The organism is Salipaludibacillus sp. HK11 (assembly GCF_047795645.1).
Lineage (GTDB): Bacteria > Bacillota > Bacilli > Bacillales > Salisediminibacteriaceae > Salipaludibacillus.
This window is the reverse complement of the sequence record NZ_CP181045.1, coordinates 2,018,504-2,076,174: the sequence shown is the minus strand read 5'-3', so window position 1 is coordinate 2,076,174 and position 57,671 is coordinate 2,018,504. Positions and strand designations below refer to the sequence as shown.

63 protein-coding genes (2 of these 63 running past the window's edge) are annotated in these 57,671 nt (G+C 35.7%); 45 read left to right on the top strand and 18 right to left on the bottom strand.

Annotated elements, in window-relative coordinates:
* Together ACM26V_RS10320 and ACM26V_RS10315 are read right to left on the bottom strand one after the other, a co-directional pair.
* On the bottom strand, window positions 1–162 hold the 5' portion of the coding sequence (locus ACM26V_RS10320) for a KTSC domain-containing protein (RefSeq protein WP_416151335.1). Its footprint begins 57 nt before the window's first position; only the first 162 of its 219 coding nucleotides appear in the window; its start codon is at window positions 160–162; its stop codon lies beyond the left edge, outside the window.
* Window positions 163–222: 60 nt separating this feature from the next.
* Window positions 223–450, bottom strand: coding sequence for a thioredoxin family protein (locus tag ACM26V_RS10315; RefSeq protein WP_416151334.1), 228 nt, complete (start codon window positions 448–450; stop codon window positions 223–225).
* Window positions 451–778: 328 nt separating this feature from the next.
* On the opposite strand from ACM26V_RS10315, the gene ACM26V_RS10310 reads away from it, so the two are divergent.
* The 8 genes from ACM26V_RS10310 (at window position 779) to ACM26V_RS10275 (ending at window position 6,964) form a co-directional block, all read left to right on the top strand.
* Entirely contained in the window at window positions 779–2,602 is a 1,824-nt protein-coding gene (locus ACM26V_RS10310) for an EAL domain-containing protein (protein WP_416151333.1), read from the top strand.
* A 356-nt stretch (window positions 2,603–2,958) separates the two neighbouring features.
* A complete protein-coding gene (locus ACM26V_RS10305) occupies window positions 2,959–3,360 on the top strand; it encodes a disulfide oxidoreductase (RefSeq protein WP_416151844.1) in 402 nt (133 codons plus the stop codon).
* Between the two features lie 2 nt (window positions 3,361–3,362).
* Window positions 3,363–3,836 (top strand): thioredoxin family protein, encoded by a 474-nt coding sequence (locus tag ACM26V_RS10300; protein ID WP_416151332.1) that lies wholly within the window; start codon window positions 3,363–3,365, stop codon window positions 3,834–3,836.
* A 52-nt stretch (window positions 3,837–3,888) separates the two neighbouring features.
* The gene (locus ACM26V_RS10295; protein WP_416151331.1) at window positions 3,889–4,155 is read left to right on the top strand and encodes a hypothetical protein; all 267 of its coding nucleotides are present in this window, start codon (window positions 3,889–3,891) and stop codon (window positions 4,153–4,155) included.
* Window positions 4,156–4,313: 158 nt separating this feature from the next.
* On the top strand, window positions 4,314–4,580 hold the full coding sequence (locus tag ACM26V_RS10290; protein ID WP_416151330.1) for a hypothetical protein: 267 nt from the start codon (window positions 4,314–4,316) through the stop codon (window positions 4,578–4,580).
* Window positions 4,581–4,772: 192 nt separating this feature from the next.
* A complete protein-coding gene (locus tag ACM26V_RS10285) occupies window positions 4,773–5,420 on the top strand; it encodes a hypothetical protein (protein ID WP_416151329.1) in 648 nt (215 codons plus the stop codon).
* 77 nt (window positions 5,421–5,497) lie between these two features.
* The gene (trhA, locus tag ACM26V_RS10280) at window positions 5,498–6,142 is read left to right on the top strand and encodes a PAQR family membrane homeostasis protein TrhA (RefSeq protein WP_416151328.1); all 645 of its coding nucleotides are present in this window, start codon (window positions 5,498–5,500) and stop codon (window positions 6,140–6,142) included.
* 231 nt (window positions 6,143–6,373) lie between these two features.
* Window positions 6,374–6,964 (top strand): TetR/AcrR family transcriptional regulator, encoded by a 591-nt coding sequence (locus ACM26V_RS10275; protein ID WP_416151843.1) that lies wholly within the window; start codon window positions 6,374–6,376, stop codon window positions 6,962–6,964.
* A gap of 46 nt (window positions 6,965–7,010) precedes the next feature.
* On the opposite strand, the gene ACM26V_RS10270 is transcribed toward ACM26V_RS10275, so the two are convergent.
* The 4 genes from ACM26V_RS10270 to ACM26V_RS10255 all read right to left on the bottom strand — a co-directional run bounded on the left by ACM26V_RS10270 (window position 7,011) and on the right by ACM26V_RS10255 (window position 8,819).
* Window positions 7,011–7,727, bottom strand: coding sequence for a Crp/Fnr family transcriptional regulator (locus ACM26V_RS10270; RefSeq protein WP_416151327.1), 717 nt, complete (start codon window positions 7,725–7,727; stop codon window positions 7,011–7,013).
* Between the two features lie 299 nt (window positions 7,728–8,026).
* Window positions 8,027–8,275, bottom strand: coding sequence for a YvrJ family protein (locus ACM26V_RS10265; RefSeq protein ID WP_416151326.1), 249 nt, complete (start codon window positions 8,273–8,275; stop codon window positions 8,027–8,029).
* 65 nt (window positions 8,276–8,340) lie between these two features.
* Window positions 8,341–8,565, bottom strand: coding sequence for a DUF2922 domain-containing protein (locus ACM26V_RS10260; protein WP_416151325.1), 225 nt, complete (start codon window positions 8,563–8,565; stop codon window positions 8,341–8,343).
* Window positions 8,566–8,606: 41 nt separating this feature from the next.
* Complete coding sequence (locus tag ACM26V_RS10255; RefSeq protein WP_416151324.1) at window positions 8,607–8,819, bottom strand: DUF1659 domain-containing protein; 213 nt, start codon at window positions 8,817–8,819, stop codon at window positions 8,607–8,609.
* Window positions 8,820–8,947: 128 nt separating this feature from the next.
* On the opposite strand from ACM26V_RS10255, the gene ACM26V_RS10250 reads away from it, so the two are divergent.
* Entirely contained in the window at window positions 8,948–9,595 is a 648-nt protein-coding gene (locus ACM26V_RS10250; RefSeq protein WP_416151323.1) for a pyroglutamyl-peptidase I, read from the top strand.
* A gap of 54 nt (window positions 9,596–9,649) precedes the next feature.
* On the opposite strand, the gene ACM26V_RS10245 is transcribed toward ACM26V_RS10250, so the two are convergent.
* Both ACM26V_RS10245 and ACM26V_RS10240 read right to left on the bottom strand, forming a co-directional pair.
* Window positions 9,650–10,369 carry a YebC/PmpR family DNA-binding transcriptional regulator gene (locus ACM26V_RS10245; RefSeq protein WP_416151322.1) on the bottom strand — a complete coding sequence of 240 codons (720 nt, stop codon included), beginning with the start codon at window positions 10,367–10,369 and terminating at the stop codon, window positions 9,650–9,652.
* A gap of 432 nt (window positions 10,370–10,801) precedes the next feature.
* A complete protein-coding gene (locus ACM26V_RS10240; RefSeq protein WP_416151321.1) occupies window positions 10,802–11,089 on the bottom strand; it encodes a 4a-hydroxytetrahydrobiopterin dehydratase in 288 nt (95 codons plus the stop codon).
* Window positions 11,090–11,344: 255 nt separating this feature from the next.
* On the opposite strand from ACM26V_RS10240, the gene ACM26V_RS10235 reads away from it, so the two are divergent.
* The 5 genes from ACM26V_RS10235 (at window position 11,345) to ACM26V_RS10215 (ending at window position 14,181) form a co-directional block, all read left to right on the top strand.
* Window positions 11,345–11,818, top strand: a complete 474-nt coding sequence (locus tag ACM26V_RS10235; protein ID WP_416151320.1) for a glycine/sarcosine/betaine reductase selenoprotein B family protein — start codon at window positions 11,345–11,347, stop codon at window positions 11,816–11,818.
* A gap of 24 nt (window positions 11,819–11,842) precedes the next feature.
* Window positions 11,843–12,088, top strand: a complete 246-nt coding sequence (locus tag ACM26V_RS10230; protein WP_416151319.1) for a hypothetical protein — start codon at window positions 11,843–11,845, stop codon at window positions 12,086–12,088.
* Window positions 12,089–12,310: 222 nt separating this feature from the next.
* Window positions 12,311–13,312, top strand: coding sequence for an EAL domain-containing protein (locus tag ACM26V_RS10225; RefSeq protein ID WP_416151318.1), 1,002 nt, complete (start codon window positions 12,311–12,313; stop codon window positions 13,310–13,312).
* A gap of 136 nt (window positions 13,313–13,448) precedes the next feature.
* On the top strand, window positions 13,449–13,607 hold the full coding sequence (locus tag ACM26V_RS10220; RefSeq protein WP_416151317.1) for a hypothetical protein: 159 nt from the start codon (window positions 13,449–13,451) through the stop codon (window positions 13,605–13,607).
* Window positions 13,600–14,181, top strand: a complete 582-nt coding sequence (locus tag ACM26V_RS10215) for an NAD(P)H-dependent oxidoreductase (protein WP_416151316.1) — start codon at window positions 13,600–13,602, stop codon at window positions 14,179–14,181. Before ACM26V_RS10220 ends, ACM26V_RS10215 begins: the two co-directional genes overlap by 8 nt.
* A gap of 201 nt (window positions 14,182–14,382) precedes the next feature.
* Here ACM26V_RS10215 and ACM26V_RS10210 read toward each other — a convergent pair whose 3' ends face one another.
* Window positions 14,383–16,131, bottom strand: a complete 1,749-nt coding sequence (locus tag ACM26V_RS10210; protein ID WP_416151315.1) for a B12-binding domain-containing radical SAM protein — start codon at window positions 16,129–16,131, stop codon at window positions 14,383–14,385.
* A gap of 218 nt (window positions 16,132–16,349) precedes the next feature.
* On the opposite strand from ACM26V_RS10210, the gene ACM26V_RS10205 reads away from it, so the two are divergent.
* The gene (locus ACM26V_RS10205; protein ID WP_416151314.1) at window positions 16,350–16,865 is read left to right on the top strand and encodes a hypothetical protein; all 516 of its coding nucleotides are present in this window, start codon (window positions 16,350–16,352) and stop codon (window positions 16,863–16,865) included.
* A gap of 37 nt (window positions 16,866–16,902) precedes the next feature.
* On the opposite strand, the gene ACM26V_RS10200 is transcribed toward ACM26V_RS10205, so the two are convergent.
* Both ACM26V_RS10200 and ACM26V_RS10195 read right to left on the bottom strand, forming a co-directional pair.
* Window positions 16,903–17,712, bottom strand: a complete 810-nt coding sequence (locus ACM26V_RS10200) for a hypothetical protein (protein WP_416151313.1) — start codon at window positions 17,710–17,712, stop codon at window positions 16,903–16,905.
* Between the two features lie 393 nt (window positions 17,713–18,105).
* On the bottom strand, window positions 18,106–19,272 hold the full coding sequence (locus ACM26V_RS10195; RefSeq protein ID WP_416151312.1) for a KamA family radical SAM protein: 1,167 nt from the start codon (window positions 19,270–19,272) through the stop codon (window positions 18,106–18,108).
* Between the two features lie 260 nt (window positions 19,273–19,532).
* Here ACM26V_RS10195 and ACM26V_RS10190 point away from each other — a divergent pair, with 260 nt between their 5' ends.
* Window positions 19,533–20,930 carry an aspartate aminotransferase family protein gene (locus ACM26V_RS10190; protein WP_416151311.1) on the top strand — a complete coding sequence of 466 codons (1,398 nt, stop codon included), beginning with the start codon at window positions 19,533–19,535 and terminating at the stop codon, window positions 20,928–20,930.
* A gap of 13 nt (window positions 20,931–20,943) precedes the next feature.
* Window positions 20,944–21,798 carry a MurR/RpiR family transcriptional regulator gene (locus ACM26V_RS10185; protein WP_416151310.1) on the top strand — a complete coding sequence of 285 codons (855 nt, stop codon included), beginning with the start codon at window positions 20,944–20,946 and terminating at the stop codon, window positions 21,796–21,798.
* Between the two features lie 113 nt (window positions 21,799–21,911).
* On the opposite strand, the gene ACM26V_RS10180 is transcribed toward ACM26V_RS10185, so the two are convergent.
* The 3 genes from ACM26V_RS10180 to ACM26V_RS10170 all read right to left on the bottom strand — a co-directional run bounded on the left by ACM26V_RS10180 (window position 21,912) and on the right by ACM26V_RS10170 (window position 26,976).
* Entirely contained in the window at window positions 21,912–23,879 is a 1,968-nt protein-coding gene (locus tag ACM26V_RS10180) for a TRAP transporter permease (protein WP_416151309.1), read from the bottom strand.
* 255 nt (window positions 23,880–24,134) lie between these two features.
* Complete coding sequence (locus ACM26V_RS10175) at window positions 24,135–25,226, bottom strand: TAXI family TRAP transporter solute-binding subunit (protein WP_416151308.1); 1,092 nt, start codon at window positions 25,224–25,226, stop codon at window positions 24,135–24,137.
* Between the two features lie 349 nt (window positions 25,227–25,575).
* The gene (locus ACM26V_RS10170; RefSeq protein WP_416151307.1) at window positions 25,576–26,976 is read right to left on the bottom strand and encodes an MATE family efflux transporter; all 1,401 of its coding nucleotides are present in this window, start codon (window positions 26,974–26,976) and stop codon (window positions 25,576–25,578) included.
* Between the two features lie 120 nt (window positions 26,977–27,096).
* On the opposite strand from ACM26V_RS10170, the gene ACM26V_RS10165 reads away from it, so the two are divergent.
* The 12 genes from ACM26V_RS10165 (at window position 27,097) to ACM26V_RS10110 (ending at window position 39,189) form a co-directional block, all read left to right on the top strand.
* The gene (locus ACM26V_RS10165; protein WP_416151306.1) at window positions 27,097–27,981 is read left to right on the top strand and encodes a helix-turn-helix domain-containing protein; all 885 of its coding nucleotides are present in this window, start codon (window positions 27,097–27,099) and stop codon (window positions 27,979–27,981) included.
* 91 nt (window positions 27,982–28,072) lie between these two features.
* Entirely contained in the window at window positions 28,073–29,770 is a 1,698-nt protein-coding gene (locus tag ACM26V_RS10160) for a methyl-accepting chemotaxis protein (protein WP_416151305.1), read from the top strand.
* A 384-nt stretch (window positions 29,771–30,154) separates the two neighbouring features.
* Complete coding sequence (locus tag ACM26V_RS10155) at window positions 30,155–31,501, top strand: sugar ABC transporter substrate-binding protein (protein ID WP_416151304.1); 1,347 nt, start codon at window positions 30,155–30,157, stop codon at window positions 31,499–31,501.
* A gap of 67 nt (window positions 31,502–31,568) precedes the next feature.
* On the top strand, window positions 31,569–32,888 hold the full coding sequence (locus tag ACM26V_RS10150; RefSeq protein WP_416151303.1) for an ABC transporter permease subunit: 1,320 nt from the start codon (window positions 31,569–31,571) through the stop codon (window positions 32,886–32,888).
* 23 nt (window positions 32,889–32,911) lie between these two features.
* Entirely contained in the window at window positions 32,912–33,754 is an 843-nt protein-coding gene (locus ACM26V_RS10145) for a sugar ABC transporter permease (RefSeq protein ID WP_416151842.1), read from the top strand.
* Between the two features lie 358 nt (window positions 33,755–34,112).
* Window positions 34,113–35,141 (top strand): LacI family DNA-binding transcriptional regulator, encoded by a 1,029-nt coding sequence (locus ACM26V_RS10140; RefSeq protein WP_416151302.1) that lies wholly within the window; start codon window positions 34,113–34,115, stop codon window positions 35,139–35,141.
* Window positions 35,142–35,242: 101 nt separating this feature from the next.
* Complete coding sequence (locus ACM26V_RS10135; RefSeq protein ID WP_416151301.1) at window positions 35,243–36,370, top strand: AI-2E family transporter; 1,128 nt, start codon at window positions 35,243–35,245, stop codon at window positions 36,368–36,370.
* Window positions 36,371–36,576: 206 nt separating this feature from the next.
* Window positions 36,577–36,948 (top strand): rhodanese-like domain-containing protein, encoded by a 372-nt coding sequence (locus ACM26V_RS10130; protein ID WP_416151300.1) that lies wholly within the window; start codon window positions 36,577–36,579, stop codon window positions 36,946–36,948.
* A 114-nt stretch (window positions 36,949–37,062) separates the two neighbouring features.
* Window positions 37,063–37,206, top strand: a complete 144-nt coding sequence (locus ACM26V_RS10125) for a lmo0937 family membrane protein (RefSeq protein WP_416151299.1) — start codon at window positions 37,063–37,065, stop codon at window positions 37,204–37,206.
* A 175-nt stretch (window positions 37,207–37,381) separates the two neighbouring features.
* Window positions 37,382–37,645 (top strand): hypothetical protein, encoded by a 264-nt coding sequence (locus tag ACM26V_RS10120; RefSeq protein ID WP_416151298.1) that lies wholly within the window; start codon window positions 37,382–37,384, stop codon window positions 37,643–37,645.
* A 90-nt stretch (window positions 37,646–37,735) separates the two neighbouring features.
* Window positions 37,736–38,578: a YitT family protein gene (locus ACM26V_RS10115; RefSeq protein ID WP_416151297.1), complete on the top strand. Its 843-nt coding sequence runs from the start codon at window positions 37,736–37,738 to the stop codon at window positions 38,576–38,578.
* 80 nt (window positions 38,579–38,658) lie between these two features.
* On the top strand, window positions 38,659–39,189 hold the full coding sequence (locus tag ACM26V_RS10110; RefSeq protein ID WP_416151296.1) for a BsuPI-related putative proteinase inhibitor: 531 nt from the start codon (window positions 38,659–38,661) through the stop codon (window positions 39,187–39,189).
* Between the two features lie 91 nt (window positions 39,190–39,280).
* Here the strand turns inward: ACM26V_RS10110 and ACM26V_RS10105 are convergent, their stop codons facing one another.
* Both ACM26V_RS10105 and ACM26V_RS10100 read right to left on the bottom strand, forming a co-directional pair.
* Entirely contained in the window at window positions 39,281–42,190 is a 2,910-nt protein-coding gene (locus ACM26V_RS10105) for an SNF2-related protein (RefSeq protein ID WP_416151841.1), read from the bottom strand.
* Between the two features lie 25 nt (window positions 42,191–42,215).
* Window positions 42,216–43,163: a hypothetical protein gene (locus ACM26V_RS10100; RefSeq protein ID WP_416151295.1), complete on the bottom strand. Its 948-nt coding sequence runs from the start codon at window positions 43,161–43,163 to the stop codon at window positions 42,216–42,218.
* A gap of 180 nt (window positions 43,164–43,343) precedes the next feature.
* Here ACM26V_RS10100 and ACM26V_RS10095 point away from each other — a divergent pair, with 180 nt between their 5' ends.
* From ACM26V_RS10095 to ACM26V_RS10075, 5 genes are all read left to right on the top strand, one after another.
* The gene (locus ACM26V_RS10095; RefSeq protein WP_416151294.1) at window positions 43,344–43,961 is read left to right on the top strand and encodes a hypothetical protein; all 618 of its coding nucleotides are present in this window, start codon (window positions 43,344–43,346) and stop codon (window positions 43,959–43,961) included.
* A 138-nt stretch (window positions 43,962–44,099) separates the two neighbouring features.
* Entirely contained in the window at window positions 44,100–44,369 is a 270-nt protein-coding gene (locus ACM26V_RS10090; RefSeq protein ID WP_416151293.1) for a NifU N-terminal domain-containing protein, read from the top strand.
* Window positions 44,370–44,513: 144 nt separating this feature from the next.
* Window positions 44,514–45,044, top strand: coding sequence for a hemerythrin domain-containing protein (locus tag ACM26V_RS10085; protein WP_416151292.1), 531 nt, complete (start codon window positions 44,514–44,516; stop codon window positions 45,042–45,044).
* A gap of 310 nt (window positions 45,045–45,354) precedes the next feature.
* Window positions 45,355–46,077, top strand: a complete 723-nt coding sequence (locus ACM26V_RS10080) for an AzlC family ABC transporter permease (protein WP_416151291.1) — start codon at window positions 45,355–45,357, stop codon at window positions 46,075–46,077.
* Between the two features lie 2 nt (window positions 46,078–46,079).
* Window positions 46,080–46,379, top strand: a complete 300-nt coding sequence (locus ACM26V_RS10075; protein ID WP_416151840.1) for an AzlD domain-containing protein — start codon at window positions 46,080–46,082, stop codon at window positions 46,377–46,379.
* Window positions 46,380–46,447: 68 nt separating this feature from the next.
* Here the strand turns inward: ACM26V_RS10075 and ACM26V_RS10070 are convergent, their stop codons facing one another.
* Complete coding sequence (locus ACM26V_RS10070) at window positions 46,448–46,906, bottom strand: GNAT family N-acetyltransferase (RefSeq protein ID WP_416151290.1); 459 nt, start codon at window positions 46,904–46,906, stop codon at window positions 46,448–46,450.
* Window positions 46,907–46,922: 16 nt separating this feature from the next.
* Window positions 46,923–47,747 (bottom strand): Cof-type HAD-IIB family hydrolase, encoded by an 825-nt coding sequence (locus tag ACM26V_RS10065; RefSeq protein WP_416151289.1) that lies wholly within the window; start codon window positions 47,745–47,747, stop codon window positions 46,923–46,925.
* Between the two features lie 193 nt (window positions 47,748–47,940).
* Between ACM26V_RS10065 and ctaG the strand changes: the two genes are divergently transcribed.
* From ctaG to ACM26V_RS10010, 11 genes are all read left to right on the top strand, one after another.
* Window positions 47,941–48,855 (top strand): cytochrome c oxidase assembly factor CtaG, encoded by a 915-nt coding sequence (gene ctaG / locus ACM26V_RS10060; protein ID WP_416151288.1) that lies wholly within the window; start codon window positions 47,941–47,943, stop codon window positions 48,853–48,855.
* Window positions 48,856–48,869: 14 nt separating this feature from the next.
* Window positions 48,870–49,520 carry an SCO family protein gene (locus ACM26V_RS10055; RefSeq protein ID WP_416151287.1) on the top strand — a complete coding sequence of 217 codons (651 nt, stop codon included), beginning with the start codon at window positions 48,870–48,872 and terminating at the stop codon, window positions 49,518–49,520.
* A 132-nt stretch (window positions 49,521–49,652) separates the two neighbouring features.
* Window positions 49,653–50,948, top strand: coding sequence for a gephyrin-like molybdotransferase Glp (gene glp, locus ACM26V_RS10050; RefSeq protein ID WP_416151285.1), 1,296 nt, complete (start codon window positions 49,653–49,655; stop codon window positions 50,946–50,948).
* Window positions 50,945–51,469, top strand: a complete 525-nt coding sequence (gene mobB / locus ACM26V_RS10045) for a molybdopterin-guanine dinucleotide biosynthesis protein B (RefSeq protein ID WP_416151284.1) — start codon at window positions 50,945–50,947, stop codon at window positions 51,467–51,469. The genes glp and mobB overlap by 4 nt, the downstream gene beginning before the upstream one ends.
* Complete coding sequence (locus ACM26V_RS10040; protein ID WP_416151283.1) at window positions 51,469–51,942, top strand: molybdenum cofactor biosynthesis protein MoaE; 474 nt, start codon at window positions 51,469–51,471, stop codon at window positions 51,940–51,942. Before mobB ends, ACM26V_RS10040 begins: the two co-directional genes overlap by 1 nt.
* Entirely contained in the window at window positions 51,939–52,181 is a 243-nt protein-coding gene (moaD, locus tag ACM26V_RS10035; protein WP_416151282.1) for a molybdopterin converting factor subunit 1, read from the top strand. The genes ACM26V_RS10040 and moaD overlap by 4 nt, the downstream gene beginning before the upstream one ends.
* A gap of 435 nt (window positions 52,182–52,616) precedes the next feature.
* Complete coding sequence (locus ACM26V_RS10030) at window positions 52,617–52,907, top strand: HesB/YadR/YfhF family protein (RefSeq protein WP_416151281.1); 291 nt, start codon at window positions 52,617–52,619, stop codon at window positions 52,905–52,907.
* A gap of 402 nt (window positions 52,908–53,309) precedes the next feature.
* Window positions 53,310–54,455 carry an MFS transporter gene (locus tag ACM26V_RS10025; RefSeq protein WP_416151280.1) on the top strand — a complete coding sequence of 382 codons (1,146 nt, stop codon included), beginning with the start codon at window positions 53,310–53,312 and terminating at the stop codon, window positions 54,453–54,455.
* Window positions 54,456–56,582 (top strand): formate dehydrogenase subunit alpha, encoded by a 2,127-nt coding sequence (gene fdhF / locus ACM26V_RS10020; protein WP_416151279.1) that lies wholly within the window; start codon window positions 54,456–54,458, stop codon window positions 56,580–56,582.
* Between the two features lie 35 nt (window positions 56,583–56,617).
* Window positions 56,618–57,160 carry a 4Fe-4S dicluster domain-containing protein gene (locus ACM26V_RS10015; RefSeq protein ID WP_416151278.1) on the top strand — a complete coding sequence of 181 codons (543 nt, stop codon included), beginning with the start codon at window positions 56,618–56,620 and terminating at the stop codon, window positions 57,158–57,160.
* A gap of 27 nt (window positions 57,161–57,187) precedes the next feature.
* Window positions 57,188–57,671 carry the 5' portion of a Rieske 2Fe-2S domain-containing protein gene (locus tag ACM26V_RS10010; RefSeq protein WP_416151277.1) on the top strand. 50 nt of this gene lie beyond the right edge of the window, so 484 of the gene's 534 nt are visible here — the first part of the coding sequence; its start codon is at window positions 57,188–57,190; its stop codon lies off the right edge, out of view.

Here is a 57,671-nt window from a genome sequence, read left to right as displayed (position 1 = left end):
CTTCATATGCTTACTAGACATCAAACCAACATAGTCCATCTGAGTGACTTCTGAATAGATAATATAGTCGCCATTAGCAAATCGGACGTGAAGTTGTCTTGCTGTTGCATCATATCCGATTGATTCAAAAAAACCATCATTTAATTCAGCAATTTCCATCATGTCCCCTCCAGTTTAGTTATTTTTCCATAATATACCCATATTGATTGTCAAACAAACTACTCACATGAAAAAATGGGTGATTTCCTCTTTTGACAGAACTTTTCCACTAGAAACGAGTTGATCATTTACATATAAGGCAGGGGTGAAGATAACTTTATCAGGAGGTATTGGAGATCGGTTTATAATGACTATATTTGCATCTATTCCTAGCTCTTTAACGACATCCGACACTCTTTTCTCAAACGTTTTGCCATTGATATTAGAGGTTATATATAATTTTATAATCATCTTTCTCACCTCATCCAAAAGAAAATTAAAGACAAATTCTAATAAAAAAGCACTTTCAAAGACACGAGTTATTCAGTAAACCCAATATTGGGACTTTTATTATATTATAATCTAATTAAGCGAGGATTCATTCTGTCACCTGTGGACATAGGATGGCGAATTTATTAATTATTTGCGACGTCCATTTATGACAAATCTATATAAAAACCTTGATGAAAATAGTTATTCGTCATAAGATGTAATGAACTGATATTATAGCTATTAAGGAAACGCTTGTTACAAGTTAGAGACAGTTCTTTATTTAAGTTTTAACTCTAGGAGGCACGAGATGAGTAAATCATCAAACAACAAGGAAGTTGTTAGAAAAACAATTAAGAATGAGAGGTTATCAACTCCTCTATGGTTAAAGGAAATTTGCGATTTAACATCGAAAGAAAATTCTTGCAAAGAAGATCCTTTGTTTATTGCATCTTTGATTGATGTTTTTAAAGGTGCGTTGGAAGAGGTTTCTTTAGTTGTTGTTATTGATCAAGAGGAGAAAATTGTCTATTCAAGTGAAGGTTATAACAAGATGGTTCAATACAAGCGGAATGAATTAATCGGGAAAAAATATGTTGAACTACTTGATTTGAACGGGATAAGCTCATGCGATCTTGATTCATTAACTACTGCTTTTAATACTAATATAGTAGCTGATCTAGAATTAAGTCACAGTAAAAAAGAGATAGGTAAATTAATCGTATTAAGAACGCGGGTGTTTCCGTTATTTCATTTAGATCAAAAGATTGCTAGTTTGATCCTTCATCAAGATGTGACTTCAATAATAAAAGCGCAAGAGACGATCAGAGAATTAGTATCTGCTGACGTATTAACTGGATTGAAGAATCGCAATCAGTTCGAGAGAGATATTGAAAAAATGACTAGCGCTTCTGGTTCGGAAAAAGAGAATACTGCGCTCTTATTTATCGACCTTGATCGTTTTAAATATTATAATGATACGTTAGGTCATTTTACAGGAGATAAATTAATTGAAGAGATTGCAAATGAATTAATTTTATTTGAAAACGAAAATTTGTTTGTTTACCGTTATGGGGGAGATGAATTTTCGATAATTATTAATAACTTTACTGAGTACGAGGAAATTGAGTTGATTACTGAACAAATATTAAATCGTTTTCAATCACCGTTTGTAGTGAAAGAAAATGAATTATTTATTACTGCTACGGTTGGAATAGCTTTATATCCTGAAACGGGGGTAGCAGCTGCTCTGTTAGTGCAACAGGCAGAAATTGCAATGCAGTTTGCAAAAGAAAGAGGAAAAGGAGGTTATAAACTTTACCATCCTTCCCTAAGAACAAACCATGATAAAAAACTCTTGATTGAACAAAGATTGAGGTTAGCAGCTGAAACGAAAACTTTTAAAATTTTTTATCAGCCTCAAATCGATTTGAAAGAAAATAAAGTAATCGGTCTAGAAGCATTGCTTCGATGGCATGATGAAAAATTAGGAGACGTTTCTCCTAGTGAATTTATCCCCATCGCAGAAGATTCAGGCTTAATTTACCAGATAGGTGATTGGGTATTAGAACAGGCGTGTTATCAAGCAAAAAAATGGCATGATAAAGGTTTTGCGATGAGAATGGGGATTAATATTTCACCTAAACAATTTCAGCGACCTGATTTTGTTGGTAAAGTTAAAAATATACTGAATAAATCAGGAGTAGATCCAACACTTTTGGACTTGGAAATTACAGAAAATGATTTGTTGTATAATAGAGAAGAGTGTTTTAAAACCCTAGAACGATTAAAAGAATTAGGGATGACTATTTCGATAGATGATTTTGGTACAGGGTATAGTTCGCTCAGTTATTTACGGCAGTTTCCGATTGATACATTAAAAATTGATCAATCATTCATTCGCGAAGTAATTGAAAATGCAAATGATCAAGCGATTGTCACTTCAATTATTCAATTAGCTCACAATATGAATATGCGCGTCATTGCAGAAGGCGTGGAAACGGCTGAAATGGTCATGTTTCTTAATGAACGAAGTTGTGATGAGATGCAAGGTTTTTTATACAGCAAAGCAATGCCGGCAGAGAATGTCATGAGCTTTGTGCAAGATAAAGAGCCGAATAATTTCCTACAATAATATTAGATCTTTGTATCGGTCGAACCAGATGTTGTCACACATCATAATGGTTCGGCTTTTATCATCTTAATCATTTATATTAGAAACACTAGGCTTGTCGCCAATTCCATCATGGCGAAAGCCTTAGTTTATCTTATACTTTAATCCTTTAGCGTAGTTAAATATTTATAAAGTATAAATTGATGAAATAATTCCTTTGCAAAATAACACATCTTTCGGTACATTAGTAGGGGATATTTAATATGGGAAATGAAAGCTAAAAGCAAGAAAAGTATTTGAGTTGCACTTTCAATCATCTATACATAGAGAAACGAGGGATAAGTTTGAAATCAAAAGAACAAAAGGTAGAATTCGCGATGCTTGTGGCATGGGTCATCGCTTTGGTAGCAACATTAGGGTCTTTATATTTTTCAGAAATTCGTTTATTTGTACCATGTGAACTTTGCTGGGTTCAACGAATTTTTATGTACCCTTTAGCGATCACCTTAGCAATAGCGTCTATAAAAAAGGATGCCCGACAAGCTTTTTATACATTGCCGATTGCCCTAATTGGTATGGGGTTTTCTCTGTACCACTATATGCTACAGAAAATTTCGTCTTTGTCATCGATAGGTGAATCATGTGGAATCATTCCATGCAATGTTGAATATGTTAATCATCTTGGGTTTATTACCATCCCATTTTTAGCTTTTATAGCATTTTTGAGTATATCATTATTAATGCTTTGGGTTATTAGAATATCTAAAGGGGACGATTGAAAATGAAAAAAGTTATTATCTTTGGCAGCATTGTTGTCATACTTTTTGCTACAATTGCGTTTATCACTAATTCTCAAAATAAGCAACAGGTGGAGGGAAATCCTTTTGGCAAAAATAGATTGCACAGTGAAACGATAGATCAGCTTGATGATCCACTGTATCAGAACATTATTTTGCCTGATGAGTTAGATGAAAAACTTGAAAACAAAGAAGACGTAACGGTTTATTTTTATAGTGGTAGGTGCGAGTTATGTGATCAGGCATCTCCTATCGTTGTCCCAAAAGCTGAAGAAATGGGAATCGACCTAAAAATGTATAATATTTTAGAATTTGAAAAAGGTTGGAATGACTTCGGTATTGAAGGGACTCCTACTATTATTCATTTTGCAGATGGTGAAGAAGATGCTCGGGTGGTTGGTCCACATGATGAAGAAACCTATGAGCAAGTTTTTGATCAAATCGTTTTAGGAAATTAGATTGTATGAAGTTTATCTAAAAAATAGATAATAGATAGAAAGGAGGTTGCTTATGCAACGATTATTGTTATGGATTGGTATTGGAATTTTCTTTGGTTGGAGTATAGCTATTTTAGTGAATTTCTCGATTTACCAACATTCAACTGAGCAATGGACATTCATTCATCCAATTGTAGATGGCATTATGTTCATGGCATTAATGTTGGTTTTTTATTTGTTTATTTGGAGGACATATAAACGTAATACGTCGACAGCAAGTAAACAGATAGCTGTATTAGGAGGGCTCTCATTCGTGTTAGCGATTGTATTTATAATTTGATATAAAGGGCGATCTTTCAAATGAGAGATCGTCCTTTAATTTAATCATAAAATTAAGTAAGTTGTGAAAATTTTATTTATTTTAATAAGGGCAGTTGTCCAACCAAAATAACATTTCCTAAATACACTAACTATGAATAGGTTTAGGAGGTGAGTTATTTGGATCAATGTCAACATTATTATCATATGTGTAGTCGTTATAAAGGAAAACAAGTAACAATAACAGACTTTTCAGGAGTTGAATATCGAGGACGAATTGTCAATGTTGATCAACAATATGTCTATTTAGAGCAAGAGGGAAGAGGTTTCGGTGGATTTGGTTATGGCTATTATGGTGGGTTCTATGGAGGGTATTATCGTCCAATTGTTCCGATTGCATTAGCAGGAATCGCAGGATTTGCATTAGGAGCACTTTTTTTCTGGTAGGGACGAATGGGGAAATTAAGAGTTCTGCGCTAGAAAACCAACTTCGTGTCGAATGAAGTTGGTTTTTCTAGTCTTAAATCCCTTTTCAATTGATGGAAGATAATGATAAACTATAGAAGTTATTAAAAGTGCTAGTCAATGAATTAACATATGGAAAAGTATACAAGTATGAATAAAAAGGGGAAAGCCCACATGAAAAAAACTCTTTTCTCAACTTTTATTGCCTTTTTTCTATTGATGGCTTGTTCAGATAATAATACTGTTGAACAAGTAGATAATGTTGAAGATACGGATGATGTTGAAACGTTAATATCAACAAACGAAAAGTTGGTAGAACAATTAGAAAAAGAATTGGAAGAAAAAGAAAAACTACTCGACCAAATTCAAGATTTAGGTGACGAAAACATGACTTTAAAAGATGATATTCTGACTTACAAGCAACAGGCGATTGAATTGGAAGACCGTCATGAATATGAATTAACACTTAGAGATGAGTTAGATGAGAAAGCAAGACATTTCTTTCAGGCCATGCATGAAGCAGATGAGGATAAGATGGGAGATATACTCTCAAGTAATATTGTCATCGATTCTGAGAACAATATACTAAATATAATGGATGCTGATGGACTTCAACGTAGCTTTCATTATTTACAGTTAGATTCTGTTATTTTTATAAGGCAGACTACGTTTTCGTTTGACCACGAGGAAGAAGAATTTTTATTACGATATGAGTTTTATTCAGATGATGATGGAAAAATGGATCTTGACGGAGGTATAGAAATTAAATTTGTTAATGAAGAGGCATGGAATGTATCTTCCATTCGATACGTTAATAATTAACACTAGGATTTTAGTGATGATAAACTGATTTTGATTGGAATCATTTGCTAAGCGAAATAGTAAAAAGGAGTTTATTTATGGGCGTTACGCATACATTTACTAAGAAAGAGGAAATTGTTAATGCAATTACCCATGGCATCGGTACATTACTTAGCATTGCTGCATTAGTACTTCTTATCGTCTTTTCAAGTGTACATGGTGGTATAATTCATATTGTTAGTTTCACTATTTATGGCGTGACATTAGTATTAATGTATACTTGTTCGACTTTGTTACACAGTTTTCCTAAAGGGAAAGTTAAAAATGTATTTGAGATATTAGATCACTCTGCCATCTATTTATTTATTGCTGGCACGTATACGCCTTTGATGCTTATTGTTGTAGAAGGGACAAGAGGCTGGATTTTACTGTCACTGGTCTGGTTATTAGCTATTGGAGGGATCGTATTCAAAGTATTTTTTGTCAAAAGATTCCTTGTTGTTTCTACTTTGTTATATGTTGCGATGGGATGGATGATTATCTTTGCATTACAACCAATTGCGTCAAAAGTCGAGACGACAGGACTTATTTTACTTGTCATAGGAGGTTTATTATATACAATTGGTACGGTGTTCTATATTTGGAGAACTTTTTATTACCACCATGCTGTTTGGCATTTATTCGTACTTGCTGCAAGTGCAACGCACTTTTTTACAATTATCATGTATGTGTTACCAGTATAATGAACCAAGACGGACTTTTTATGCTTCTTTAAGGTTTACCAATTTTAACTATTATTTTACAAAATCAGATATGTCACTAGTTTGTCAAAGAATTGCTAATAATATGTCAAGTATTGTATCGTTATTTAGCGCTTTCAGCCGTTATAATAAAGGTGATAAGCATATTAGTAGACATTTTTGTGAATTGTTGAGCATAAATGAGTGAAGTGGGTGGTGAGAGTGGTGATTGATATGAAGACAAATGCGTTGTCCACAGAAGATATAATTTTAGAAACAGCAATTGACCTCATGGAAAAAAAAGGTTTTAAAGCTGTTACGACAAAAGAAATTGCTTTGAAATCTGGTTTCAGTGAAATGACATTGTTCAGACATTTTGGCACAAAACACAACATATTAGAAAGAGCAGTAGAAACACATTCTTATTTAATTGATATGAAGACGATCTTATTTGATAAAGTGGAATATGATTTAAAAAATGATTTAACAAGAGTGAGTAAGACTTATCATCGGTATAACCAACACAATAACAAAATGGTTTTGTTGTCATTCCAAGAAAGGAATACACATCCATTTATAGGAGAGCGGTTATCAGAAAACCCTAAACGTCTAAAAATGTACTTGATAGAATATTTTAAAATAATGCAGAAAAAAGGAAAAATGATTCAAGTTGATCCTGAAGTTCATGCAATGAATTTTTTATGGATGAATCTAGGATATTTTATGTCGTTTCAGCTTGGTGGGAGGAAAGTAGTAGAATTACCACTAGACCAATTTATTGAAGAAAGCGTTGATTTGTTTGTGCGAGGTCTTATTTTAAAATAATTATAAGAAAAGACTTGAGGTATTTTCCTCAAGTCTTTTCTTATAATTAAATCGTACATTCTTCAAATGGACAGTGACTACAACGTAGGTGGTCCTTTAAATAATCAATATTATGAATGGTGATGTATTTAGTATGAACGGACAAAACGTTCTGTTTTACTAGTCTCTTCAATGTTCTGTTAATACTTTCTCTTGTAGCACCTACGTAATTAGCAAGTTCTTGATTAGTGATCTTTCGATTGATTAAAATCCCTTGATTAACATGTTTACCGTATTCATTAGAAAGTCTAATTAGAACAGAGAATACAGCACCTTGTTTACCACAGAAAACGAGGTCACGAAATTGAGCAAGCATTGTATGATTTTGTGAAGACAACCATTGCATGTAAGCAATGGAAATTTCACTGTAATGGAGCATTAATTTTTCAATATCGAGACGTTTAAATCTTAATAAAGAAGCATCTTGAGTGACTTCTGCATTAAAATGATATTTAAATTGATTATATAAACTTAGCTCTCCAATCAAATCGTTTGAATTCTTTTTTTGTAAGAAAAAAACTTTCCCTTCGGCGGACGTTTTAGACAAACGAACTTGCCCTTCATTAATTAAGTATAGATAATTAGGCTCGTCTCCTTCGAAAAATAAGACATTTCCTTGTTTAGCAATTATTTCAGTTCCATGAGATAGAAACAACGTTCTCATCTCATCAGATAGTAAATTGTAAAATGATTGTGGACGTACCATTTGAGTTATTTCAACCATCTATCTTCCCTCCTTGACGTAATCGATGGTGTATAAAAAAGGCGTTTATTACTGTGTGCAAAATCGTATCTTTATAGTAACGATACCATAGTAGACATTGATGAATCGTTTTAAATTAGAACATTTTATTACATTATCATTCTCCCTTTACAAATAAACCAAATCACCATCAAGTTTCAAATGTTGGAGATTTGGTTTATTTATTAATACTTTAAGAATGTTTAACTTCGCTAAAGGATTAAAGTATAAGATAAACTAAGGCTTTCGCCATGAAGGATTTGGTGACGTGCCAAGTTTTTCTAATGATTTTTAGCTAGGGATTGATCAACCAGCCTTATATCATCGTGCTTGTTTTTGTCGCTGTTGTCGGCATGATTGGTACTATTAAAATTCATATACTTATTTTTATTGAATGGGCAGACAGATTGAATTAGCAGAACAGACTTATTCAGTTTGTCTAACTTTTTTTCAATTCGATACAACAAGTAGAATGTAATCACAACAGGAAACCCATACTCACTGACGGCCGTTAACCAAATATGTTCCATGATCTTCTCCTCTCTCTAGAAATAAAACAAAACCGAAGGGAGGAGTTCCCCCTCCGGTTCCTTAGTTACTCTACTTCAATATCGATTGTTTCTACAGTTCGTTCCACGATACGTGCTCCTCGTTTTTCAACAATGTCTCCATTTGCAGAAGTTAAGGCATTATTTTCAATTATGACGTCCATTGCCGCTGAAACATTAGATGCCACCACCGGTTCGATAGGGTCATCAATTCCTACGGTTACACTACCACCTGCCTCATTGCGAAATAATAATTCTAAGCGTTTTGACATATTTGTCACCTCCTTTATTTGTTAGTATTAAATGAAAGGAATTACTCGAACAACTCATACGTGTTATTACGTTCGATTTTATCCAATTCATACTGTTGCAAAGATGATATGGCTTGCGCTGTTTCCAATAGTGCTTGATTACTTACATCTGGTTTGATATTTCGGAAATGTCTTGCTTGGAAAATTTCGTTGCCATCCCCATCAAATCCAGTTAAAAATGTTAATGATAAACGAGTAACGATTGCTTCGTTCATGATCAATCACCTCCCTTCACAAAATAAGTACATGCAGATAGATTAAAGAGGGGAGGCAATGATAATACTTGAAAAAAATTGTGAATCTGGTAAGAATAGAATTGATGATAATCGAAAGGAGAGTTGATATGCGTATTTTACTTAGTGGTTTTGAACCTTTCGGAGGACTGACTACAAATCCGACTTTAGAATTAATTGAGAGGGCAAAGTTATTTAACATAGAAGGAATTGAAATTGATACGATTCGCTTACCCGTCGTTTACCAACAGTGTGTACCTCCTCTGATAGCAAAAATTGCCGAGATAAACCCTGATATAGTCGTTTGCTTAGGCGTTGCAGTAGGCCGTGCTAGTGTTAATTTGGAAAGGATAGGGATTAATGTTCAAGATACGGTTGGGGAAGGAAAACATGGTGATAATCAAGGGGATCACCCTATTGACCGTCCAATTATAAATGATGGACCCGCTGGTTTATTTTCTACATTGCCAATTAGATTATTATTTGAAGAACTGCAAAAAATGGGGATTCCTACAACAATTTCAAATACTGCTGGTACGTATATTTGTAATACAACCTTGTATTCGCTTTTGCATCATATAGAGCAAAGTTCTCTAGAGGTTGAAGCGGGTTTCATTCATGTACCTGCTACACCAGAGATGGTCTTGGCCTCTCCACAAACAGCAAGTATGAGTATAGAAACACAAGCAAAAGCGATTCGGCTAATCATTGAGATTCTTGGTAAATATTACGCAGTAGGACAAAAAAGCAGACCTTGAAAAAGGTCTGCTTTCCTATGAAATGGGCAAATAATAGTATAAGAGCAGTTGTCATTAATTTTCAGTATCAACATTATGGTAAACTTGTTGAACATCTTCTAAATCCTCTAATGTATCAACTAATTTTTCGAACTGCTGGTGACTGTCTTCTGCGAGAGTCATCTCGTTTTGAGGCAACATCGTCAGTTCTGCAACAGTGAAATCTGTGATTCCTTCTTTCTTTAATGCATCTTGAACAGTATGAAATTGGTCAGGCTCAGCATATATGATGGCCGTGTCTTCCTCTTCAAAGATATCACGGGGATCGACTTCCGCATCCATTAAAATTTCTAGAATAGCTTCAGCACTTTTGCCTTTTACTCCAATAACTGCTGTTGATTCAAACATATAAGCAACTGAGCCACTAACTCCTAAATTACCTCCGTTTTTATTAAATGATGAACGTAATTCAGCAGCAGTTCTATTTACATTATTAGAAAGTGCGTCGACAATAATCATAGAGCCATTTGGGCCAAATCCTTCATAACGGAGTTCATCATAGCTTTCTTCTGAGCCGCCTTTCGCCTTTTCAATGGCGCGTTCAATAATGTGATTTGGGACATTATACGTTTTTGCCTTTTCCAAAACAAATCTCAAGGCTTGGTTTGATTCGGGATCTGGTTCTCCATCTTTCGCAACCATATAAATTTTACGACCAAATTTAGCATAAACACTAGCGGTATTAGCATCTTTTGCAGCTTTCTTTTCCTTAATATTACTCCATTTTCGTCCCATAGAATTTTCACTCACTTTCTTTTTTTCGCTGTTACGTCCTATTGTTGATATTCTAGCGATAATTGGTAGGGAAAATCTTGGTACTTCGTTCGCTGAAAAGGAAAATCAACATCGAACTCTAACATAGCCTTATTTTCAATCATGGGAACATCTCATTATACAATCTTATTCCATGATACTTGAGTAATCATCTATATTATACATCAATTTTAAAAGTTTGTTTAAGGATACTCATGCATAATTGGATTAGCGGAACAAGAATCAAATTTAAGTTTTGGGAAGTTGCAAAGATATTTACAAAATCTTAACCTTTTTCGTAGTAAAAGTACCAGAGCTGGTACCTACATATATTAATATATAATCATATTCTTATATGTATTACTAAGAAAAACACAGCAGCTATAAAACAGCTGCTGTATTTTTCTTAGTTAGTCAATATTTTTGGAACGTCCTGTCGTAAGCGTGAGCAGATTCAAAATCCTTTTGTGTTAATCCTCCTTCATCTAAGGTACTTAATTGTACGGTTACTTTTTTATGATCAATGGTAATATTGGGATGGTGTTGCCTTGCCTCTGCTAGATCGGCCATGTTGTTGACAAATTGAATCGCTTTAGGAAAAGTTGGCAAAATAAACTCCTTCTTGATCCACGAATCATTAACTTGTTCCCATCCTTCAGAGTCTTCTAAATTGGCATGTATTTCTTCATTCGATAGAATCATACGTTTATCCCCTCCAATAAGTGTGAATATTCATACTTCAACTTAGTCATTATTTTAACAAATCCACACTTCAAATTAAAGAAATAGTATACTTAAATGAATTATAAATATAATGTATCTGCGACCTAGGGTTTAGGTTGCTTATTGATTACAACTGTTGAAAAGGGTCGTATTTGTTTAAAAATAAGGGGTTGAATCTATTTTATTTGAGGAATAGTAATATAATCAAGCTAGTGGAATATGGAGGGACAGAGTATGATTGTGAAAATAAAGGAATGGTTATTTAAAAGAGTTGCTTTAAAGATGATAAAAAAACACGGATCGAAACAAGTAGAAACATTAGCCGCAATTGATAAGCCAATGGATAAATGGAAAGTTTCATTTATAACAACCGCAGGTGTTCATCTGAAAGAAGACGAACCATTTGATGTCGATAGTGGTGACTGGGGAGTGAGGTTTATTCCATCTCATAGTGATCCAAAAAATTTGGAAATCACACATACACATTATGATACATCATCAGCTGACAAAGATGTAAATTGTGTTTTTCCGATTAGCTCTTTAAATCATTTAGCAGAAAAAAAACGGATTGGTAAACTAGCGCCGACTTTTTATGGGATGATGGGCTATATTCCAAGAGTGGATAAACTATTAAATGTGAGTATTCCAATCATACTAGAAAACCTAAAAAAAGAGAAAGTAGATGTCGTTTTATTATCTCCAGGTTGATATATTTGCCATCAATCGGTCGGATTGATTCAAAAAGAAATTGAAAAAGCGGGTATTCCAACAATGTCATTAACTCATTTTCCTGATTTATCTGCTGAAGTTCATGTACCCCGTGCGCTTCATATCAAATTCCCGTTAGGAAGAACGTTTGGAGAAGCTGGACGCAGTGATTTACAGGAGAAAATTGTTGTTGATATGCTTCAGTCTAGTCAGGATAAGGAATGTATAAACCAGATCAAACAGTTAAAGTATCGTTGGAAAAGAGACTGAAATGGGTATAAGGATTCACTTTTAAATGAATTATTTTATTTTAACTATAAATATGTGATTAAATGGTCCTTTTTATTCATAAGTTTGTTATAATGAAAGGGACTATTGTATTTAGAAGTGTTTCTTCATAAAAATGACACAATTCTTCTAATATGATCAAAATTGTAAAAGCAGGTGAATAATATGAATTCTTGTCACTTTTGTCAGAAAAAAATTCCTTTGATGAATGAAGGAGTATTAAAGATATCTATAAATGATGATCGTGTAAGAGGTGAAATTAGTAGACGATTTGAAGAGATTGGGAGTCATCACATTTATTCTTCTTTTAATCACATACATATCACTTATGACACGTGGAAGCAGCTACAACGTTACACTTGTATCATACAATCTATTTTATCGGACGAACAATTAGATAAATGTAAGGGTATGCTAGTGGGGAAAAATCAAGATCCTATATATCAAATGGAGGAATACCCTTTCAGCCAATTATCGTTAATTATTAAAAATCCTATATTTGTTAAAATTATTCAAGAACAGTTATTTCAATCGTTTATGCAACCAATTATAGCTACAAAGGATCAACAAGTAATTGGGTATGAGTTTCTACTTAGACCAAATAGTAAAATATATACCTTTCACCCTGGAGAACTATTTTTATTTGCTCAACATACGGGATTGCAATCGATGTTAGACAGTCAAGCTCGTATAACATCTATCAAAACTGCATCTCACTTTTTACCAACAGGGATGAAGCAATTTATTAATTTTTTACCATCTTCTATTTATGATCCTCAGCATTGTTTAAATACAACGTTTGCTGCAGTGAAAGAATATGGTGTAGATCCTCAAGATTTAATTTTTGAAGTTGTAGAAACTGAAAAAATAAAAGAAGTGTCTCATCTAAAAAATATTTTTGATACTTATCAGAAGGCTGGCATGAAGATTGCGTTGGATGATATTGGATCGGGTTATGCAACAATTGAATTGTTGAAAGAGTTGAAACCTGACTATGCGAAGATAGATAGGGAATTAATTCAAAACTGTCATCAAAGTGCAGCTAAGTTAGAGAAAATTAAACAACTTAGTGAAATCACTAAGGCAATGGGGACAATTTTGTTAGCTGAAGGTATTGAAACGATCGAAGAATTTAACGCGATTAAACCACTAGTAGATTTGGCGCAAGGATATTATTTTGGAAAACCAATAAAAAATCCAGCGTAAAAGGAGAAAGTCGATTTGCGACCTTCTCCTTTAACATTTTGGTTTTGTGTCAAAAAAATTTGGGGACGATAGTTTTGTTGACACAAATCGATATTCCATTATTTGAAGAGACATGGTGATGACAAGATAAACAAAGTTGATTTATATTAATGTTAGTTTTTTTGAATCGATATTAGTAAGAAAGTATGGAAGTACTTCAATTGATGGCGAACTATTAATTGCGCTTCTGAAAGTTTATGATGTAGGCACAAGACAAGTACTTAGACGAACAGGGGGAGGAACGAAAGGTGAATAGTTACATTATTTTTATGCACCCTTCAAAAGACAGTTTTAATGGATCAATTTTAAATGAATTAGTGAAATCATTAAAAGAGTTGAACCATACCGTTAGAGTTAAAAATTTATATGCTGAAGCGTTTGATTCTCAGCTTTCATGGCAGGAATATAAGGAAAGTCAAGATGGCCTCTATCGCGATGACAATTTGGCTGAACAAGAAATGATTTCTTGGGCGGATCGACTGTTTTTTGTATTTCCAGTTTGGTGGGGAGGATTTCCTGCTATCGGTAAAGGTTATATTGACCGAGTGTTTTCTTTCGGGTTTGCCTATGAGTTGGAAGGCGAATCACCGATTCCATTGTTGAATAATAAAAAAGCCTCTTTAATTTTTACGACAGGAGCTCCAGAAGAGGAGTTTGTTGAATCACAAATGTATGAACATATGGTTACATTGATTGACAAAAGTACACTTCAATTTTGTGGTCTTAAGTTAGATGGTGTGGTTCATTTTGGTGATGTCATTCAGAAATCTGATGAGGAAAGACAGGAAATGTTGAAATCAATAGAAGGTTTTTGTTCTAGTTTGATATAGGTTATGGAGTTACAAAAGAAATGTATTAAAAGGAATAGGGAAATCGATCATAAATTAATCGGCTTCCCTAGTTGTTATTTTATACTTTAAAAATATTTAACTTCGCTAAAGGATTAAAGTATAAGAAAAACTTGTCTTTCGCCAAGGACTTGGCGACAAGCCAAGTTTTTCTAACCTAGAGTGACGTAATTGAGAGGAGAATTATGAATAATTCAGGTTTAATTCTTTCGCTAAATAATGTAACTGCGGTGTTCCTTTGTTTGGTTCAAAAATCGCAAATAGAAGACCTTCCTCGTAAATGATTGTCCCTTCAGATAAATATGTTTCTAAATTAAAGGTGATTGATTCGACAAGGACATGTTTGGACATCGTTTTTGCATCGTTAACAAAATGATCTATTGCAGGCATATTTTGTTTCGCATGGGAACGAATAGCGATTTTTTCTTCTTTGCTAAACCGATCAACCCACCAAATCTTTCTAGGCATTTGCCTGAAATGGATGATGTAATCTATTTTCATTAGTCCGTGAACAATGCCAGGTTGTGAAATTCCATGGTGATCGAGGAACTTAGTTAATCGAGTAAATAAATCTTCAAATTGATGACCAATTTTTCCCCAGCCATTTTTATGCCAGTAGTCCCCGAACTGTTGAAAGAAATCAAACGGAGTGTCAAACTCATGGTGAATGAGATAGTTAACTGTATGGTTAAGACGTTGATCATTCCAATATTTCTCCAAAATATCTTCTACTCTTTTAATCCGTACAACTTCATCAAAGCTCAATATTCGGTTAGATAGGATTTCATAAGGAGCATGATCCATATATTTATACCCGTACTCCTCCGCCATTGCTCGCATCCCGGTACCTCGTAACATTTTCAGGAAGCCAAGTTGAAGTTCTTCTGGTTGAAGAGCGATTACATCATTAAATGTATTTTTAAACGATCCATAATCTTCTTCGGGTAATCCAGCGATTAAATCAAGGTGTTGGTCAATTTTTCCACCTTCTTTAATAAGCCTAACTGTACGAGAGAGTTTTGAGAAATTTTGTCTTCGTTTGACTAGAATATTTGTGTTGTCATTCGTGGACTGGACACCTATTTCAAAACGGAAAACGCCTGCAGGTGCATTTTCATTTAAAAACTCGAGTACTTCTGGTCGCATGATATCTGCTGTAATTTCAAATTGAAATTCGCATCCTTGATGATTATCGATTAAAAATTGGAACATCTCCAACGCATAGTCACGTTTGATATTAAACGTCCGATCAACAAACTTAATCATTTTTGCACCATTAGCTATTAAATAAAGGATGTCTTGCTTTACCTTCTCAATATCAAAATAACGGACGCCAACTTCAATCGATGAAAGACAAAATGAACATTGAAAAGGACACCCTCGACTTGTTTCAAAATATACTATACGTTTGCTTAATTCTTCCACATCCTCTTTAAATCGGTAAGGGCTCGCTATCGTATTAATATTTAAATTTGCTTTCTCCGGCGTAAGGATGATCTGGTTGTTTTCTCGAAAAGCAAGACTTCCAACCTTATGTAACGATTGTTTATTATCAATTGCTGTTAAGGCTTGCTTAAATGTTTCTTCACCTTCGCCACGTATGATCATATCAATTTCTGGTACGCGCTCCATCCATTGTAACGTGTCGTATGAGACTTCCGGACCACCAAGTATGAGAGCCGTGTTGGGCATGACTTTTTTTAGCATTTTTACGATTTGGATCGTTTTTTCAATATTCCAAATGTAGCAACTGAATCCAATTACATCCGGATGTTTCATATATAAGTCAGATACGACATTCATTTCTGGATCTTTTATCGTGAATTCACACATTTCTATGCTATACTCAGGCTCAGCATAAGCTTTCAGCAGGCGAAGTGCTAAACTAGTATGAATATATTTGGCATTTAAAGTAGTAACTATTATGTTCATCTTCAATTCCTCCGTTCAAAAATCTAATGTTATCATACCATATCTTAAATTCTATCAAAATTTATAGATTCTTTAGAATATTTCTTGAGCGAGGCACGGCAAGTGAATCAGGGTATTGTCACATTTTTCTTTAATGCTCATAGGATGAAGTGAATCATGGCTTTCTGTGAAAAGTAGCATGAATTCATAAGGAACTAAGAGGGGAAGGGGTTTACTAAATGAATTGCAAATGCCAACAGAAAAAAGGAATACAAGGAGCTACTGGTCATACTTCGCAACCTTTTACACCATACAGCGGGTATCAACAACAGCCTATGCAGGTAATGGGAGCTCAGACAGGCTATCCATCAATGATGCAGCCATCACATGAAGGAATGGGCTACACACCATATCAACAGCAACCTCAAGGATATCCACAGCAACATCATCAAATGGTAGGAGGCGTTCAGCAACCGCATGGGCAACAGATGAATATGCAACCACATCCAGGTTACCCACAAGCTCCAATGGGGCAAGGACAGGTGAATATGCAACCAATGCAACAATATGGAACGCAAATGCCAGGATATGGTTACCCTCATCACCAAATGTCACCGGGACTACATGGTGTTGAGGGTGCACCTCTATTGCCAGATCAAAACAATGAATATAATAATCAACAATTTCAAGGTTATCCAGGAACGATGCCTCAACAGGGGTATTTACCGGAAGAACATGATGATGATTTTGATTAAGCAATAAAGCAGACATAAATAGGCACCTATTAGGTGCCTATTTATGTCTATCTAACGGTACTTCCTCAATATTAAATGGAATATTGAAAGAAAACCGCCACTCAGGTAAATCTACTGTTGTTCTTTCAATAGAAAATCGTGCAGGAATGGAAATATTTTGCACGAATTCTAATTCAACATTCAGATGGTTCTGTTCAGGATCAACTCTTGAAAACATCGGATATATTTCTTGATCGTCTTGAAACCTAGAAAATATATAAGCGAGATTATTTTTATTTTGATTTGGGTGTAAATCTCTGAGATCAAACGTAACGATGTTTTCATCAATTAAAACGTTTCGAAGCGCAAGATCACCAACTTCAATATAGTCGACTTCTGTGTCGTCTAAGAGGAATGGATATCCTTCTTCAAACAACCTTGGCACAATATACAACGGAACATGCACGAGTTTATCATGGGTTCCTTTGGGAGGAGGTGGACTAACCCTTAGTGTTACTGCGAGTTGATGATTTTCTAAAGGTTGATTGCTGATTTCACTGTGACTGTATTCTACACTCTCAACTTTATAAATTGTTTCATCCTCATCTGATACATATTTAGGCCACTGAAACTGATAGTCGTCGGAAGCTATCGATGTACCATTGCCGTGTTCTAAAATAAATAAAAAGTCAACATAATCTTCACTGTGGACTACAGATTCAACCGACATGGCCAAAGGCGATTTGTAAATAGTTGTATTTATAGGTGGTGAAGTTCTCTGAGATGAACCATTTTGAAATAACGAATCATTGTCACAACCTGTGAATAGGAATATAGCGGTTATCAATAATATAAATCGTCTCATCATTAACCTCCACTATTAGATGCTATGTCTATTGTACTAGAGTTAGTGCCGAGGGGAAATAATATATCGAATAATTGCGCCGATTGTTCATTTTTTGCTCAGGAAATGATAGATTTTTCAGTTGCAAGTATCATGCTTATAAAGGGAAGAGCGAACACACTGTGAATTTTGTCGAAACGTGTCATGTATCGGAATGGAGTCGCTATGTGTTGGAAGGATTGATTTATATTTACGAATTGGCGTTCTATATGTAGCAACCTAACATTTATCTGTAGGAGACAAAAAAACTATTTACAAAAACAGAGTCCCACCTAAACGACGAAAAAATAAAAGAGATGACCATCGAGAAAGTCATCTCTTTTACAGTTTCGTTTTAGTTTTGGATCAAGGTTATTACTATGTCACTGGCAGTTCTTTTTCTGCAATTTTGTCGTTTGCACCTTCAAAACCATCCCATTTTTTCTTTGGAGCTTCCCAATGTTCTTCATTTCCTGGAAGATCGTCGAACCAAGAAGCTTCTTCAGGACAATCAAGAATCATAAATTTGCCGTAATTGTTATCACGAGATTGGTGATATTTCAAATAAGCTTTTCCATTGTCAATAGCAAGTATTTCAATTTTACCAGAAGTATGACTCATCGATAGTCTTACTCGTTTGCCAAGACCTGAAGTGTTAGCTTTTGCCTCCTCAACGATTTCATACGCCTCTTTCAAAGAGAGTACAAAATCATTGTTTCCTGCGACAGGGCGATTAATAAAGAAGTAGTAAGGTGTCACACCGGCCCAAGATAGTTTATCTAATAATTCTGCTAGAACTTTCGGATCATCATTAATTCCTCTAAGCACAGGCGTTTGATTTACGACAATCGCTCCTGCATCATGTAATGCTTGAAAGCCTCTTTTTGCTTCTGGTGTGATCTCCACGGGGTGGTTTATGTGTGCCATCACGTAGATGCGTTGCTCAGGAGTTGAATATTCACTTATCAGTTTAAGTAATTCTTCGTCCTCATAAATGCGCATAGGGTTAAATACTGGCATTTTTGAACCGAGACGTATTATTTTCACGTGAGGAATTTCTCTTAATTGCTCAATAATGCCTCGTAATTTTTTTGTTGCAAGAATAAGAGAGTCACCGCCTGTTAATAGGACGTTTGTTATTTCTGGGTGTTCCTTAATATATTCGATTCCAGGTTGTACGTCTGACATTGCTTCTTTGATATCATTTCTAAATAAGCGCTTTCTAAAGCAGTAGCGACAGTATGCTCCACAGACCTCTGAAACAATAAGAAGAGCGGTTTGATCATACTTATGTTGACAACCAGGCACCACATAGTTTGTGTCTTCATCAGAGGAATCCCATCGACCGTATTCTTCTAATTCTCCCTCGTTAGGAATAACTAGTTTTCTAATTGGGTCTTGAGGATCTCCCCAATCGATTAATCCTAAATAATATTCATTCACTCGAAAGACGAATTTTTCGGTAATCTTTTTTAACTTTGCTTTTTCCTCATCAGAAAGGTGAGGGACCTTTTCAATATTCATAATGTACTTTGGTTGAGCCATGAAATCATCCTCCTCCTTGTAGTCTCTCTTCATTTAAACATAACCGTTAAAATCGGTCAAAAACGGAGGGAATCATCAATTGTGACAAGGGAATGAAATATATCCTCCATTTTCTCTATGAAGGTTTGTTTAATGATTAATATGAAAAAAAAGGGTAGAAAATTTCAAGATTTCTCTTCACAGACAAGTAAAAATAACATAAAATGAAATATATATTTCATAAAAATGAAATTAAGAAAGAAAGGTGGAACATAAGAAAAATGGCCATTCAAAAAATTGATCATCCTATGATTGATTTTGGATTACAGTCCAAAGAATCTGGAAAGCAAATAAATGAAGCTAACAAGTATTTACCAGGGGGAGTTACTGCGAATATTAAATATTTTGAACCCTATCCATTAGTGATGGATAAAGGTGAAGGTGCAAGGCTAAGAGATGTTGATGGAAATTGGTATGTGGATTATTTAATGGGGTTCGGATCTCTTGCCTTAGGACATGGTAATAAACAAGTCATTCAGGCAATAAATGATCAATTTTTGAAGAATGGAACGCTATTATTTGGAACGCCTCATCAATTAGAAATTGAATTTGCCAAGAAAATTCAGCAGATATACCCTTCTATGGAAAAGATGCGTTATACAAATTCAGGGACAGAGGCAACGCAACTTGCAATACGTTTAGCTCAAGTATTTACTGGAAAGAAAAGAATTGCTAAGTTTGAAGGGCACTATCATGGTGGGTATAAAGAAATGTTGTATAGTATCAATCCTCCATTAACCGAATCGGGAGACGAAGAAACACCTAATCCTGTCCCTGAATCAGCGGGAGTAGAAGTTGATGGTTCAGAACCGATTATCTTACCATTTAATCATTTAAATGGAGTAGAGAAATTATTGCAAAAACACTATAAAGAGTTGGCAGCTGTAGTTATCGAACCTATTCAAGCAGGTTTTATTGAGGCGGAGCAAGAATTTATGGATAAGTTAAGAGAGCTGACAGAAAGGTATCATGTCCTGTTAATTTATGATGAAGTAAAAACAGGATTTCGTTCTGCTTTAGGAGGGGCACAAAGTATTTATCAGGTAACACCAGACATTACAACACTTGGTAAAGTTATTGGAGCGGGTTTTCCGATCGGTCTTGTTGGAGGTAGGAGGGAAATTTTAGAAGTTAGTTCTCCTAAACGTGGAACGGATGTATTTGAAGCAGGTTCTCAAGGAAATGGGAGTGCAAAGGATGTTCTCTTTCACAGTGGAACATACAATGGGCACCCAACAATATTGGCGGCAGGTTTAGCTACCATTGTCGAATTGGAAAGGAGCTTCGAACAAATCCTACTCTACACAAATGAATTAAGGAGCGGTATTGAGAAAATTGGTAGAAAAGCAGGTTTACCTCTCAAGACATATGGTGTTGGTTCTATTTTTAATGTAGTATGTAACCAAGAGACAAATCTGCGACACTACCGGGACCTCCAAAAAACGAATACCAAATTGAGAAAACAACTAGACTTTGAATTGATGAAGCAGGGAATCTATACAAAGCCATTGAATCGGTATAGTATATCCTCTGCACATGGCAAAGCAGAGTTATTAATTACACTGAATGCCTATGAAAAAGCGTGTCATCATTTAAAAGGAGGAGCTGGCGTGTCCTAAAGGAGGATGCAGCTTGCTTGACAGTGATGTATATGAAAGAATGATTAAGGCGAGAGAAAAAATGAGCAAATCTCATAAAAAGATTGCTAATTATTTAATTGAGCATCATGAGACAGCAGCTTTCCTTACAGCCTCGAAGCTAGCTAAATATGTCAAAGTTGGCGAAGCGACAGTCATTCGATTTGCCTTTTTCCTAAATTATAAAGGTTATCCAGATCTACAAAGACATTTGCAAGAAGCGTTACAACGAAAAATGACGTCTGCTGAAGTATTGGCAAGAACAACGGACGAAGATAATTATACAGAAAATGTTATAACAGAGGTTTTGAAAGATGATATTCAAAATTTAAAGCAAACGCTAAATCAAGTTGATCCTGCTATTTTCGAGAAAGTAGTAAATGAAATGATAGAAGCAAAACGGATTTATATTATCGCTTACCGTAGTGCAACGAGTATTGCTGGATTTTTGGAGTTTTATTTAGATCTCGTTCTTCAAAATACTGAAATGATTCATCAAGCAGATGGCGTTTCAGAGCATCTTTTAGACATTTCAGAAGATGACCTTGTTATCGGTCTTGGATTTTCTCGCTACACGAGAAGAACAGTGGAAGTGTTGAAATATGTGAAGCAAAGAAATGCAAAAACAGTTGTCATTACAGACCATTTACTAAGTCCACTTGTGCCATATGCGGATTTTAAAATAGTTGCAAATACCGAAATAAATTCATTTATTGATTCTTTTTCTGCCCCAATGAGTATAGCAAGTGCATTGATAACAGCTTTGACTAGAGCGGAACATAAGAAAGTAGAAAAGAGGCTGAAAGAATTAGAAGGTCTTTGGGAAACATTTGACGTATTTTATGATTAACAGTTGCTAGCTAAAGGGAAATCGATCTTACAAATCAACAGGGAGTTTAACATATCCACTGAGAAAAGCGCGCAGAATCGTATACTGATTCTGAACGCTTTTTTAGGTTTTCTTTAGTTATTATCGACTGCGGTTTCTTTTTTCTTACGCTTATATTGAACGAAACCTATCAGAATAAACAAGGCTAATCCAGATAGTTCGATTACTAAGTTTTCTGGATAGATCAGCATTAAACCTGATACGAGAAGTAAAAGTCTTTCATACCACTTGAATGTATAAACAAAATATCCCATCATCGTTGCACTTACTGCTGCCATCCCTAGGAGAGCTGTGATGACTAATTGAATGACCGTTAATACATCGGCATCTTGTAGTAATAACGCTGGATTATATACAAATACATAAGGGATAATAAACCCAGCGATTGCTAACTTGAATGCGGTAACACCTGCTTTCATCGGGTTCGCCTTTGCTATTCCTGCACCGGCATAAGCGGCCAAACAAACTGGCGGAGTGATGTCAGCAACAATTCCAAAGTAAAATACGAAGAAATGAGCCGAGATATCAGGAACTCCAAATGAAATCAAAGCAGGAGCTGCCATCGAAGCCGTGACAACATAATTTGCAGTAGTCGGCAAGCCCATACCTAATAATATACAAGCAATCATCGTAAAGAATAATAGCAAGAAGAGGTTATTACCGGCAATGTCTAGTAATCCACCGGCTATTTTCCCACCTAAACCAGTGAAAACAACCACCCCTACGATGATACCAGCTGTAGCACAGGCTGCAATAACAGGTAGGGCAACCCTAGCACCTTGTTCAAGCGCATCTATCATACTCCGTGGGGTCATCCGAGTATCTTTCCGGAAGAAGCTAACCACGAAGGCTGTACCAATACCAGTTAAAGCTGCGTAAGTGGGAGTAAACCCATTAACAAGCATCGAAACAATGACTACTAAAGGTAATAGTAAATCTGCTCGTTTCGCTAAGCCTTTCATAGAAGGTAGTTCACTTTTTGGCAGACCTGTAATACCGTAACGTTTTGCTTCAAAGTGTGTCCCCATAAAAACACCAGTGAAATATAGAACTGCAGGTATGATACCAATAATAATGATGTCACTGTAAGAAACACTAGATACATATTCAGCCATAATAAAGGCAGCGGCACCCATGATTGGCGGCATAATTTGACCACCAGTTGAGGCTGATGCTTCAGCAGCAGCAGCAAATTCTGGTCTGAATTTTGCACGTTTCATCATTGGGATTGTAAATGAGCCGGAAGCAACCGTATTTGCAACAGAACTTCCAGTAACCATTCCTTGCATAGCAGAAGCTGCAACTGCAGCTTTCGCTGTTCCACCTGTGAATTGACCTGTCGCACCAAAAGCTAAATCATTAAAGTACTGTCCCACACCTGTTTTGGTTAGCATGACACCGAAAAACAAGAATAGATAAATGTACGTTGATGAAATTTGAATAGGAGTACCAAAAATAGCATCTGATGTGAAAAATAAACGTCTAGCTAATCCCGGCCAGTCAAACCCACCATGACCAAAATAGGGGATATTCGTACCATATAATCCATAAAGGATTGCTACAGAAGCAATGACGATAATCGGGATACCGACAGCTCGGCGTGTCGCTTCTAATAAAAGTACAATACCTATCGTAGCAACGATGATATCGAGATTGGAATTTCCAAGAATTCGAGAAGCACCAGTAAGCCATTCATATCTAAATAAAATATAATATGCAGAACCCATTGATAAAAATGCTAATATTACATCGTACCATGGTACACCAATTTTTTTAATGCCAGATCTTCGTAAAGGATATAGAAGAAAAATTAATCCCATTGCTGTTCCCAAATGTACAGATCCTTGCATCAAATAAACGAGTGGACCACCAGATTGTGGTAAAGCTCTCCATAAATGAAATACTGTCAAAGAGATCGCTAGAAAAGAAATGACCCATTTCCATTTTCCCGTGTTTTGCCGAAAAGAAGATTCTTTATCGTATTTAGCTAACATTTCCTGTTGTTCTTTTTCCGAAAGCATATCTTTTTCTGAGTCTTGCATACTTTCACCTCACCTTAGTAACATGTATTTTTATATTTATATAGTAAGTTAAATCGACGAAAAGGAAGGAGGGAAATCAATTCCTACGCTTTCGTCGATGTTCTGCCATAAGAAGGCAGAGCAACATTTATATGAATAATCTTTTTTTATCATAGTTTCATAATTTATACAATAGAAAATGATAAAACGTCTAAAAAAAGCCGGACACTTGAATGAAGTTGTCCGGCTTCGAGTACCTATTTATTTTTTAAATTATTAGTCTAGAAGACCTTCTTCTTCAAAGTATCTTTCTGCACCTGGGTGCAATGGAAGACCATCTGAACCGTTCATTGCATTCTCATGAGTTAAGTAATCTCCTTGAGGGTGAGCAATGTCTCCACTGTTTTCGTAAAGAGCTTTCATGATTTCATAGCCTAGATCTTCATCAATAGTATCTGTTGATCCAACAAGAACAGCATAAGCAGTAATCGCTTGAATGTCTTCTTCTAAGAAGTCATAAGAATCAGCAGGAATCGTCATCGCTGCATAGCCACTATTGTCTTCAACGTACTGAAGACCTTCATCGCTAATTGGAATTAAATTGATATCGCGGGATGCAGCGAGTTCATCAATTCCTCCTGCTGGGAGTCCAAGAAGACCGAAGGAAGCGTCCAAATTACCATCTTGAATACGTCCGGCAGCATCACCAAACCCTTCTTCATAGGGATTATAATCACCGTCTTCAATTCCATAAGCTGCTAGAATTAATTTCGCTGCAGATTGAGTACCACTTCCAGGAGGACCTATTGCAATATCAGCACCTGCTAAGTCTGCAATCGATTCAATTCCGGAATCAGCACCTGTAACAATTTGCATCACTTCAGGATAAATCTGTCCCATGAAACCGAAGTTATCATGTTCGATACCTTCAAAGTCACCATCACCAGTTAGTGCATCAAGTGCTGGTAAGTGAACTGACATACCAAGGTCCATTTCTCCAGACATTATACCAACGATATTTTCTACAGAAGCACCAGTTGAAATGGCACTTAAGTCAAATCCATCAACATCAATATTGTTGTTGATGACTGTAGCCATTTCTGTACCTAGGGGATAGTAAGTTCCACCGGTACTACCAGTTCCTAGTTGAAGATTACCAATGTTAACATCACCTGCGGCCTCATTATTACCTTCGTCTTCATTAGCATCTTCGTTATTGTTATTAACTTCGTTTTCTTCGGTGTTATTATCATTGTTTCCACCGGTGTTGTCCGCGTCATTTTCGTTGTCATTACCATCTCCACATGCAGCTAAAACTAAACTACCTGTTAAAAGCAACGCAAAAATTGAAGTAAATTTTCTTGTCAATTTAATTCCCCCTTATTTAAATCTATAAATATCAGCTCGTTCATATTTATATGCTGATATTCTATTTAATTTAACCAAAAAATTTAATGCTTGTCAAAACGTTCTGGTACAATTGTGAAAAATTCACATCTAATTTCATAGTTTACATGTTGGCCTATATAAGGTTTGGTATGTTGTGAATTTTTGTGTAAGTAAATCTTACAGTACCGATTTATTCAAAGATAAAATTAGTTTTGTAATTCTAACTATATTAAGAAAATGCATTATGAAATTGATCCAAGTAATATTTTTTAATGAGAAGAAATGCAAAAAGCCCTACAATACAACGACCTGTATGTAAGGCTATCTACTAATTTGTGTTTGCTTTGTTGCCAGTGTTTTTTTCTTTGTCATCTTCTTCAACAATAAACGACATTCTCATCCATTTCTTTGACTTCCATCTACGAAGCATAAGAATTCCTCTAATCCACTCATCAAGAATAAAAGCAATCCAAACGCCAATTAATCCAAGGCCAAGCCAAATTCCTGCCGTATATGACACGAATACAGCAACTCCCCACATCGATATAATTCCAACATATGCAGGGAATCTCACGTCACCAGAAGCACGTAACGAGTTAATAACAATCAGATTAAATGCTCGACCTGGTTCTAAAAAGACGGTTAAAATTAATAGAGCTCCGCCTAACTGAATGATTTCTTGGTTATCTGTGAATATGGAGAAAATTTCCTCGCGGAAAAATGCGAATGAAATAGCCATAAACGTTGAAACACTCATGCCAATCCAAAGACTTCGAAGACAACGTTGATACGCAGCTTCGTACTTTTTTTCACCTATTAAATGTCCGACAAGAATTTGTGTACCTTGACCAATCGCAATCGAAAATAGAAAAGCTAACATCATGATATTCCATGTATACACTCTCGTTGTTAAAGCTGCTGTTCCCATCGATGCGATAAAAAAAGTAATGACCATTTGCGAACCATTATAAGACAATTGTTCACCAGCAGCAGGAATACCAATTTTTAAAAGATCTTTAAGTTCGCGTTTAGGAAATTTTTTTGTTAAGAAACTCCATGGTAAATCGCCTTTAACTCTCCTATATAATAATATAAATAAAATGATCGTTCCTAGGATTCGGCTAAAGGCAGTACTCATAGCAACACCTGTTGGTCCGAGAATAGGCGCACCAAAAGCTCCAAAAATAAAGATATAGTTACCAATCACATTGACGATGTTCATCCCCAACGTGACATACATAGCGTCTTTTGTAAAACCATGACTTTTAATGATTGCAGATAATGTCATAATTAGTGCTTGTACAAATGAGATACCACCGACGATTTTCAAATAAATGAGTGATGTACTCATCAGTTCTTCTGGTAAATTCATCGCTAATAAGATCGGTTCACCAAAAAAGAACAAAACGATACTTAACACTAATCCAAAAACAATATTTGTAACAATTGAAACAACTGCAATTTGCGAGGCTCGTTTCGTTTGATTTGCCCCTAAATTTTGTGCGATGAGAATCGTTGTTCCGGCAGCGACAGAACCGAACATGACGATAATGATACTCATAATTTGGTTGGCAACTCCAACAGCGGCAACAGCGTTATCATCATATTGACTCAACATTAACGTATCTGCATTCCCCATAAGCATATGAAGAAGTATTTCAATAAAAATTGGCCATGTTATTGCGAAAAGAGTGAGCTTAGCAGTCTTTTTCTTTAGGTCTTCACTCATAAAAAACACCTTCTTTTTTCCTTGAACTAACTTACCTTCTAATCATAAAGCAGTGTATAGTAAGATTATAGTAAAAAAAACGAACAGTATTGGACAAAACCGACATTGGGGTGAAGAATATTGGAAACTATACTTACGATGGTACCACCGTTACCAATTTTTATTAAAGCATCAAGCGCTCTGTTTCCTAAAGGAGAAGTACATTTTCGACGTGAATTTGATATTTTTGTTTTGCTATTCGTAACAAAAGGGACGTTGTATATGGAAGAAAGCGGGACAGATATTCCTATAGGGGAAGGGGAGTACTTTATTCTTGCACCTTATATAGAGCATGCAGGATCGAAACCCTGTGAAGAAGACACAGAATTTATTTGGGTTCACTTTACTTTCTCTTCACCATACTCTTTAGTAGAAGAGAGAAAAATTGATTGGTCAAATATTATAAAAAGAAAAAGTACATTTATGGAGTCAGACTTATATAACTTGCGTTTACCTAGGTTCGGTTCATTTAGTAGAAAAGACCAACCAGTAAATTTATTAGAGAGACTATTAAAAATAAATGAATCAAATGAACCAGCAGAAAGAATGAAGCAACAAATCTATTTTTTTGATATTATTATTCAGTTACAAAAAAATGCACTTGAATTACCATCGAATGCACAAAATATCGCTACTCAATGTATTCAGTTTATTCATTTACATTACAGAGAAGATACTTTTCGTGTGACAAACATGGCACATGAATTACTTTATCATCCTGATTATATAACAAGAGCAATGAAAAAGACGATCGGAATGTCTCCTGTGCAGTATTTGAATCACTGTCGTTTGATGAAAGCGAAAGAACTTCTTCAACAAGATTATGTTGATTTAAAGACAATTTCCAATGAAGTTGGTTTCACAGATGTAAGTTATTTTTCTAGGGTCTTTAAAAAAAAGGAAGGAATTACTCCAGGAGAATATAGAAGAACAACTTTTGCAAATAATATGAAACAGCAGAAATAGGAATAGAATTAAAATTAAACCAATGATACAATGGAACTAAGTGCAAACGATTGCGCTTAGTTTTTATGCTTACAAGGGGGATACTTATGTTATGAGGTGGAAAAAGAAAAGGTCGAGGGAAAAGAAATTGATTCATAAGTTATACGGACTAACAGCGGTGATTCTACTTACATGTGTTGTATCAGGAGCTTTTATCTATGTTTACAGTCAAAATGTATCTGTTCAGAGTAAGTTATTAGAGGAATCTGCAATCTTTCAACAAGAGTATACCCAACTTGTAAATGGGTTAAATCAAATTAGTGTATTGAAATACCAACTTACAACTTCTGGATACAATGAAAATCAAATTGAGCAATTAGATGAACTACTTCAACAAACGAGTGTGCTCTATGAAGGTTTAAAAGAAGAAATTTCAGGTAATGACGAAGTTTCACATTATCTTGCTTTTTTGGATGATGTTATTCGTTCTTATGAAGGAAGTTTTGAAGAATATTTTACTAGTTTATATGTGGGAGAAGAGGTAGATAGAATAAGAAATCGAATTGTGCCAATTATCAATAGAAATGAAGAATCCATTAATACAGTAAATGAAAGAATACAACATTTTATTGAAGAACAACGTAATCACGCTTCCTCTTCGTTACAATCTTCAATCGCTATCACAGAATTAGTAATAATGGTTGCTTTGATAACTCTTATCATCGTTCCTCTCGTTTCTTTACTATTGTTTGCAAGAAATTTAAATAGTGGTGTGAGAATAGTGATGAATAGAATTAAAGCTTACCATGATGGAAATTTAAATTTTTCACAAGAATCAAATCGCAATGATGAGTTTGGGCAAATTGATTTAAGATTAAGAGGAATGGGTTCAAGATTAGATTCCATCTTAAAAAGCAACGAACAAATTAGTGATGATGTATTATCAGTCGTAAAAACAACCTCACAAAAAACTACTGAGCAAATGCATGGGATGAATGAGATTCAAGAAACGATGAATCAGTTTACTAATAAGATAGAACGACAAACAGATTTTACTGGAACTATTTCTGCTACGACAGAAGAAGTATCCGCTAGTTCTGAAGAAATTCAATCATCAATTGAATACATGAGTAAGCAAATGAAAAGTTTGGAACACGTTTCAAATGAAGGGCTTATTTTAATGAATGATTTAGAATCAACGATGAATGAATTGAACGATGAGACAGGAGTAACTGCAAATCGTGTCAAATGTATGCAAAGACAACTAAATCATATTTCTTCTTTTTTACAGGGAATTGATGATATTGCAGATCAAACGAATTTATTGGCTATAAATGCTTCGATAGAAGCTGCAAAGGCTGGGAAGGAAGGGCGGACTTTTGCTGTTGTTGCAGATGAAATTCGCAAACTTTCACAAGGGACGAATAAATTTTCAGAACAAACGAAAAATGTACTAGTAGATTTAAGTAACGAGGCAACGGCTGTTGAAGGAGCATTTGAAAACTTCCAAGAAAAAAGCGAAAATGCTCGAAATAAAACCGCGACATCTGCCAAGATCTTTCAAGATATTTCGACAGGTAATATAAAAATAGCACAGGAACACCATGATATTAATGAGTCAATTATGCAAATTAATCAAGCGATAGAAGATGTCGTTAATTCTGTCACAGAATTAGTAGATGGTGCAAACGGTTTGCAAGATAAAAGCGGAGACGTTAAAAAAATAGTAATAGAACAAACAAATTGTCAAAAAGAGTTAACAGATGATGTTATATCGTTAGAAATTCTGGCTGAAAAATTAAAAAATTAAAGTGTTAAAACATTGTTTTATAAAGGTTTTAATGTGATATTTCTCAAGTTATAAAAATTTATTTATAAAAAGGGTTGTTTTTTTATTGAATCCGATAGTATAATGAAAACATCAAATAGTGCAAACGATTTCACGATAAGTTCGTGATTTTTTTACACCATTTTGTGCAAACGGTTGTCTTCTGTCGGTATTCTTCCTCGTTTAATACTGTTGACATTAAAAAGTCTAACAAGATTACTTTCAGTAAAAAAATTAAAAAGTAAAAGGATGATGAAATAAGTTATCTACCTAGTTAATGTTTTTACAGATTAAGAGGAAGTGACATTTTTGAAAGCAAATAAGTTTGCGAAACACATGAATTAACATTACTAAGGGGGAAATCAGATGTTTAAAGGTAAATCATTATTATTATCAGTCATGCTTATGTTGATACTGTCAATCACTTTGGTTGCATGTGGAGGAAATAACAATGAAGAAGCAAATGTTCCAGCAAATGATTCAGACAATGGAAATGTCAATAATGAAGGAAATGTAGAAGAAGATAATAACGAAGCAAACGAAGAAGAAGCAGATGCAAGTGACACGGAAGTACCAGAAAAGCCAGAAGAGCTTGCAATGTGGGTAAATGATGAAGAATCTCAATTAGATGCCTACGAAGAACTTGCAGAAAGATTCTCTGCTGAGCACGGTATTGAAGTGAACGTAACTCCTTATTCTATGCTTGAACAAACGGAAGGTATGTCTTTAGATGGTCCAGCAGGTCAAGGTCCAGACCTATTCTTCCAACCGCATGATCGTATGGGTGATATACACATTCAAGGTCTCGCTGCTGAATTAGAATTAACAGATGATCAACTTGATAGGCTAACTGAGTATAACGAAGAAGCAGTTACATCATTTAGTTATGAAGGGATTCAGTACGGTATTCCAGCTGTTGTCGAAACATATGCTTTGTTCCGCAACACTGACTTAGTGCCAGATGCTCCAGATACAATGGATGAGTTGATGGATATCGCACGTGATTTAACAGAAGGAAGTAATTATGGATTTTTGATGGAAGCAACGAATTTTTACTTCACATATCCGTTCTTGGCAGGTCCTGGAGGGTATGTATTTGGTCAAGACGCTGATGGTGTTTATGATGCTGATGACATCGGCTTGAACAACGAAGGTGCTGTCGAGGGTGCTGAAATTATTGGCTCTTGGTTTGAAGAAGATCTTATGCCTGATGGTGTTGATGGTGACATTATGAATGGTCTCTTTACAGACGGGCAAGTCGGTATGGTAGTAACAGGTCCTTGGGCTATTCCAGAATATGAGGAAGCGTTAGGAGATAATTTAGCTATATCTACATTGCCTGAACAAAATGGTGAAGTATTAAGTACTTTTGCTGGAAATAAAGGTTGGTTAGTAAACTATTACACTGAGAATGAGTATTGGGCGACTGAATTAGCATTATTTTTGACTAATCCAGAGAGTTCTCAAACTTATTATGAAGTTGCTGGAGAGCTTCCTGCTCACACAGCTGTCGAAATTGAAGATGAGTTTATGGGTCCAATTTTTGAACAAACGCAACATGCTGAACCAATGCCTAACATCCCAGAGATGTCCCAGGTTTGGGAGCCAATTGGTGATGCACTAATGTTTGTCACTAATGGTGAGGATCCTCAAGAAGTATTAGACGAAGCAGTTGAACAGATTAAAGAGCAAATTTCCATTATGCGTAATTAGTAGTAGATGATAGGGGATTGAGGAGATAGCTCCTCAATCCCAAATCTTTCACAGGAGGAAGACTAATATGGCTACGAAAAACAGTCAAGATAAACAAGATACTAAAGCGAATTTAGTTAACCCGAGGCATAATCCGACTGTAGCTGCACTGCTTTCAATTATTCCAGGGATAGGTCAAGCTTACAATAGACGCTTTTTGAAAGGAGCAGTCTTGTTCATTCTCTTTGCAGCTTTTGTGATTGCAATGATTGATTTCATTAGCACTGGACTTCAAGGGTTAGTGACGCTAGGTGAAGTTCCGCGAGTAGACGATTCTAGGGTTTTCCTAAGTAATGGGATCCTCTCATTGATTTTTACCATTTTCTTTATAACTTTCTACACCTTGAACATTCAAGATGCTTATAAAGACGCAAAGAGAATACAATTAGGCTGGCAAGTACCAAACATTCGTGAGGGATTTAAAAATGCATGGGATACTAGTTTTCCCTATATATTAATTGGGCCAGGTTTATTTTTACTCATGTTTGTAGTTGTTTTTCCACTTCTCTTCATGGTGTTTCTTGCTTTTACAAACTACAATTTATATAATGCTCCACCTAGACATATCCTTGAATGGGTCGGTTTTGAAAACTTCACTAATTTATTTAGGATCAGTGAATGGAGAAACACTTTCATTAATGTTTTATCATGGACATTAATTTGGACGTTTGTAGCAACAACGTTGCAAATCGCTTTAGCGATGTTTTTAGCGATAATTACAAATGATCCAAGATTGAAATTTAAAAAATTGATCCGGACGGTGTTTATTTTGCCTTGGGCCGTACCAGGTTTTGTTACGATTATTATTTTCTCTGCACTTTTCAATGATTCATTTGGTGCTATTAACGCTCAAATCATCGTGCCGTTGTTTGGTGAAGCAATTCCATGGCTTCAAAATGCAAATTGGACGAGAATAGCATTGATTTTGATACAAGTTTGGCTCGGATTCCCATTTGTTTATGCTCTGTTTACTGGAGTTTTGCAAGGGATATCAAGCGACTGGTTTGAGGCAGCGGATATCGATGGCGCGAATCGATGGCAGAAGTTCAGGAACATTACGTTTCCTCATTTGATGTTTGCCACAGCTCCGTTATTAATTATGCAGTATTCATTTAACTTCAATAACTTCAATATTATATATCTCTTTAATCAGGGAGGTCCAGCTGTTCGTGGTCAGACAGCCGGTGGATCAGATATTTTGATTTCATGGATTTATGGTCTGACATTTGAGAACCAACAATTCAATATGGCAGCAGCTATCTCAATAATTTTAGGACTACTCGTAGCGACATTTGCATTTTTCCAATTCCGTCGTTCACGTTCCTTTAAAGAGGAGGGGACTTTCTAATGAGTAACAAAGTAAAAAAGCCAATGAGTAAGAAGAAAAAGAATTTTTTAGAAATGTTTGTTATTTACACAATCGTTGCGATTATGTTTGTGATTATTCTTTATCCACTGCTTTGGACATTAGGAGTATCATTTAACCCAGGCCGTGGACTTTACGGTGCAACGATGATCCCAGAGAATTGGTCATTTGTCCATTATGAGTGGCTGTTTTTTGACGCAAGAAGTAATTATGTTATTTGGTATAAAAATACTTTAATTGTTGCGATTACCGTTTCTCTTTGTGCAACATTTATTGTTGCACTAGTTGCTTATGCTTTCTCAAGGTATCGATTTAAAGGTAGAAAAAATGGGCTGTATGCATTCTTACTTTTGCAAATGTTCCCTGTATTAATGGCGATGGTCGCATTGTACATTCTATTAAATACAGTCGGGCTACTAGATAATCTCTTTGGGTTAATTATCATCTATATTGGGGGGGCAATTCCAATGAATGCTTTTCTAGTTAAAGGATATTTTGATACCTTACCTAGAGAGCTTGATGAATCAGCTAAAATAGATGGTGCAGGACATTTTAGAATCTTTTTTCAAATTCTCCTTCCATTAGCAAAGCCAATTTTAGCTGTTGTGGCGTTGTTTAACTTCATGGCACCATTCATGGATTTCATTCTTCCACGAATTGTGTTGAGAAGTCCAGAAAACTTCACGCTAGCATTAGGGTTATTCAATATGGTAAATGATGAGTTTGCTAATACATTTACACGCTTTGCTGCAGGTGCAATTCTAATTGCAGTTCCAATTGCAGCAGTATACTTGTTCTTACAACGGTACTTGATCTCTGGTTTAGCTTCTGGAGCAACCAAAGGGTAAGTATTTAGAAATCATGAAAGATCAGATACGGGGAAAGGAGGTAGTGCTCCTTTCCCCGTATCTTCTTATTTGAAAAATATAAAAAAATGAAACAAAACATAATGTTTTAAGTAGTGAGAATTCATATTGTTCTTTTAGGTTGTAGACGATAAAATATAGATAGAGAGTCCCCTATTTAATATGAAATATTGTTTCTTTTTTCCAAAAGAGAGTGAAAAATTTTTTATAAGAAAGATTAATTTCAACAGTAACATTTAGAAAGACCAAGAAAAAATAATTATGTTAAAATAAACAATAATATATGACTAATAAGAAACAATAGGGATAAGACTTGTATTTATCGAAGGGATGGAAGAACATGGCCGTGACAATTAAAGATGTAGCAAAAGTGGCAAATGTTGCCCCTTCAACCGTATCACGTGTGATTGCTAACAGCCAAAGAATTAGTGAGCCAACGAAGGTAAAAGTTAGGGAAGCAATGAAAGAATTGGGATACCACCCAAATTTTAATGCGCGAAGCCTTGCGAATAAAAGCACCAAAACGATTGGCTTGGTAATGCCAAACTCTGCAAATAAAACGTTCCAAAATCCATTTTTTCCAGAGGTTATTCGTGGTATCAGTTCTAAAGCACATCAGTTAGGATATGGATTGTATTTATCGACAGGACAGTCAGAAGAAGAAATCTATGAAGAAGTGCAAGATATGGTTCAAGGGAAAAGAGTTGACGGGATCTTGTTAATGTACTCAAAAGTTAATGATAAAGTGATGAATTACCTTTATAATGAGAAGTTCCCATTTACTGTAATAGGTAGACCTTATGATGATCAAATGAAGGATATCACCTATGTGAATAATGACAATTTAAAAGCTGCGAAAACAGTGACAGATTATCTTATTCTTTTAGGACACCAACAAATTGCGTTTATTGGTGGTAACTTAGGCACAGTTGTTACATTGGACCATATGAAAGGTTATGAAACAGCCTTATTAAATGCGGGAATAACCCCGAGGAAAGATTATGTTGTTTTCCACGAAGAGCTTCAAGAAGGTGGGCAGGAAGCAGTTATTGATTTGATGAGTCTTGCTGAACGACCAACAGCTCTTATTGTAGCTGACGATATTATGACGTTTGGTGTCATGAGAATGTTAAGTGAAATGGAAGTTAAAGTGCCAGAGGATATTTCAATCATTAGCTTTAATAATGTGATGATCTCGGAATTGTCGTCTCCACCTATGACTACTGTTGACATTAATATTTTTAGTCTTGGATATGAGGCAGCTAATTGTCTTATTGATAAAATTAATGATCCGGAATTAGATTCAAGGCAAGTAATTATTCCTCATAAATTGATTAAACGGCAATCTTGCCAACGAGTAGTTCAATAAGTTCGAAAAAAGTGCTTGTGTATGCTTCATCATATTAACTTTGAAAATTTCTATTTTTTGCAGCTTATGATGAGATTAATATGCTATAATTATGGATATAATTGGAATGGAATGAGTGGATAAATGTGTTTCAATCACGTTTTTTTAAGCTATTAGCAGCTATATTAATTATTTTGTTAATTATTTTAGTAGGTAGAGAGGTTTCGTTTATTTTCAGACCCCTCGTAGTCTTTTTTCAAACAATGTTTATCCCCTTTTTAATTGCAGGGGTTTTATTTTATTTATTGAGACCGATTGTGAATGTCTTACATAAGAAAAAAGTGCCAAAACCGATAGCGATATTAGCGATCTATTTAGGGGCAATTAGTATTTTCTCATTATTTATCCTATTAATTGGTCCTGTCTTACAAACGCAAGTGACAAGATTAATCGAAAGTGCTCCAATGTTATTTGAAGAATTTAGTAAACTGATTATTCAAATAGAAGATAGTGACTGGTATGCGAGTTTTCAAAATACTGGCGATTTTTCTATTGAAGAAATTATGAACAATTTAACAAATTATCTGACAGATGCTTTAAATTTTATTACTTCGAACATTGCTAGTTTCATTGGTGGAGTCATCAATTTTGTATTAATTTTCGTCGTTGTTCCATTCGTCCTCTTTTACTTACTAAAAGATGGAGATAAATTACCTGGTCAGTTATTGCGGTTTTTACCTGAAAAGCAGCAAGCTGAAGGTTTTCGTATTTTAGAGGATATGGATGATAAATTAAGTTCGTATATTCAAGGGCAGATAATCGTCAGTTTCTGTGTTGGGGTATTAATGTACATCGCATTTCTTATCATAGGGATTGAGTTTTCACTGATATTGGCGCTTATTGCGATGGTGACAAATGTCGTTCCATTTATTGGTCCTTGGATAGGAACAATACCAGCAGTAATTGTTGCTATTATTGATTCACCTTGGACGTTGTTATGGGTCGTTATCGCTATCATTGTCATTCAACAAATTGAAAGTAACTTTATTTCACCTCAAGTCATGGGGCGAAAATTATCTGTACACCCTTTAACAATTATTATCTTAATTTTAGTTGCCGGGGGATTCGCCGGATTCCTGGGATTAATCTTAGCTGTACCAACTTATGCGGTTACTAAAGTAGTTGTTTCTCATATGTATCATTTACTACAATTACGAAAAAGAATAGATGATGAATTCAATAAAGAATAATAATATAAATGATTGTGTCGTTATCTTTAGTTCAGAGTAATGAAAATAGGAGGGGTATAAGGGTGATTTTCTTCTTTCCTTCGTTTATTTCACTCTGAGCAAAAAGGATACTCAATTTTATTTCACTGTATGCCTTTACTTTATATACCTATAAACGTATTCTAGTAGGTGAGTACGATGAAAATGATTAAAATAGAGGTGATTGTATGAGTTTTGAAAATAACGGAATTAGCCAAGTAGATAAAAAAGAACTTGAAGAGATCTTATCTCTTTCAAATCCAAACCAAGTTGTGATCGATGTTCGGGAACCTGATGAATATCATAGTGCGCATATTCCTAACGTTCCTCTTGTTCCGATGCAAACGATCCCAAATTTACTTGAAGGATTTGATAAAAATAAAGAGTACATTTTTGTATGTCGAAGTGGAAATAGATCACAAAATGTATCTTTATTTATGAAGCAACAAGGATTTGACAAAGTTGTTAACTTCGATGGCGGCATGCTTGATTGGGATGGAGAAACAAAACAAGGTCCTGAGAAACATATTGAAACAATTGATGCATTAAAAAAATTATAATAATATTTGCTTAAAACCTTCTATGTTTTTAAAGAAGGTTTTATTTTTGTTGATTAAGGATATAACCTATACTAAGACATAAAATAAGTTTTGATAAATTGGAGGAAGTTTAAAATGATATGGACAATAGTAGGTATTGTAGTTCTCATGTGGATATTAGGTTTTAGTTTTCAAATAGGTGGAGGTCTCATCCACTTGTTATTAGTGGTTGCTCTTATCGTCGCAGTAATAAATTTAATTACTGGTAGACGAGTTTAACAGAGGCCAATATTTAAGTATAAATGGTAACTTTAAAATAAACAGGATGGTTTCTTCACGTTCCTAAATAACTGAAATTTAATTATAAACACAATCGCTTAAAAATAACTTACAAATAGAAAAGCGCGCTAATTTGATACAACACTTATAAAAAATAGTGAAAGGGGAATTTAGAATGGCAAAAAATATGCTAACATCAGCAGTATTTGCAACAGTAATAGCAGCGGGGAGTTATTATTTAGGGAAAGAAGAAAATAGGGAAAAGCTTCTTAATACTTTCAACAGTTTGAAGGAAAAAATACAACAACCGGATGGAGATAATTCTTATTTAAAAGAAGAAGTCGGTCATTCACACCCTGAAGATATTGAAGATAATTCAATGGTGGACGAAGGCGCTGTATTTTCAGTTAATTATTATAATGAAAATGTCAAAAAGTAATGTAATAAAAGCCGCTATTAAATGAATAGCGGCTTTTATTTGTGAGAAATTATAGGTATCCGGTTCGGTATAACTTAAGGAGAATGAGTCATGACGAGTAGACTGCAAATTATCGAAGATGTTAAAATCTTTATCATCGCTGCTTTAAGCGGTGTTTTATTGGCAATGAGCTTAAATATGTTTCTGATTCCAGCGAATGTTTTTGCAAGTGGTTTTACAGGTGTTGCGCAAATTATTTCGGAGTTGATCCCTCTGTCACCTGGTGTATTGCTCTTATTATTAAATATTCCAGTTGCAGTTATTGGGTGGCTAAAAGTAGGTAAGAAATTCACATTTTATAGCTTTGTTAATGTTGCTTTTACAACGTTTTTTTTAGAGATCATACCGGTGCAAGGTTTTTCTGAAGATATCATCTTGAATTCGGTATTTGGAGGAGTCCTAAGTGGTATTGGTGCAGGTGTCGTATTAAAATGGGGCGCTTCATCCGGTGGTATGGATATTTTAGTACTTTTAGCTGCGAAAAAAAGTGATCGTCCGGTTGGTGTATATTTTTTTATAATGAATGCGGTTATCGTCATGACTGCTGGACTGATGTTTGAATTGGAAAAAGCTCTTTATACATTACTTACGTTATATGTTACCTCACGGATTATTGATACGATTCACACGCGACATGTCAAGCTAACTGCGATGATTGTAACAAACAAAGCTGACGATCTTCAGGATGCCTTCTATCAAAAGGTCACGAGAGGAGTGACACGAATTCCTGCTAAGGGAGGATACACGAAAGAGGATAAAGAAGTACTGATGATTGTGATTACACGCTATGAACTCTATTTATTGCAACAGGTGGTTAATGATGTAGATCCTCTAGCCTTTACGAATATTCTTCAAACAACTGGAATTGTTGGGATGTTCCGAAAAGAAGATTAATATTTGTAACCTAATTTCTCCGTTTAGCGTCTAAATTTAGTATACTAGACAATGTTGATGATGAAAGGCGGAGTGAATAGATGATAAAAATAATCTTAAGTTTAACGATTTTTATACTTTTTTTAACTGCATGTGGGCAAGGAAATGCCGTTGATAGTAATAGTGATGGGTCCACAGACAATAATCTTTCTGATAATTTAGGGGACATAGAGGAAGGAGAGGAAGCTGTGGTAGAATACGATGGATTAGAATATACAATGACTATTGAACAAAGCGAGTCTTCATTCACAATTTATATGGTGTTAACCAATGTGAGTGATCAAACAAAACAAATAGAGTTTTCATCAGGGCATCAGTTTGACGTAGTAATTGAAGATGAAGAAGGAAATATGCTATATGACTTTGCTGAGGATAAAATGTTTACACAAGCAATCATATCAGAGGAATTATCTGCAGGAGATGAACTAACGTTTACAGATGAGTGGAATAGTGATGAGCCATTTACTTCGGGTAATATTGCTACCAAACTCTATATCTATTCCATTGACGGACAAAGCCTTTCTGATCATCCATTTCAATTAGATAAAACATGGTCTAAAGAAACCGAATAATTAGCGAAATAAGCCGTGATGGTGACATCACGGCTTATTCTTGGGATACTGAATAACATATTTGGATGCTGAATTACGATCCACCAACCAGCTATTTAAGTTGAAATAATTCCGTTAATTCCTCTTTTGAAAGAGACCATATAGGAAGTGCCCGTCCGTCAATTACTGCTTTTTGTAACTTCTTTTTCTCATGTAAAAGGTGAGCGATTCGGTCTTCAATTGTCCCTTTTGTTGTGATCGTATGGACACGAACAGGTTTGGTTTGACCAATCCGGTGAATACGATCGGTCGCTTGTGCTTCAACTGCTGGGTTCCACCAGCGGTCATAATGAATGACTTCACTTGCTTCCGTCATGTTTATACCAAACCCCCCAGCTCTTAGCGATATTACCATAATGGGAGCTGAACGATGTGTTTGAAAGTCATGTATCATTGTTTCTCTTTGATTTGAGTTTAGCCCACCGTGAAAGAATGGAATGGAAAGACCAAATTTTTGTTTTCCAAGTTCTTGAATAAGAGTTCCTACAAAGCGGTATTGCGTAAAAATTAATCCGCGTTTCCCAGAATTTAGCCATTCCTCGAGTAACTTCACAGTTAAGTCCCATTTTTCAGACCTCCCCGTATCAAGCAAGCTTGAGTTAACTTCTTTAAAAATCTGTGCAGGGTGATTACAAACTTGTTTTAGTTTTGTCATGGTTTTAAATAACATTGTCCGTTGAACTATTATAGGTTGCTCTTCATAAGATTGCATAAGTTCCTCAACTATAGCCTCATATAAAACCTTTTGTTCATCCGTCAATGAAACGATGTGGTTTATTGATGTTTTTTCAGGTAAGGATAGCTCTTCCATAAATGAATGTTTTGTTCTTCTTAATAAAAAAGGACGGATAATTGCGCGAAGGTTCGAGAGATTTTTATGTTTGTCCTTTTCTCCATGAGCCTGAAGGAATTGCTCAGAAAACCAAGTTTCATCTTTTAACAACCCTGGATTCAATAAATCCATCATTGTCCACATTTCAAATGGGTGATTTTCGATAGGGGTTCCTGTTAAGGCTACATGGTGATGAGCACTGATCATCTTCATCGCTTTACGTTGTTTGGTACGAATATTTTTCAGTTGTTGTGCTTCATCATAGATGCAGCCAGCCCAATCGATTGTCTTCAATAGATGTAGATCTCTCGTAGCGGTTGGGTAAGAGCAAATGACAACATGGGCGGTGTTTGAGATACCACTTCTCCACTGATTTTCTCTTACTGTTGGAATTCCTTGATGCAAATATACAGTAAGGTGTTTAGAGAATTTCTTCAATTCATTTGACCAGTTATGAATTAAACTAGATGGACAAAGGATAAGAAAAGGAGATGACGGCTTATTAGCTGTAACAACCTCATCTATATAAGCAATTGCTTGGATTGTCTTCCCTAACCCCATGTCATCTGCTAAACAACATCCTAATTGGGCTTTCCTCATATTTAATAACCACGTTACTCCTTGTTGTTGATATACCCGTAAAGAATTCTGCCAAATTAACGAAAGCTCTCTCGTTTTTATTGTTTGATTCTCTAATAAGCTCTTAGTATTTTCTGTCAATGACCATTCAATGGGATGAGCATGATTTGAAGTGTCCGCGATGTCATAGCTAAATCCGACATGAGTATCATCAAGTGCAGCTCTTAAACCGTCAAAAAAAGAGATTTGCTGATTAGCTTGAGCAAGATCGATTTGACTTAAAAGTTGTGAAGCCATTTCTAAATCCCAAACAACCCATTGATCGTGAATATGTATCATTTGTTGTTGTTGTTCAACTAATTCTCGAAAGGCCGTTTCATCGATTTCAACGTCATTTAATTGGAGTTTCCAAGAGACATGGCTTTTAATCCAAGAATTTGTAAAATCTATCTCATTATTATCGTGATAGAGCGATAAGTTAGCTTTGAGTTGTGGGTAAATTTTCTTCTTTAAACTTTCGGGTATGAATACTGACACGCCATTTTCTTCAAGTCTTTTCGTATCATTTAACAAGTAATTACTAAAGCTTTGTTCACTTAAATAGAAGATGTACGACGTATCATCTTGAAAGGACATTGGAATCCCAACAGTGGCCAATCGAGAGCTTTCCTTTTGTAACCATGGTATCGGATTCGTTCGAAACGGATGCGTTCCAGCTGCTATATTTGCCAATGAAACAAATGAACCTGATTGCCATTCTTTCAGAAACCACTCCAATGTCCAATTCTCTTGATTAAAAAGTGGTTCATAAATCACGAGTTGAAGTTGGAACGGTTCAGGTGGATGACCATTCCATTGCTGTAAACAGATCGGATAAAGGTGTTGAGAAAGTGTAAACCTGTCTTTATTATTTTCTAATGATTTTATCCAGTTAATTAATTGACCATCTTCTGATTTCATTCGAATCGATTCTTTAAATAATGACCAATCGTTACTTGAAGTAATAGGAGTTAACACATAGGATTGAAGCCATTCGTTGATAAATTTATCGACACTTTGTTTATTTTGGGTGTCTATCTGTAACTGGTCATTATTATTCATATTTATTGTAGCTACAGGGATTTGAGCGTTCATCACTTTTGACTTGAGTTCTGCATCCATTTCCCATGATCCATTTCGATTTGGGAAAACACGTTTTGCTTTGATGCTCTCATTTGCTTCGTTTAACAACTGGATAAAATTATGCGTTGTTTGATGAATAGGACCAATTATGTCAGTGGTGTCAATCTCAAGCAAAACATGAATATCTTCTAAAGGGATCCATATCGCTTGAGTCGACTGAGGATCTTCTCCATTATATGCCATATTAAATAGTTTCATCGCAAATTTTACACCATAAAAAGAAGGTGAATGGGAGTGAAACAGTTGATGTTTAACTGATAATAAATTGGATTTCGGAACAAATGATCCTAGCATTCCAGTTATATTTTTGCTATTCCTTTGAAATAAAATAACACCTTTAGAATCAGAATCAAAACGAATGGCTACCATCAATTGGTTGGTGTAAGTTTTTTTCTCAGATATAAGTCTTCAACTCCTCATAAAACGCTACATATCGTCTGTATTTTTTCTTCAGTAGCAGTAGAAAAGAGGTGAACTCTTCTTGACGTCCCGTTTGCTTCATCAATTTATTTAATTCTTTTATCAGAAAAATCGCTTTTTGGTAATGAGATGATGTTTTTTTCTCGATAAGCACCTCTATCCATTGCATGTAAAGCGGGATTGCTAAATCAGATCGTTCTTCAGCAATTGTCTTGATAACGTCTTGTTCCTCTCTTGATAAAGTGAGAGGATCTTGTGGGTAATACAACCAAGCGTTAATTGCGTGCTCAAATGATTTATGAAATGCAATGATTTGAAAAAAAGTTCTTCTTGTGGGTGGATGTGCTTGAAGTTGAAAAAGATTTTCGATTACTTGATTTTGTACTTTTTCTTTTTCCAATTCACTCGATAACTGATAATAATAGTTTTTATATTTAGAGAAATGGGGCCTGGTGAGCCATTGATTTAACCATGCATCATTACTCCTAGTATCTGGGAGATTTAAATCTATCTGCTTGAGCTGTTTCAGATGTGAAAAATCTTGTTCAGCCTTTGTGATTAGTTCATGAAAAGTATCATTTTCGTGAATCGACGTTAAAGTCCCTTGTGGACATTGTTTTAACATATCATATAATAAGTTTTCAATTTCCTTTTTACGAAAAGAGTAATGACCTTTAATAACTAGCTGGTTTCTTAATTTATTAAATAGTAATAGGATAATAATCAATTTCCATTGATGATAATTGGATGGATGATCGTTGACGAAATCCTCTACTCTGTTAAGGATTGATTTCACCCATTTACGATAATGGTGTTCAACTTTAGACTGGTACATCCATTCATCACTATAAGAACGAATTGTAGCTGTTAGTGAGTCAATTTCCATATAGACAAGTTGTAAATTATCTTGATCTTTGCTCATATAAAACCACCCCTACTTTTCAGTGGACATCCTTCTATTTTACAAGTTTAGCTTGGATTGCTCAAACTTATTTCACTATGGACAGGAAATGAGTTAAAAAGAGTGTCTTTTTTATTACACGGTTCATAAGATAATTAATAAGAGATGACTTTGGCAAATTCACTTGAAAGGAGAGAACAGATGGAGGAACCTGCCTTTCGGGCACAGTTTAAGGATATTTGGATTGAATTACATCGTCCAATTTTGAAATCTTTTGTCCATAAATTATTAGCTGCGAACTATCGATTAACTTGGCGACATGAACATAACGGCATCGAACTAGTCATTCATTGTGGTGAGGATCGTTTATCACTTCCAATGAAACTTGAAAATGAGCGAAAAACGATTGTTGATATAAAAGAAATAGAAGTAATCAAAGAGGAACTTGCATTTTGTCTCGAGGAATTAATCACCGATTGCAAGGGAAGTGCAATTGTCAGAACGGTTACAGACGGTGAAAATTTTGTTAGCTATTTTGACCATGGAAAAGTTGTTTCAGTCCTTAAAACTAGCGGGGGGAGGGATAACTTAATGGATCCTTACCAGCCTGTTCGAGTCAATGCTAAATTACCTTCGAAAGTTGACCGTTCCATCCGAAATTTTGTAATTTCTTCAGAAATTGATTACTATTTGATGGAATTGAAGGAAGCAATGGAAAAACAAGATGTCATGGCAAAAGTTCAGCTCAAGGAATGTTTAAGAAAGTTAGGAAATGAAAAAAATAAATTGAATGAGAAAGAGCATGGCCGTTTATACTAGCTGTCAATATGATAAGCTAGTTTTTTTTGCAAATGATTTCTTTTTAAACAAAAGAGATGGTGTTTCAGAAGGCAAAACTTTATCTTTTGAATGTAAACGTGTTAAACTAACACTACTTACATAAGGAGGGTATGCTATATGTCAATTGAAATAAAAGGGGAAGCGACCCCAAACCCAAATGCGATGAAATTTACTGCGAATCAAGTTTTATTTGAAGGTTCTGGCAGCGCTTCGTTTAAACAAGGAGACGAAGTCGAGCATCTATTAGCCAAGGAGTTGTTAGCTTTGGACGGTGTAGATAATATCTTTGGATATCAAGACTTTGTAACAGTTAATAAGGAAATGAATGCTGACTGGGATTCTTTGTTACCTGAGATTCAAGCAGCATTTGAAAAGATTTATGAATAATTTAGACTAAATGGAACGAAAACGAAGAGGAACTTTCTCTTCGTTTTTTTTGTTTCTCCTTTTAATAGTGATTTAAATCACTGCTTATTCCTCAAATTGAATTTATACTGAAGAGGATTTCAAGAAGCAAGAGGAGGATTAAAGATGGAGGAATTTCAAGGTTGTCCTAGTGAAGAACTGGAAAAACCGTTTTCATATTGTCAGGCTTTAACTGAACTATTGGAGGAGCACCCTTCATTAAGACAACAAATGGACCAGTTTAAACAAACTGCGATGCAAATTAAACAGAATGGAAAGGGAAATATGAATTTAGAGTCACTTTATCAACAAATGAGACGCTTTAAGGTAGATATTGACCTTCATTCCGCAAAAGAAGAAGACGGCCTTTTCGAAATGATGGTAAGTCATATTGGAAGAGAGGGTGGACCGATTGCCGTGATGGAAGAAGAACACCGTTTGGCTAAGGACCACCTAGGTTCTTTTTTTAAAAAATATAGTAGAAATGTTTCTGAAGGGCTTGCCATTGAATTAGCTCAACACGTGCTGATCGTTTACCAAACGTTGACCGATCATTTTATGAAAGAAGAGCAAATTTTATTTCCTATGGCTGAACAAATGCTATCAACGAAAGAAAAGGAGATGTTGATGCAACAATTTCAGTTATTATCAAAGTGAAAATGAACTAGTTAACATCTTGAGCGAGTATCACGGATTCCAATCTGTGATGCTTTTTTGATTTTATAACAACGTTCCACTTCGAACAAGGAGAGAAATCTAAAATGTTTTATTACCAGGTTAAGGGAAATATGAATCAACAACTTGAAGTCAGTTGACGAATTGGCGTTGTTACTCGGAGAAAGTAACCATTTGTAGCGCTTAAGCCCGTTCCTATAATATGATATGTAATTCTTGACAAAAGACATCTAATATACAGTAGAATAGATAGAGCGTTTGTCATTTTTTTAGTTGGATAAGGTGGGATGGTATGGAAGTCACAGAAAAATTAGTGGAATCAGAGAACGATTGGCTCAAAAAAGGGTTAGCATCTGGAATCCCAATTGCTTTAGGATATATGCCAGTTGCTCTAACATTTGGCTTAATAGCAGGGGCAACTGGTCTAACAGTAATTGAAGCTTTACTAATGAGCTTTATTGTTTTTGCCGGAGCTGCTCAGTATATGGCTCTGTCAATGATTGCATTAGGATCAGGAGCGTTAGAAATTATTATTGCTACGTTTATTGTAAACTTCAGGCATTTATTAATGAGTGCTTCGATTCATGAAGTGGCGGAGCCTAGCTCAACTCGTAAACGCTTTTTTTATAGTTTTTTTCTAACAGATGAAGTATTTGCTGTAGCATCAACGGGAAGTCGACCTATCCAGAGTAATTACATCATTGGAATAGGTGTGGTAGCATATGGAAGTTGGGTTGGTTTTACTGGAATTGGTTATTTTGCTGGAGAATTTCTTCCAGATTTACTCCAAGAAAGCATGGCGGTAGCCCTTTATGCTTTATTTATTGCCTTACTCATTCCTTCTGTAAAAACAAAAGGGAAAATAGTGATCAGGCTAGCTTTATTAGGAGCGGGATTTAATGCTATTTTTCAAATATGGCTGTCTACAGGCTGGTCGATCATGTCGGCAACGATTTTTGCGGTCATTTTTTATGAAGGAATCGAGCAATGGTTGAACAGGAGGGATAAGACGTGAATATGACTATGTTCTGGATGATAGTTGGTATGGGAGTTGTCACCTATATACCACGTTTACTTCCACTCGTAATGCTTCAAACCGAAAATTGGCCATCATGGTCTAAACGAATGTTATCACGAGTTCCATACGCTGTATTGGGAGCATTAATCTTCCCAGGAATTCTATATATTAACGATGCACTTTGGTTTGGTATTTTAGGAGGAACTATTGCTATCATTTTATCATCGATTGGTGCTCCGTTAATTTTAGTAGTAGGAGGATCAATTATCTTCCTATCTTTTGTTCAATTTCTTTTATAGAAAGAGAAGGAAGGGGCAAGACTGGCAAAAGCCCATCCCTAAGAAACGGAAAACTTTTAATGATTAGGCTACGATAGCGTCCGCCCATATCGTTTTGAAATAATGTCGTAAAACCCTAATGAATTATATAATTTTTTAGTTGCTGCATTATTTACGCCAGTTTCTAGTTCAATTCCTTTGAATTCATTGTGTTCCGCCCAGTATAGAATTTTCAGAAGCAATTTTCTAGCAATCCCTTGTCGTCGAAAGTTATCTCTCACATATAGATCATTTAACCAGATATAGGCACCGCCTTTATCTAACGCGATTCCTTTATTTAGAAAAGCGCATCCGACAACTTGGTCGTTCTTTATAGCAACGAAAAATTCAGCATTCGATTGTAAGCTTAGAACTTGTTCAATTGTGAGTAATAACGATTCTTCTGTTACACTCACACCCAAACTATTCATTTGTGTCATCATAAGGTCCTTAATTGCATCAGTCATTTCCGCATTACCAGGTTTATCTACTTTGAACACAGTTGTCATGTTGGCCTCCTTTGGCTTAATATGTATCTGCTTTAATTGAAAAGAAATTTTCTAAAAAAGTGGCAACACCATCTTCTTCATTTGTTGAAGTTTCTTCATTTGCGACGGTTTTCAGTTGTCCAATCGCATTACCCATTGCTACCCCACACCCAGCATATTCGAGCATTTCCAAGTCATTATCTTCATCACCAAAGGCAACGATTCTATCCTGCGGAATACTTAAGTGGTTAGAAATTTTTTCAAGTCCGATCGCTTTATTCAAGCCGGATTTTATAATTTCAATGACGTGCCAAGGAGCGCCCCAGGAACGTTGGTCAATTACCTCTGCGTGTGCGTGAGATAAGAGATCCTTCAATTCCATATGCTGGTTATCGTTTGGCTGAATTAAAAGAGATGTAGGACTTTTTTTTATGATCTGATCAATGTTCCAATGACTTGACGGTGGTTGATTCATAGTAAAAGATTCAGCAAATCCTTCATTTAAATAGCGAAGATAATAGTCATCCATTACTTCAACCATCATATTTTTTACGCGAAAAGTTTCGCACGTTTCAATAATTGTTTTCGCCGTTTTTTTATCAAGCGGAGTGTGAATCGTTTTAAATTCTTTCGGAGATAAAGGGTGATGAACAAACGCACCGTTAAAATTAACCATAGGTGTATTAAGTGCAAGTTGTTGATAATAAGTTGCGCTAGCCCGGTAAGGTCTTCCTGTAGCAATAACTACGTGATGTCCTAGTTGACGAAGTTTAAATAAAATCGATCTATTTTTGACAGAAATGGTTTTTTCGTCGGAAAGCAATGTTCCATCTAAGTCAACAGCGATTAAGTGCGGTTTCATATATCTTCCTCCTGAGTAAATTTGGCTATATTTAAAGTGCAGTTAGGATATCCTATTAATACCATGATCAAAACGATAGGATTTAGAGTGGAAACATGTTATAAATATACTATAACATGGTTCATACATGTAAAAAATAAGCTTACTAAAAAATACATTTCACTAAGATGTCTATAGAATAGGAGATAGCACAATGGAACAGTTCTTCTCTACGTTTACTGCCCGTACGATTTGGACACCAGAGCTAGTGGTTGTCCTTGCATTGGTCAGTTTCGTTTATTTTCTAATAATAAAAAAGTTTCGCCATCACTTTCCTGATTCCAAACAGGTTTCGAATCGTCGAATCGTGTACTTCCATTTAGGATTGTTGGCTATTTATATTGGGTTCGGAGGCCCACTTTATGTACTTGGTCATATTATGTTAAGTATGCATATGTTATCTATGGCGGTAGTTTATCTCATTGCTCCTCCATTATTATTAATAGGAATTCCGTCTTGGTTTTTTAAATTTTTTACCCGCTTCAAGTTTATTCGAGGTGTATTCAAGATTGTTGGTTTTCCTCTTATAGGTCTTGTGTTATTTAATGGAATATTTTCTGTTTACCATTTACCAATTACATTTGATTTTTTAATGACAAACGAATCGATGCACAATCTGTATCAAATTGGAATGCTGCTAGCAGCTATGTTAATGTGGTGGCATATCCTTCCAAGAATTAAGACGAAATATGACTTATCTGAGCTGAAACGGATGGGGTATATGTTTGTTAGTGGTGTTCTGTTTACACCTGCATGCGTACTGATAATTTTTGCTCCCCAAGCACTTTACGCGACGTACACAGATCCTTCAACATGGGCGGTTGCGATGGCTTATTGTTTACCTCCAGGAGCAGAAATTCCTTTTGAAGTGCTATCAGGTGAGGAGTCATTAACGCTACTAAATCCGCAACAAGATCAGCAATTTGGTGGTGCAATGATGAAAGTCATTCAAGAACTTGCATACGGTGTAGCAATTGGCTATACATTTAGAATATGGATGAAACGTGATAAAGACGAGACACCTAAGTTGAAATTTAAAGAATATGAAATGTATCAAACGAACGGATAAAAGAGAGGGATTTTATGATTAAATTTTTGTTAAATATGGTAAGTTTGATTGGTTTAATTTTTATTATTAGTGGGTGTAGTTTTTTATATCAGGATGCATCTGAGTCTTCAAAAGCAGAAATTATTGATGTGACTCAAGCGGAAGAGCCGTGGGAAATTATTGATTTTCACGCAGTAAACCAGTTTGAAGAAGAGGTGACAAACGAGACATTAGAAGGTGGATGGTGGATCACCAAAACAATTTTCACCCGCTGTCCGACTGTGTGTATGACGATGACACCGAATATGGTGGAACTGCAACAAGGGCTTGAGAAAGAAAATGTCGAGCTCACTATTGTCTCGTTTACTGTAGATCCGGAATTCGATACACCTGAGAGACTTGAAGATTATGGTGAAGGATATGGTGCTAGTTTTGATAATTGGCACTTTCTAAGTGGTTACACACCAGACGAAATATCAAACTTTTCATTGGAATCGTTGAAAGCACCTATGCAAGAAGTACCTGAAGACAATGATATTATTCATACTACAAGATTTTTTCTTGTTAATCCAGAAGGTGTCGTGGTAAGGATGTATAGTGGAGAGGGTAACTTTGATTTAGAAGCTACAGTGGCAGATATTAAAGAAGTTCAAATGGAGAGTGGAGAGCTGCCGAGTGATTTGTAGGCAGCTTTTTCTTCTTGAGAATGTGTATTTTACGTAAGGAAAAAAACATATGTTTTTAATATATTCCAATACAAATACATATTACAGTTGGTAAAATAAAGAATAATAGATTGAAAGGGTGTGGTTGACACAATGTACGAGAAACGTGAAGCCATTAAAGTAAATGAAGCAGTACAAAGAGTAATGAATCATGCATTTGTAGGAAATGTAGAATATATTGATCTAGAACATGCGGAAGGAAGATATTTAGCGGAGAATATTATTGCAGATCATCCGATACCACCTTTTGACAGGTCTCCACTAGATGGGTTTGCTGTTAGAAGTGAAGATACAAAAACAGCCTCGACAGAAAATCCTATTAAGTTACAAGTGATCGAAACAGTTGGCGCAGGTCACGTATCTAAGAAACACCTAAAATCAGGTCAAGCGATTAGGGTAATGACTGGGACAATTATGCCCTCAAGTTGTGATGCGATTGCGATGTTTGAATTGGTAACAGAAACAGAAGAAAATGGGGATTCATTTATTGAATTGAAGCGTTCATTCCAAAGCGATGACTTTGTCTCAAAAGAAGGAGAAGAAACAAAGAAAGGTGAAGTGGTCGTAAACAAAGGTACGAAAATTACCGCTGGTGTAATTGCTGTACTCGCTACATTTGGTTATGCACAAGTCCCTGTTAGCAAAAAACCGGTGGTGGGAGTTTATGCGACCGGCACAGAACTACTTGATGTAGACGAAGATCTCCAACCAGGAAAAATTCGAAATAGTAATGCTTTTATGATGATTTCTCAAATTCGTCAAGCGGGTGGCGAACCAATCTACTTTGGTAAATTAGATGATGATTTTGACCTTTGCTACGAAGCAATTAAGAACGCCTTAACAAAAGTGGATACATTGATTACAACGGGTGGTGTTTCTGTAGGAGATTTTGATTTCTTACCTGAAATTTATCGTAAATTAGGTGCAAACGTATTGTTCAATAAGATTGCCATGCGCCCTGGAAGTGTCACGACAGTTGCCGAAAAGGATGGCAAGCTTTTATATGGTCTATCAGGAAACCCTTCTGCTTGTTTTGTAGGTTTTGAACTTTATGCAAGGCCATGGATTCAGGCATTCCTTCAATCTCCTAAACCGCACTTAAAAATAGTTAGGGGAATGTTAACAGCAGATTTTCCAAAGCCTAATCCTTTTACTCGTTTTATTCGCAGTAAAGTAGTTTATGAAAATGGGAAAATACTTGCAAGCCCATTAGGTATGGATAAATCTCAAGTAGTCACATCGTTAGCTTACACAGATGCTCTAGTAGCCGTCCCTGGAGGTACAAGAGGGTATAAGGCAGGAGATGATGTCGACATTATTTTGTTATTCTCAGAAGGAAGCGAACGACCTCTCAAAGATTTCACAAAAATGAAGAAGAATGTAAGATGATCATCCATCAAATTGTCGGGTATTCCAATAGTGGAAAGACAACGATTATAACTAAGGTAATTGAATTACTGACAAATGAAAGTTTAAAAGTGGCAACTGTGAAACATCATGGTCATGATAGTCCCCTTGTAAAAGAAGCAGACAAAAAAGACTCAGTCAAACATAGGGATGCAGGTGCAACGAGTACGTTAGTTGCTAGTGATGATGAATTTAATTGGATCTTGCAACATGAACATCCATTTACATTAGATGACTACCTTCGAATGTTTGCAGTCGTATCATTAGATGTTATTCTCATAGAAGGTTATAAAAAAGAAGTTTATCCTAAAACTGTTGTCATTCGTTCAAACCAGGAAGTAAATATCTTAAACGTAGCAACCGAGATAAAAGCAGTGATATGTTGGGATTATTCGATGATAGAAAGTCTGAAAGGAAAATATTCTTTTCCACTTTTTCACATTGACGAGTTGACTAAATATTTGCTTTGGTTTAAGCGACAAATTCGAGAGGGGATTCTTTGATGTCTACTAAGAACTTTGAAATTATTGAAAAACCGATAGAGATTGATACAATAATAAGAAAAGTTGAGGATCGTAATGCCGGTGCAATTAATACCTTTATCGGCACTGTACGAGAGTTGACAAAAGGAAAGAAAACACTTTACTTAAAGTATGATGCCTATGTTCCAATGGCAGAAAAAAAACTTTCTCAAATTGGAGAGGAAATACAAGAGAAGTATCCAGATGCTAAAGTTGCGATTACTCACAGAATAGGTGAATTAGCAATCTCGGATATTGCTGTCGTCATCGCCGTTTCCACACCACATCGAGCTGATTCGTTTGAAGGTAGCCGATATGCAATAGAGAGGATCAAAGAAATTGTTCCTATTTGGAAGAAAGAACATTGGGATGATGGAGAAGAATGGATTGGAGATCAATTACAAAAAAAGCCGTATTCAAATGGAGCACCGGATAGGGAGGATATTGAAAAATGATACGTATTTTGCTATTTGCTGAGTTAGAAGAGGCGATAGGGCAAAGAGAGATAGAATTAACCAAAACGAATGAACAACTATCAGTCGGCGCAATTCGAAAAATATTAGCAGCTGACTATCCTAAATTAAAGGGAATATCTAGAGCGATGGTGGCGGTTAATGAAGAATTTGCTGAGGATAAGCAATTAGTTCATGAAGGAGACCTAGTAGCTTTTATTCCACCGGTAAGTGGAGGATAATTTCATAAAATGTTCATAGATTTTTAAGTATTCATAATCAACATGTGATTAAATTCACAGAATTTTTTTACCAGCAAAGTTATACTTTACTTATATTGTTGAAGAGTTGTTAACAGCTTTCAGCGATGCATAGTTTTACTTCCTTTAAATAAGGTAATTTCTAACGTTATATTGGTACTGGTCCCCCCCAAAAAACCAGTAAGTTTCCAAACCATAACGTAACTAACCGAAAACATGAGAATACACGAAATTCGTTCAGTATGCCCCCCAATCATATGGATGGAGAAGCGACTGTTATGAAAATAGCAGTCGCTTTCTTTGCGTCTAGACCCAAACTTAAACACTTGAATTATTAAGATTAATCAGCTATTGTGTTTCTAACAATCCTATTTAGGGAATAACAAAGTAGAAGTCGTTTAGCTTGGAGGGAAATCAATGAATATAAATGTATCAGATGAAGCGGTAAAATGGTTTGAAAAAGAGTTAGAGCTAGATTCAGGAGATCAGGTACAATTTTTTGTTAGATATGGGGGGTGTGGAGATTTCCAATCGGGTTTTTCATTAGGTGTGACGGTAAAAGCGCCTGATGAAGAAGCAGTATCAATCGAAAAAGATGGCATCTTATTTTATGTTGAGAAAAAAGATGAATGGTATTTTGATGGACACAGCTTAGTTGTAAATTATAATGAAGATATACAAGAAATTACCTATGATCATGAAAAATAATTGTTGTTTAAAAAATTATAAAGTCAGTGTGAGCATATCCCTCACGCTGGCTTTTTTTTGCTATTTTTTTGAAAAAATCTAAAACCTCCTCGGAAATGACATTTTTGTGAACGTAATTCCTATTGCACGAAGCTGCGAATCCCACTATAAAGCAATTTCTTAATCTCAAGTTTATAAAATCGACATATTTACCCCTTTGGTGTGACGAAAATCACACTATCGCTGTGACTGATTGCACAGTGACAAGAAAATGGAACTTCTACAATAGAGTTATCCCTGATAAGAAAAAAGTGTTCATTAAGATTGTAAATATCAAGGGTTAACAAATATGGATTTTCACAATAACAATATTAAAAATTATTAAAGGTTGATAGTTGTATTTCAGAAAGGGGAGCGCAGGCAATGAATCAATTAGAACGATCATTTTATTCAAAATCGAGTATGTATTCTTTTATTATCGTAACAGTTTTATTTTCCCTTATGTGGCTTGGTACAGGTCATTTTTCTCATATGGATTGGATGCTATTTGGTTATATGGTTTCATCTTTTATTTTTTTCATAGGGATTACAGTTAGATTGACTTCTTGGATGATGAGACCAGCGACACATGAGGTCATTAAACGGTCCTTTCAAAATATGAAGACGAAAAAAAGACAAAAGCGTAATTGGAAAGCGATAACGAAAACGTTGGTTGATAACATTATTCTGCAAAAATTTATTTTTAAAAGAGGAATTTATCGAGGAATCCAACATTGGTTAATTGCTTGGGGATGTATTGGATCTCTTGCGATTACGTTTACATTAACATTTGGTTGGATGCATTTTAAACTCATTGACGCAACGACATACCAGATGGTTATTTTTGGTCTTCCAGTGTTGAAGATGGCCCCAGATGGTTTTCTCGCAACGATGTTTTTCGAAGGGTTAAATATCACAGCTTCGATGTTATTCGTAGGTGTGTCTATGGCACTTATCAGAAGGATTAAAAACCATGATTTAAAAGTGACGCAAAGACCTGAATTTGATTTATTTCCATTATATTTACTTCTTGCTATGACAGTAACGGGATTGTTTTTAACCGTTTCCTATAAGCTTCTAGGGGGTTGGATGCATCCACAGTTAGCACTGATTCATCAAATAACTGTTGTAGTCTTTCTTATTTATTTTCCGTTTGGTAAGTTGTTTCATTTACCAGTTAGGCCAATGGCAGCTGCGGTTCCAATGAACTATCAGGAAACACCACAAATGGATACGAAAACATGTCTCGGCTGTGATGAATTATATTCTAACGATGAACAAATTGCCGACGTAAAAGCGATGTTAGAGGTTCAAGCATTTGATTTTCAAAATGATGAAGGTGATTGGTTAGCTGATTATTGCCCAGCTTGTAGAAGAAAATTACGAGTTATGAGTCAGTTGAATTTACCTAAACAGTCAATTAACAAACCAGCACCAATTGAAACGAACAATGGCATTCACATGCCCGGATTTGGAAGAGAGCGATCTAAAGAGTTTTACGAACCAGCAAAAGCTAAGGGGGAATTGTAAATGTCCGAATTTATTGTTAAACCGGGAGTGAAAAATTTACATCGTGAAGGTGAAAAGTTAATTACAACACATTGCTGTTATTGCGGTATGCAGTGTGGCATGCATATAAGAGTTAATGAAAAATCAGGTAAGGTTGTCGGAGTGGAACCACGCTATGAGTGGCCAGTGACAATGGGGAAAATGTGTCCGAAAGGGGTCACCGCTTACCAAACTGTGGACCACGAAGAAAGAATCAAAAAACCTTTGATCAAGAAGAATGGCGAATTCGTTGAAAGCTCTTGGCAAGAAGCACTCGATTTAATTGAAAAAAACTATAAAAGGATCCAAGCGGAAAGTGGTGCCGATGCTTTGTCAGTATTTGGTGGTGTTTCGATGACAAATGAAAAGTGTTACTTAGTCGGAAAATATGCTCGAGTAGGCTTAGGTACAAGATTTGTTGACTATAATGGACGGTTTTGTATGTCATCGGCTGCTGGTGGTTTTATGAAGACACTCGGAATCGATCGAGGTTCAACGTTGCCATGGCCAGAACTTGAGCATACAGACTGTTTCTTTATGGCAGGGTCAAATACTGCGGAATGTCATCCTACGACTATTCAGTGGTTATGGAAAGCAAGGGACAAGGGAGCGAAGATGATTGTTGCAGATCCAAGAGAGACGCCAACGGCAAGAATTGCGGATGTTCATTTGGATTTAAAATCAGGAACAGACTCAGCTTTAGCAAATGGCATGATGCATCTACTCGTCAAAGAAGGATATGTAGACGAAGTTTATGTCAATGACCGGTGCAATAACTATGAGAACTTAAAAAAATCAGTCGAGTTATTCACACCTGAATATACGTCAGAAATTACTGGTGTTTCTGTTGAGAAACTTGTGAAAGCCGCACGTATCTTTGGACAGTCTCCTCGTTCAGTAGTCATGTTTGCCCGTGGGGTAGAACAACAAATGAAAGGTGTAGACAATGTTAGTTTATATACGTCAATGGCATTACTAAGAGGCCAAATAGGTAAATTTGCCTCCGGTGTAGCGACGTTTACGGGGCAAGGCAACGGTCAAGGTGGAAGAGAGCACGGACAAAAAGCCGATGCGCTTCCTGGTTACAGGAAAATAGATAATCCTGAACATGTTAAATACATCTCAAGCGTGTGGGGCATTGAACCAGAAGAAATGCCAAAAGCCGGTGTTTCTGCGTATGAGATGTTCGATGAAATCCAACAAGGAAACATACGTGCTATGCATGTTATATGTAGTAATCCAGCTGTATCAGCACCTAATAACCACTATATATGGGATGGATTTAAAAAGCTTGATTTCATGGTCGTTTCCGATTTCTTTTTATCAGAGACAGCGGAATTTGCCGATGTAGTATTGCCAACAACAACGTGGGCAGAGGATGAAGGAACAACAACAAACCTTGAAGGCAGAGTAATTCGAATAAGAAAAGTAACCGAACCGATAGGTGAATCAAAAACAGATTGGGAAATTATGCAGTTGATTGCAGAGCGAATGGGGAAAAGAAAGTACTTCCCTTATAAAAATGTCCCACAAATTTATGAAGAATTTCGTCTTGCCTCAAAAGGCGGCAAGGCAGACTATTACGGAATTACTTATGACCGAATTGAAAAGGAAGATGGCGTATTTTGGCCTTGTCCAAGCGAAGATCATCCCGGTACACCAACAATGTTCCAAGATTCGTTTGTAACAGAGGATGGAAAGGCAAATTTAGCTGCAGTAGGATGGCAAGAGCCAGCTGAAGTTCCTTCTGCTGACTATCCACACACATTAACAACAGGTCGCGTTGTCTTTCATTACTTATCAGGTTCACAAACAAGAAGGACGCCATTTCTGATGGAACAGTGTCCAGAGCCTTATGCAGAGATGCATCCGGAATTGGCTTCTAGATATGCGTTAAAAGACGGTGATTACGTCTACTTGGAAACGAGACGAGGGGACATGGAAGTGAAAGCTAAAATAACCAAAGCGATCCGTAAAGATCATATTTTTGTCCCTTATCACTGGGGAAAGGAACTATCAGTCAATAAACTGACGAGTCCAGCACTTGATCCAACGTCAAGAATGCCTGAATTTAAAGTAGCGGCTGTCAATATAAAAAAAGTTAATTAACTAAACGATCACCAAAACAGCAGGAGGTTATGAAAATGAATAAAGTAATGTATTTAGAATTCGAACGCTGTATTGGCTGTCGTGCATGTCAGGCAGCCTGCCGCGAATGTGGCGGACATGATGCAAAAGAACGAAACTACGTAGAATATGTAAATTTCTTTGAGAATCGCCAAACATACCCGATGATGTGTATGCAATGTAAGGATCCAGCATGTGCCAAAGTTTGTCCGGCAAATGCGATTCAAATTACGGAAGAGGGCGTAGTTCTTTCAGCGATGGAAGATAAATGTATTGGATGTAGAAACTGTACATTCGGTTGTCCATTTGGAATTCCGAAGTTCGATTTTGAAGAAAACAAAATGTATAAATGCGATATGTGTTATGACCGAACGAAACATGATATCTCACCAATGTGCGCGTCTGTTTGTCCATCTGATGCGATTCGCTTTATCGACCATGATGAAGTGATGGATTTAAGAAGAAGAAGAACGCAAATGAACTTAATTGAAGGAAAGAAGCCTTCAGAGAATGATAAATGGGAATACGTACCTGAGTTTTTCGGAGTTTATTCAGATTAGTACTAAAACAAGAAAGGAGAATGAACAATGACGACTGAGTGTAAAAAAGGACGCAATTCTAAAAAATCAAAGTCGGATATGGTCAACTTAATTGGAAATGTCGATCAAAAAGATGACTTGAAATATAATCGTCGGATGTTTCTCAAAACGGCAGCAGGTGCTTCCATGGCTTTAGGACTTTCAACTGTTCCTTTCAGTGTTAAAGCTATGATGGGGATGGCAGAAGAAGATGATGAGCGAATAGAAATTACCAAACTTGATCAGTTACCTCAAGGGGAATCAATGACATTTAATTACCCAACTGACAACGATGCCGCTATTCTAGTTCATACAGTGAAAGGTGAATTAGTTGCTTATAATTCTGCATGTACTCATTTAATGTGCCCAGTATTCTATGAAAAGGAAAGTGATGTTCTTTTATGTCCGTGTCATAAAGGTTATTTTGACATAAATAATGGTCATCCAATTGAAGGACCTCCACAAAGAGAACTCCCGTTAATTGAATTAGAAG

Bases quoted from the DNA above. Each gene is read 5' to 3' on its own strand.
- ACM26V_RS10155 (WP_416151304.1), top strand. From the start codon at position 30,155: ATGTTTAAAGGTAAATCATTATTATTATCAGTCATGCTTATGTTGATA.
- moaD (WP_416151282.1), top strand. From the start codon at position 51,939: ATGATACGTATTTTGCTATTTGCTGAGTTAGAAGAGGCGATAGGGCAA.
- ACM26V_RS10150 (WP_416151303.1), top strand. From the start codon at position 31,569: ATGGCTACGAAAAACAGTCAAGATAAACAAGATACTAAAGCGAATTTA.
- ACM26V_RS10130 (WP_416151300.1), top strand. From the start codon at position 36,577: ATGAGTTTTGAAAATAACGGAATTAGCCAAGTAGATAAAAAAGAACTT.
- ACM26V_RS10075 (WP_416151840.1), top strand. From the start codon at position 46,080: ATGACTATGTTCTGGATGATAGTTGGTATGGGAGTTGTCACCTATATA.
- ACM26V_RS10270 (WP_416151327.1), bottom strand. From the start codon at position 7,727: ATGGTTGAAATAACTCAAATGGTACGTCCACAATCATTTTACAATTTA.
- ACM26V_RS10090 (WP_416151293.1), top strand. From the start codon at position 44,100: ATGTCAATTGAAATAAAAGGGGAAGCGACCCCAAACCCAAATGCGATG.
- ACM26V_RS10300 (WP_416151332.1), top strand. From the start codon at position 3,363: ATGAAAAAAGTTATTATCTTTGGCAGCATTGTTGTCATACTTTTTGCT.
- ACM26V_RS10025 (WP_416151280.1), top strand. From the start codon at position 53,310: ATGAATCAATTAGAACGATCATTTTATTCAAAATCGAGTATGTATTCT.
- ACM26V_RS10245 (WP_416151322.1), bottom strand. From the start codon at position 10,369: ATGGGACGAAAATGGAGTAATATTAAGGAAAAGAAAGCTGCAAAAGAT.
- ACM26V_RS10285 (WP_416151329.1), top strand. From the start codon at position 4,773: ATGAAAAAAACTCTTTTCTCAACTTTTATTGCCTTTTTTCTATTGATG.
- ACM26V_RS10100 (WP_416151295.1), bottom strand. From the start codon at position 43,163: ATGAGCAAAGATCAAGATAATTTACAACTTGTCTATATGGAAATTGAC.
- ACM26V_RS10125 (WP_416151299.1), top strand. From the start codon at position 37,063: ATGATATGGACAATAGTAGGTATTGTAGTTCTCATGTGGATATTAGGT.
- ACM26V_RS10205 (WP_416151314.1), top strand. From the start codon at position 16,350: ATGAATTGCAAATGCCAACAGAAAAAAGGAATACAAGGAGCTACTGGT.
- ACM26V_RS10120 (WP_416151298.1), top strand. From the start codon at position 37,382: ATGGCAAAAAATATGCTAACATCAGCAGTATTTGCAACAGTAATAGCA.
- ACM26V_RS10305 (WP_416151844.1), top strand. From the start codon at position 2,959: ATGCTTGTGGCATGGGTCATCGCTTTGGTAGCAACATTAGGGTCTTTA.
- ACM26V_RS10105 (WP_416151841.1), bottom strand. From the start codon at position 42,190: ATGGTAGCCATTCGTTTTGATTCTGATTCTAAAGGTGTTATTTTATTT.
- ACM26V_RS10170 (WP_416151307.1), bottom strand. From the start codon at position 26,976: ATGAGTGAAGACCTAAAGAAAAAGACTGCTAAGCTCACTCTTTTCGCA.
- ACM26V_RS10200 (WP_416151313.1), bottom strand. From the start codon at position 17,712: ATGATGAGACGATTTATATTATTGATAACCGCTATATTCCTATTCACA.
- ctaG (WP_416151288.1), top strand. From the start codon at position 47,941: ATGGAACAGTTCTTCTCTACGTTTACTGCCCGTACGATTTGGACACCA.
- ACM26V_RS10260 (WP_416151325.1), bottom strand. From the start codon at position 8,565: ATGTCAAAACGCTTAGAATTATTATTTCGCAATGAGGCAGGTGGTAGT.
- ACM26V_RS10030 (WP_416151281.1), top strand. From the start codon at position 52,617: ATGAATATAAATGTATCAGATGAAGCGGTAAAATGGTTTGAAAAAGAG.
- ACM26V_RS10240 (WP_416151321.1), bottom strand. From the start codon at position 11,089: ATGATTCTATCGAATGAAGAAATACATGCCAATTTAGAAGACTCTGAA.
- ACM26V_RS10265 (WP_416151326.1), bottom strand. From the start codon at position 8,275: ATGGAACATATTTGGTTAACGGCCGTCAGTGAGTATGGGTTTCCTGTT.
- fdhF (WP_416151279.1), top strand. From the start codon at position 54,456: ATGTCCGAATTTATTGTTAAACCGGGAGTGAAAAATTTACATCGTGAA.
- ACM26V_RS10180 (WP_416151309.1), bottom strand. From the start codon at position 23,879: ATGCAAGACTCAGAAAAAGATATGCTTTCGGAAAAAGAACAACAGGAA.
- ACM26V_RS10095 (WP_416151294.1), top strand. From the start codon at position 43,344: ATGGAGGAACCTGCCTTTCGGGCACAGTTTAAGGATATTTGGATTGAA.
- ACM26V_RS10255 (WP_416151324.1), bottom strand. From the start codon at position 8,819: ATGAACGAAGCAATCGTTACTCGTTTATCATTAACATTTTTAACTGGA.
- ACM26V_RS10140 (WP_416151302.1), top strand. From the start codon at position 34,113: ATGGCCGTGACAATTAAAGATGTAGCAAAAGTGGCAAATGTTGCCCCT.
- ACM26V_RS10110 (WP_416151296.1), top strand. From the start codon at position 38,659: ATGATAAAAATAATCTTAAGTTTAACGATTTTTATACTTTTTTTAACT.
- ACM26V_RS10070 (WP_416151290.1), bottom strand. From the start codon at position 46,906: ATGACAACTGTGTTCAAAGTAGATAAACCTGGTAATGCGGAAATGACT.
- ACM26V_RS10080 (WP_416151291.1), top strand. From the start codon at position 45,355: ATGGAAGTCACAGAAAAATTAGTGGAATCAGAGAACGATTGGCTCAAA.
- ACM26V_RS10275 (WP_416151843.1), top strand. From the start codon at position 6,374: ATGAAGACAAATGCGTTGTCCACAGAAGATATAATTTTAGAAACAGCA.
- ACM26V_RS10225 (WP_416151318.1), top strand. From the start codon at position 12,311: ATGAATGAAGGAGTATTAAAGATATCTATAAATGATGATCGTGTAAGA.
- ACM26V_RS10315 (WP_416151334.1), bottom strand. From the start codon at position 450: ATGATTATAAAATTATATATAACCTCTAATATCAATGGCAAAACGTTT.
- ACM26V_RS10065 (WP_416151289.1), bottom strand. From the start codon at position 47,747: ATGAAACCGCACTTAATCGCTGTTGACTTAGATGGAACATTGCTTTCC.
- ACM26V_RS10210 (WP_416151315.1), bottom strand. From the start codon at position 16,131: ATGAACATAATAGTTACTACTTTAAATGCCAAATATATTCATACTAGT.
- mobB (WP_416151284.1), top strand. From the start codon at position 50,945: ATGATCATCCATCAAATTGTCGGGTATTCCAATAGTGGAAAGACAACG.
- ACM26V_RS10160 (WP_416151305.1), top strand. From the start codon at position 28,073: ATGAGGTGGAAAAAGAAAAGGTCGAGGGAAAAGAAATTGATTCATAAG.
- ACM26V_RS10190 (WP_416151311.1), top strand. From the start codon at position 19,533: ATGGCCATTCAAAAAATTGATCATCCTATGATTGATTTTGGATTACAG.
- ACM26V_RS10295 (WP_416151331.1), top strand. From the start codon at position 3,889: ATGCAACGATTATTGTTATGGATTGGTATTGGAATTTTCTTTGGTTGG.
- ACM26V_RS10040 (WP_416151283.1), top strand. From the start codon at position 51,469: ATGTCTACTAAGAACTTTGAAATTATTGAAAAACCGATAGAGATTGAT.
- ACM26V_RS10085 (WP_416151292.1), top strand. From the start codon at position 44,514: ATGGAGGAATTTCAAGGTTGTCCTAGTGAAGAACTGGAAAAACCGTTT.
- ACM26V_RS10235 (WP_416151320.1), top strand. From the start codon at position 11,345: ATGATTGTGAAAATAAAGGAATGGTTATTTAAAAGAGTTGCTTTAAAG.
- glp (WP_416151285.1), top strand. From the start codon at position 49,653: ATGTACGAGAAACGTGAAGCCATTAAAGTAAATGAAGCAGTACAAAGA.
- ACM26V_RS10310 (WP_416151333.1), top strand. From the start codon at position 779: ATGAGTAAATCATCAAACAACAAGGAAGTTGTTAGAAAAACAATTAAG.
- trhA (WP_416151328.1), top strand. From the start codon at position 5,498: ATGGGCGTTACGCATACATTTACTAAGAAAGAGGAAATTGTTAATGCA.
- ACM26V_RS10055 (WP_416151287.1), top strand. From the start codon at position 48,870: ATGATTAAATTTTTGTTAAATATGGTAAGTTTGATTGGTTTAATTTTT.
- ACM26V_RS10015 (WP_416151278.1), top strand. From the start codon at position 56,618: ATGAATAAAGTAATGTATTTAGAATTCGAACGCTGTATTGGCTGTCGT.
- ACM26V_RS10115 (WP_416151297.1), top strand. From the start codon at position 37,736: ATGACGAGTAGACTGCAAATTATCGAAGATGTTAAAATCTTTATCATC.
- ACM26V_RS10195 (WP_416151312.1), bottom strand. From the start codon at position 19,272: ATGGCTCAACCAAAGTACATTATGAATATTGAAAAGGTCCCTCACCTT.
- ACM26V_RS10145 (WP_416151842.1), top strand. From the start codon at position 32,912: ATGAGTAAGAAGAAAAAGAATTTTTTAGAAATGTTTGTTATTTACACA.
- ACM26V_RS10250 (WP_416151323.1), top strand. From the start codon at position 8,948: ATGCGTATTTTACTTAGTGGTTTTGAACCTTTCGGAGGACTGACTACA.